Source organism: Paenibacillus sp. JT31N17 (assembly GCF_056269255.1).
Genome location: NZ_JBWDNP010000004.1, coordinates 461,374 through 519,044, shown reverse-complemented (window position 1 = coordinate 519,044; position 57,671 = coordinate 461,374). Strand labels below are relative to the sequence as shown.

Here is a 57,671-nt window from a genome sequence, read left to right as displayed (position 1 = left end):
CGTCTCCCGTCGGCGTCACCACGAACGTATACTTCGTTCCGCTCACCGCGTTGAAGCTGCTCGCCGTTCCGTTCCCTACCGTTACATCACTGGCGGCAAAGCCCGTCACAGTTTCGCTAAACTCCGCCGTTACGGTAAACACCGCATTCGTCGGATTCACCGCCGTCGTCGACAACGTCACCGTTGGTGCCGTCTTGTCGTAATTCCGGCCGAGCTGCGCCGCCGCCGTATTCCCGTTCCCCGCCGCGTCGACTGCGACACCGCCGGCCACGTCGACCGTAACCGGCCCGTCTCCCGTCGGCGTCACCACGAACGTATACTTCGTCCCGCTTACCGCGTTGAAGCTGCCTACCGTTCCGTTCCCTACCGTTACATCCCCGGCGGCAAAGCCCGTCACAGTCTCGCTAAAGTCCGCCGTTACGGTAAACACCGCATTCGTCGGATTTACCGCCGTCGTCGACAACGCCACCGTCGGCGCCGTCTTGTCGTAATTCCGGCTGAGCTGCGCCGCCGCCGTATTCCCGTTCCCCGCCGCGTCGACTGCGACACCGCCGGCCACGTCGACCGTAACCAGCCCGTCTCCCGTCGGCGTTACCACGAACGTATACTTCGTTCCGCTCACCGCGTTGAAGCTGCCTACCGTTCCGTTCCCTACTGTTACATCACTGGCGGCAAAGCCCGTCACGTTCTCGCTGAACTCCGCCGTCACCGTAAACGCCGCATTTGTCGGATTCCCTGCTGTTGTACTTAACGTCAACGTCGGCGGACTCACGTCAATCCAATGCGCGTAGAGGGTTATGTCCTCGCCGATGACGCTCGACTCTGTCCATTGATCGCCGCCGTTAGATTCCGTAAACCATCCTACGAAGCTGAGTCCCGCAGGGGTAACAGGAGGCAGCAAGGTCACGCCCGCCGATTCCATTGACGTAGCCAAAATGCGAACCGAGGACGGCGGTGTTCCCCCTGCGCCGTTTAAGTCAAAGCTCAGAACAAACTCATTTCCGATTACGACGGGAGCGGAACTGCCCAGAACGGAACTGTCGATCGTACCTGTGTTATCGATCGTGCCCGAGCCGCTCAGTTTTCCATTCCCATTGATCGTTCCCGTATTCGTGATTGTAACGCCCTCCGGAATAATTAACTGCTGTCCCCCCGGAATCGTAATCGTGCCGGCGTTATCCAAGCTGAATGAATTGTCGGCCGCTCCCGATCCTGCACCGATGACCGAAACCTCATTCGGACTGCCTGAGGAAGGGATGACTGTTCCGCCTTCTATCGTAATATCGCCGCCGGAGCCTTGTAAACCGCCGCCGATTCCCGCCGCCTGAAGGCCACCATTCGCTGTTATATTCCCATCCGTGATGGAGATCGTGCCGCCGTCACCTTGCTGACCGCCGCCGATTCCTGCTCCATAATAGCCGCCGCTCGCCGTTATTGTCCCGCCTTCTATGGAGATCGTTCCGCCGTCACCCTGATAACCGCCGCCGATTCCTGCTCCAAAAAAGCCGCCCGTCGCCCCCACCGTTCCACCTTTTATCGTGACCTCGCCGCCGGTATTTCCAATACCGCCGCCGATTCCTGCTCCATTAGAGCCGCCCGTCGCCTTCACTTCTCCGTCCGTAATGGTGATCATGCCGGCGGATCCGTTCGCTCCGCCGCCGATTCCCGGCGCCTGATTGCCGCCCCACGCCGTTACTTTTCCACCATTAATGGTGACCTTGGTATTGGGAGCATCTCTCCCGCCGCCGATTCCTGCTCCATAATCGCCTCCCGATGCCGTTACCGTGCCGCCCTCTATCGTGATCTCGTTGCCTGAACCTCGCCAACCGCCGCCAATTCCCGCTGCCTCAAAGCCTCCCGTCGCCGTTACTTCTCCGCCTGTGATGGTGATGGGGCCGGCGGAACCGCCGGAACCGCCGCCACCGTACCCGCCGCCGATTCCCGCTCCATAATCGCCTCCCCTCGCCGTTACCTTGCCGCCCGTGATGGTGACAGGGCCGCCGTTGGCATTCGAACCTCCGCCAATTCCTGCGCCGGCACTGCTGCCTGTCGCCTCCACCGTGCCGCCCGTGATGGTGACCGTACCTGCGGATTGGCTAATCCGGCCGCCAATTCCTGCGGCGCCATTCCTGCTGCCAGTGGATACTGCAATCAGCCTGCCGCTTTCCGCCTCGCTCGTGTCCTCGATAATGATGGCCGCTCCTACTTCCACCTGGACGGCAGGACCAGCAGAAGCCGTAATCGATAACTCTTTTCCCGCAAGGTCCAGCGTCAGTTCCTTCCCGACAGGGACAATGAGCGTCCCGTCCGCTTGGGTTATATCCTCCTTCAAGTGAACGATCGAGCCGTTTTCACTGTTCGCAAACGCCGAAGCCAACGAAGCCCAGTCATTAACCTCGACCGTACCCGCCGCCTGCGCCGGCCGCTCCCCGACCGCAAACAGCATTCCACTGATAAAAATTGGGATAAGTGCAGTGCGCACCCCCTTGTTCCATTGTTTCCACGTGGCCGATCGCCGCCAACCTTCTTTCATCTTCCTCTCCCTTTCCGAAAACTGATTCGAACAACGAACGATGTACCGGATGCCGCATTTTTGCTCGCGCAGAGCCCTTGTTGTGTAGTTGCCGCATACAAGTCGAGTTCATTGCCGAATTAGGTGTATTTTAAGTGCTTGTCTGCCATGGTTCAGATGTCCAGGTTTTAAAAACGGATATGGAGAAGCAGTAGGACTAACGAACCATTAGTTTCATTTTCGGGGCTGTTCAAGCGTTTTGCGCCGCCAAAACCCGGTTCCGAGCCGCTTATGGCGCTTTTCATAGATTTCTGACTTTCCTGATGTAACGATAAAATGTTACCTTAGTAGCGGAAACTCAAATCTATGACATGATTCCAGGGAAACCTCGAGTGCAATAAGTCCTATATGATTATTTCGACATTATTCCTTCGAATCATTATATGACCAGCCAAAAAAATCTTAGTCTCCACCTTATCGTGGAGGTAAGTTCTTCTCGGACTCTATCAACCGAATTATATGAGTTATCGATATCCTGATACTTCCCAGGATTGCTTAGTGGAGCGAAGTTTTATCGTCGAAGCGAAACCCGCTGACGCTGTTCCCCAGCCATACCGGCGTATGCTGGCGTCCCGTACCGGTGTCGGCGACGCGATTGCCTTCGCCCCATTTCATCATGAGCGCCCTTACCTGTGGTTTCGACAGTTAATTAAGAAGAATGGATTTCAGTATATCCGATTTCACGGTCTGCGCCACACCTCCGCTACGCTCCTGATTAACCAGGGCGTTCATGCGAAGATCATTTTTGCACGGCTCGGGCACAGCAGCATATCGACCACGATGAACATTTACGGTCATGCCCTCCAGTCAGCTTGACCAGGCCGCAGCGGATAAGTTCGAATCACTGTTTTCAAATAAAGCAAAAGCACAAAAATAAAGACGCTCGAGGATACTCCTCCCGGCGTCATCACTGAAATCAATTGTGTCGAATTATCTCTGTTTATAATTTATTTATTAGGTTTCTCACATCATATTCACATCAACGGATAACAGCCTGTACTATAGCCAAAAACCCTTGATATATAAGGCTTCCCAGCATGCTGGCGGCCGACTGTGAATCGAATGCGATTCACTAATATTGCCGCGGCAACAGGCTCTACTTCTGCCGCATTGTAAATTTCGCCAGGGAGCCCCAGTACGGTCGATCCATAGGATAGCATTAAGCATCATTTGAATGTCCTTTGGAGGTCTTCCCCCTTGTTTCTCGTCCAGTGGAAGTAGATTTTTTATAATTTCCCATTGAGCATCGTGAACTAGATTGCTTTTTTAAAAGCTATCCGTTATATTGAAATAAATGATCAAGCATTTAATCATTTGATCTGGAGGTGGTGCGTTGAAGGAACTAAAGCAAAGCGAACTGTTGGAAAAAAAGAAAGCTCTCCTTCATGAGATTCGTCAGTCCACAGATATTTTCAAAGCACTTGCCGATCCCGTAAGGCAGGATATTCTAATGATGTTTATGTTGTCTAAACGAATGAATGTTGCACAAGTTGTGGAGCAATCGCATTTATCCAGACCAGCAATATCTCATCATCTAAAAATACTTAAACAAGCAGGCATCTTAATCTCCTCAAAGGAAAGGACAGAAGTTTATTATAGTCTTACCTTTGAGAACTCGGTTATTGAGCAGCTTAAAGCAATCATTCTTGCTGCCGAAAGCCTATCGAGTGACCCTGCTAAAGCGCTTGAATAACAGACATGACTTTCTCGCAATCAGTGAAGAAAGTCCTTTTTTTAAATCATAATGGTTAAATATTTAAGCATTTAAAATTATAAACGGAGGTAATACAAATGAACTATTCAAAGAAGACAGCCTTGGTAACAGGCGCATCATCCGGAATAGGGGAGGTTTTCGCAAACGAGCTTGCCAAAAAAGGATGTACCTTAATATTGGTTGCCCGGTCAGAGGATAAACTCAAACAAATTGCACATGAACTTCAAGAAACGCATTCGATCCATGCGATACCTCTTTCGGTTGATCTTTCTTCAGTCAACGCTGCGGAGAAAATAGCCCAGGAAGTTGAAAATCTCGGCTTGACAGTTGATATTCTTATTAATAACGCCGGGTTTGGAACTTTGAGGGAGTTTAATCAAATCTCGCCAGATCGTGTTCATCAAGAAATTCAGCTAAATGTAGTATCCCTGACTGAATTAACTCACAAATTCATTGGTTCCATGATTGAGAGGAAGGACGGCATTATTATCAATGTTGCTTCAATGACAGCGTTTCAGCCAGTACCGTACATGGCTGTGTATGGTGCCACCAAGGCTTATGTTCTCTCTTTCACGGAAGCGTTATGGGCCGAGTATAGAGATAGCGGCGTTCAAATCGTTGCGTTATGCCCTGGAGAAACGAAGAGCTCGTTTCATGCTGCATCCGGTTCGGACAATTTGAAAAGTAAGCGCATGGAGCCGATTGATGTCGTGAACGCGGCATTTAAAGCGGTAGAAAGGAATCGCAGCCACATCATAGTTGGACGAAATAATTATATTACGGCTCAGCTGCCGCGTTTACTGCCTCGGAGCACGGTCGTAAAATTCGCTAAACGAATATTTCAGCAAGCCTTGAATATCAAGTGACATCCTAGGCTCAATATGGGGAGGTTGTTACATCATATAAAACCACTCTTTTATCCGCTGAAGCGGGAAACGGAGTGGTTCATTATCCCTTGCGTATTCGCTTAAGTAGGTTAAGCGATGTATATCGACCACGATGAACATTTACGGTCATGCCCTCCAGTCAGCTTGGCCAGGCCGCAGCGGATAGGCTCGAATCCCTGTTTTTCCATAAAGCAAAAGCACAAAAATAAAGACGCTCGAGGATACTCCTCCCGGCGTCATCACTGTAATCAATTGTGTCGAATATCTATTAATCAGGTTTTTCACATCATTTTCAGATCAACGGACATTATAGCCAAAAACCCTTGATATATAAGGCTTCCCAGCATCCTGTTTAATTTCTCACCAGTGAAACAACCGCCTCCACATGCACCGTCCACGGAAACATATCCACCGGCTGAACCTCAACCGTCCGGTACCCGCCATCCTCCAGCACGCGCAGATCCCTTGCCAGTGTCGAAGGATTACAGGACACATACACGACCCGTTCCGGCCGCATCGCCAGAATGGTCTCCAGCAGCGCTTCGTCGCAGCCTTTGCGCGGCGGATCGACTACGATCACGTCCGGCACGATGCCTTCCTTCCGCCAGCGCGGAATAACCACTTCCGCCGGACCCGCCTCGAACTCGGCATTGCCGATGCCATTCAGCGCGGCATTGCGCCGCGCATCCTCGATCGCCTCCGGTACAATCTCCACGCCATACACCCTGCCCGCCTGTCGGGCCAGAAACAGCGAGATCGTGCCAATCCCGCAATACGCGTCAATGACCGTCTCCGATCCGGTCAGCCCCGCATACTCCACCGCCTTGCGGTACAGCTCCACCGTCTGCACGGGGTTCACCTGATAGAACGAGCGGGCCGAAATCGCGAAGCGGATCCCGTCCAGTTCGTCATAGATCACATCGCTGCCCCACAGGACGCGCGTCTCATCGCCGAAGATCACATTGGTCTTACGCGTATTGACGTTCTGCACGATACTCGTCACACCCGGAACGGCCTCGCGAATACGCTCTACCCAGCGCTCGACCTGCGGAATCCGCTGTCCGTTCGTCACCAGCACGACCATGGCTTCACCGGAGACAAAACCGACCCGCGCCATCACATGGCGCAGCAGCCCGCGGCCAGTCTCTTCGTCGTAAGCCGTGATGCCAAGCTCACGGCCGACGGCCTTCACCTCGGCCACAATCTCGTCATTGACCGAATGCTGGATCAGGCACTGATCCATATCGATAATACGGTGGCTGCCCCTCGCGTAAAATCCCGCAACCAGCCTCATATCCCTGACGCTTGCCGAACCATCAGCCGCTCTACCCGCTTCCGGCACCATCCCGATCGGAACCTGCGCCTTATTGCGGTAATGCCAGGGCTTGTCCATCCCGATAGCTGGATGCACGATCACATCTCCGCTATCTCCGCCCTCACCCGCAGCAACGCGCAGCTTGCCGATCCGCTCCAGATTGTCCACCACATGCTGCCTCTTCCAGCGCAGCTGGGCGTCGTAGTCCATATGCTGCAGCTGGCAGCCGCCGCACTGCATATAGATCGGACACGGCGCCTCGACACGGTCGGGGCTGGCCGCAACCAGCTCCTGCAGCTTGGCATAGCCATACTGCTTCTTGACCTTGAGCACTCTGGCGCGCACGCGCTCGCCGGGAAGCGCTCCCTGTATAAAAAGGGTAAAGCCGTCTGCACGGCCTACCCCTTCTCCCTCATGCGTCAAGCCGACAATGTCGACGACGACTTCATCATTTTTGCTGACTGGAACACTCATTTGCCTTCGATCGCTCCGTTATTCTCTAGTTTACTTATAGGTTGTATTGCCCTCTTCATCCACGAAGATTTCCAGATGCGACGGCAATATATTAAACGTACAAGGCAGCGTGCCGCCGTATTCGCCATCCAGATTAAGCTGAATATAATCCGGCGTCGTCACCTGCAGCGCACGGGTCTGAAAATGAACCACATGCGGATCATGCAGATGCTCGCCGCGCAGGGCAAGCGAGGCAATCCGGATGAATTCGCCCAGATTGCATTTCTTCAGCACGATGACGTCGAGCAGCCCGTCGTCAATCGTGGCATCCGGCGCGAGCTTCTCGAAGCCTCCCACCGAATTGCTGTTGCAGATCAGAAACAGCATAATTTCCTCGTGCATCTCCCCGATCTCATCGGCCTGAAGGATCAGCTCGGTCGGGCGCAGACGCGTCATTTTCTCAAGGCCCTTCATATAATAGGCCAGCTGCCCGATCATCGTTTTCAGCTTGCTGGGCACCTCATAAGTCAGCTCCGTCAATGAGCCGCCGCCCGCAATATTGATAAAATACCGCTCGTTTGCCTTCCCAAGATCGATCGGACGCTTAAACTGCTGGATGATCAGATCGCAGGCGGACTCCCACTGCTTGGGAATACCCAGTCCCCGGGCAAAATCGTTGGTTGTGCCCAGCGGCAAAATCCCGAGCGGCGGCCGCGATTCCTTGGTTGCCAGACCGTTGATAACCTCATACAGCGTTCCGTCTCCGCCCGCCGCAATGATCATGTCGAAGCCGCGGTCCGCCGCTTCCGATGCCGCTATGGTGGCGTCCCCTTCGCTCTCAGTAGCATGGCAGCTGGTCTCGATGCCGCCCCGCTCAAGCCGCTGCAGAATATCCGGCAGCCGCCGCTTGATCTCTTCTCTCCCCGAGGTCGGATTATAAATTAATCTTGCCCGTTTAATTGACATTGTGGCCACCTACGGCATGTTCCAACCATGCAAGCGCCGCTCCCGCGGCCGCTTGGCTACAAGTGAAACCGGCCTGTTACCCTTCCCCTTATCATATATCTTTACTTCTATCGATTAAACCAATCTCCGGCCCTGCGAATCGCCGGCAACCGATCCGGTTCTAACCCAGCCCGGCAAGCCATCCGCTCATCTGCCGCTCCATCCAGCCGGTCATGCAGGAATGCGGAAGCATCGCGCGTCCGTTATACCGGTAAGCCAGTCCGCCCAGCCTCGCCGGAATCACCGTCCGGGTGAAATATCCCTCACTCAGAAACATCGGCACCACAATAACCGCGTGATCCGGCCGCTTGCGCAGCATCGCGTCCAGCCTGCTTGCCGCCTGATCCGGCAGCAGCATGGCAATATCCCCGCCAGCGAAGCCGCCAAGCTGCTGCAGCCGCTGCAGCAGCTTCGTCATGCCGCTTCGCCAGCGGTCATGAAATACCGCTTCGCGTGAGCCATGCGCCACCACCAGCAGCCGTTCCCGCTCCGGCGCCTCCGACAGCCCGCGGATGTTCGCGAGCAGCAGATCGGCGATCTGCGGATCATCGTCGATCGGCACGCCGAACCGGATACGCGTCCCCGGGTTCCAGCGAAACCGCTCCAGCTCGCCGGTCCGCGCCGGGGATACCGGCGCCTGGCCGAAGGCCTGGGCGATGTCATCGACATGCGTGCTGCCGGACGAGACAAAGAGCGGAAGGACGTAAATATCCGTCACACCTTCCGCTTCCAACTTGTCAATGCCATCTTGTATTAGCCGCCCTTCGACAATCTCCAGAAAGGACGAAACGACCGGAACCGCCTGTCCGCCAGAGGCAGCAGCCATCTCCAGCCGCTTCCCGGCCGCCGTTGAAAGTGATAGTGATAAAGATCCATGCACGCTAGGGGATATTCCTGCCTGCGTTTGACCGCTCGCCAAAGGCTGCTTCACATACGAGGCTGCCGACTTCACCGCGTCATCCACCAGCCGCACCCAATCCGCTTCCCGCGAACCGTGGCTGATAACCAGTACCCCCGGCTTCATCGATTAGCGTCCTGCGCGCTCCAGCGCCATTTTGTACCCGTCATTGCCGTAATTCAGACAGCGCTTCACGCGCGAAATCGTCGCCGTACTTGCGCCGGTCTCCGCCTCTATCTGATTATATGTGGAACCCTTGCCCAGCATTCGCGCCACTTCAAGACGCTGCGACAACGATTGAATCTCGTTCACCGTGCACAAATCGTCAAAAAAAACATAACATTCCTCAACTGTTTTGAGCGTCAATACCGCTTCAAATAGCTGATCGACCGTTTTATCGTTAAGCTTCTTAAGCTGCATCGTTTGCTTCCTCCCTACCCGAACTAATATTCTCATTGTATCGGTTTCAGGTTTACTTTTCAAGCGTTACCGTATTCACGCATTACAGGATAGAAGAACCGTTCGGCTCGCAAATACCCGCACCTGCGGAATTTTTTAAGGCAAAACCGGGCATTCGTCCAATCCTTATGTTTGCCTATGCCATAGACTATAAACAAAACGGAAAAAGGTTGTGATCCGCGTGAAATACCGCTACGATCCGTCCCATAGAAGCTTTCAGCAGCCGCCTCTCGGGGGGCCGGGTCCCGGCCCCTTTCCGGGCATCTCCGATCCCTTCTTCGGCGGAGGAAATATGGGCTTTAACCAGGGAGCTCCCTTCAATCCCGGGCAGTTTCAGAACCCCGGTCCGGGCGCCATCGTTCCGCTTGCGGAGACGATTACCGAAGGCGTAACGGCAGTGCCGGCCAAAGTAGGCGGCTTCTCGCTGCCTACCAGCCTGAGCGATATCAAAGGAATTGTCGACCGGATGGGCGGCATCGAGGGTATTGTCAGCACGATGACCAAGGTGCAGAAGGTTGTCGGCAGCATTACCCAGATGGCCCCGCTGATCAAGGTGCTGGCAGGCTCCTTCGGCAAAAAAGACGCAGACGAAGAGGAGGATGCGGCAATAACGCGGCGCAAGAAGCGCCGGCGGCCAAGAGGGGCAGGTTCCGGCTCCAAGCGTAAGCGGCGCCCTGTCAGCAAGAAACGGAAGCGTTAATAAATCGTAAACGGCCTGGGGGCAGACACGCTCATCCTGTTGGGATGCCCGACATTCAAGAACATTCTATAGGATAAAACGAACTTGAGTGAGCAAATGTAACCAACATTGAACAAGAAAGGCTGGATGTCAAAAGCCGCTGGACGCTTGAAGCGCCTGCGGCTTTGACAGCCAGCCTGTTATCATTCACGGGAAGCTACATAAACAGCAGCATAATCTGATAGATCAGGGCGGATAGAAGCACCGTCACCGGAATGGTTACGATCCAGGAGACCACGATCCGCCCGGCAAGCCCCCACTTCACAGCCGAGAAGCGCTTCGCGCTGCCGACGCCCAGAATCGAGGAGGTGATGACATGCGTAGTGCTGACCGGCAGATGCGTAAGCGTGGCGGTCAGGATAACCGATGCTGACGTGATATCTGCCGCAAAACCGTTGATCGGCTCGATTTTGAAAATCTTGGTGCCCATCGTTTTGATGATTTTCCAGCCGCCGATGGAGGTGCCAAGCGCCATGGCGGTTGCTGCGGATATTTTGACCCACAGCGGTATATGCTCGATGTTGTCCTGCAGGCCCGCCGTCACCAGCGCGAAGGTCATAATTCCCATCGCCTTCTGCGCATCGTTGGTGCCGTGCGTGAACGATTGGAAGGCAGCCGTTATGATCTGCCCCGTACGGAAGCCTTTGTTGATCTGATGCGGGCTGGATTTGGCGAAAATCTTCTTCAGGAGCCACATCACAATAAAGCCGCCCGCAAAGGCAATTAACGGCGAGAAAATAAGTGCTTTTACAATTTCGGTGAAGCCGCCCCCATTGAGGGCGCCAAATCCGTCCGCGCTAACAACCGCACCAGCCAGCGAACCGACCAGAGCGTGCGAGGAAGAGGAAGGAATGCCGAACCACCAGGTGATCAGATTCCAAATAATGGCGGATATCAGCGTGGCGACGATTACCTGTACCCCGTTGTCAAGCGTGGCGGGATCGGCGATGCCGCTGCCGATTTTTTTGGCCACGCCGGTGAACAGCATGGCTCCTGTGAAGTTCATGACGGACGCAATGACAATCGCCATACGCGGCGAGAGCGCTCTTGTCGATACGGACGTTGCGATGGCATTGGCCGTATCGTGAAACCCGTTTATAAAGTCAAATGCCAAAGCGAGAAAAATGACTGCTCCAACCCAGATGTACATCATATCCATACCCGCTCGTCACCTACTCCTTAGCTGTTGCGCATGATGATGGTTTCGAGTGTGTTGGCAACGTCTTCGCAGCAGTCGGTCGTTTGCTCCAGCCGCTCATAAATTTCCTTGCGTTTGATCAGTTCAATCGGATCCTTCACATTGGCAAACAAACTTTTGATGCATACCCTCAGCAGATCATCGGCCTGGTTCTCCAGTTCGTTAATCGAGATAGCCGGCTCCCGGATTGCCAGAAGCTTCTTCTCCGACAATAGATAGATCGCCTTCTTGATCTGCTGGGCGCTGCGGAGCAGAATTTCGGCGAACAAGGTAATATACTCATCGGGCTCCGTGACATTGTACATTTCAAAGCGCGATGCAGATGCTTCAATACCGTCCAGCACATCGTCAAGCGATGTGGTCAGCGCCATGATATCCTCACGCTCAATCGGCGTAATAAACGTTTTGTTCAGCTCTGTCAGGATGGTATGTACATAGCTGTCGCAAGTGGTTTCATACTCCTTCATATCCTTTGCGAACTGGGTAACATCCCTGATTTTCGCGACATTGACCTCAAAATATTGAACAGCCTCAAGAATCGTATCTGCCATCGCTTCCAAAGTCGTAAAAAAAATGTCCTTTTTCTTAAACATCGGTATTCCCCTTCGCCCTTATCTTTATTGTGAAAAACATGTACTTCAGTGAACATATGAAACCGACAATAGCTTAACATAGTTTACCTTGCAATTGTTAAGGGATTGTAAAGGTTTTATGACTTTTTATGAAAAACAGCAAAAATAAATTTTCCAGCTATTTTTTTCGGTCCTTTCAAGGAGAAAAGGATCTGCCGCCTAAGATTCCGGAATCGTTTCCTGCCCGAATACCCTGCATAATTGAAGCAAAAATCAAGCCCGCACCGCTATTGTTTTCCTTAACCGCTTAAAATAACCAGTCTTGTGGACATTCGGTGCAATGGGCATAGCCGCATCATCATTGTGTATCTGCTGAAGGCCATCCCCGCTGCCAAGGTAAACCGGATATTTCCGGCTTAACTGCGCCGCACGGAATAACCCAGCCGGATGCTCCCGATTGACCGGATACAACAAGAAAACCGGGTCAGCATGTCAACCGCCCGGTCACTCGTCTCTATTTGTCTGAAACCATGCCTTAAGCATGTGAAATGATCAGCTGTAGCTCAGATGCTCCTCGAACGAGGGGGTCATCGGCACAATGTGGTAGAACGTCTTGCCCGGGACAAATGGCAGCTCGCGCCCGTCCTTCATCAGCCTGATCGCTCCGTCATCGGCCCGCACCCACTCGCAGTCGACCGCCTGACCCAGCTGGAACAGCACCGCCGGGCCGCCGGACTGCAGATCAATTTCCAGTCTTCCGTAATCGTCGTAGGTGTGGTGCGCAGCCCCGATAATAACCAGATTCGTCGCCGTCAGCTGCTCCTCCGTGGTCAAATCCGTATGCGGCTTGTCGTTGATCGACCGTGCATAGATCTTCCTGGCTTCATCGAACGCATAAGAAACTTTGTAATCCTTCAGCAGAAAATGAATTTCGACCTTCGTGGCGGCCATCCCTCCGACCGTCGCACCTACATCCGAGAACGGAAAGGCCGGTATCGTGACCGTGTCCTTGTATTTCTTGCGGGCGGCGCCTTCCCGCAGCTTCTCGATGTTGGAATATAAATTATGCGGCGCCTTGCGGAACGACTCCCGCCAGAAGTAGCTGCCCGCATTGGAGATTTCATCGAGATAGGCCTTGCCCTGATGCTGCAAAATATCGTAACCGTCCGTGCTTGCCCCGGCATGCGCCAGAATCGCGTTGAAGGTATCCCCGATTTCAATCAGATAGGGGCGGTTGCTGCGGATCGGACCGATCGGATCCTTGAAATCATCGCTCTGAAAAATCGCCACCAGCCGTGTGATTCCGCCCTCTGCCAGCACCTCCCACACCATATCGGCATGGGGCAGACCGGACTGGGGCCGGGCCAGCGACATATTATTGACCATAACCGCAATGGGACGCCCCAACGCTTCCTGCTCAAGCGGCAGCCCCGTGAGCGACGCCCTGAAGGCAGGGACGGGGTCCGGCTCCGGCTCGGGAGCAGGCGGCTCCGGGATGGGGACAGGCTTCTCCTCGGTAAGCGGCTTGGGATCACTATTCAGCTTATCGGCTCCACTGCACCCGGAGAGACTGCCCATAAGCAGCAGGAACAGGGCAATCAGCCCGCTGCCCGCGATGCGCCGGAAGGTTGTACGGCCTTTATCAACCATGAATAAACCACCTTTTGCTTGTGATGACTACCTTTTCCCTATTTCCTTATTAAACCATACGCAAAGGAGGATTGTCTTGTTTTTCATGGATGTCCGCCTGGCCGAACAAGGAGCGTCCGTTCTGGAGAGAGGATATCATTGGGCAGAACAGAGATTAGTATGCAAATGGAATTAATGTCAATTGAGTGAGTCTGAGCAGCAGGGGATACCGCCAATTTCGTGGGTATACTGTGTCTGTAAGTTTCCATACTACTTAAGAACTGTTCATTTCCTGCGGGAAGAAATATCAGAAAGGGACAAGTCATCTTAAATGCTTTCTGATGTTTCAAAAAAAAGGAGCTGAAGCATAATGCCCCAGCTGATTGAATGGACGGGCCGCCACTGGCTTGTCATCGTCCTGATAATAGGAGCAGCAGCGGCTGTTGCCTACATATTCGCGAAGCGCAAATCCCTCTTTTATAAAGAATAACAGCCCGCTCCTTTTAGATGCCGGGCTCTTCCGGAGACGGCGGCTCCTGGACCGCGAGCGGGAGACGGATGGTCACCGTTGTGCCTTCTTCCCATAAACTGTCCACGCGGAAAGCGCCGCCATGAAGCTCCACGATTTCCTTGCAGATGGCAAGCCCTAGACCGCTGCCCATCTTCTGGCTCCCGCCCTTGTAGAATTTGTCCAGCACATGGGGCAGATCCTCCGGCGATATGCCGCAGCCCGTATCCTGAATGGCAATACGAGCCCAGCCGGGTTCCTGCTCGGCCGATACGACCACGCTTCCTCCGCTCGGGGTGAATTTGAAGGCGTTGTCCAGCACATTGATCAACACCTGCTTCATCCGGTTGGCATCGGCTTCCACCAGCAGCGGCGGCGTGTTCCCGAAGTTTGCCGTGAGGCGGATTCCTTCCCTCTGGACGCGGGCATCGAACTGGCGCATGGTCTCCTTGACCGGCTTCAGCAGGTCCACCGATTCGGGATGCAGAATGATGCTCTTGGCATAAAGCTTCGAGAAATCAAGCAGATCCTCCACAAGCCCCGACAGCCGGTCGGTCTCCCGGTCAATAATCGTCAAGCCCATCTGAAGCTCCTCCGCATCGGAAGGGTCGCCTGCGAGCGTTTCGCTCCAGCCCTTGATCGAGGTCAGCGGCGTCCGCAGCTCATGGGAAATGGAAGAAATAAAATCATTCTTCAGCTTCTCCCGGCGGGTCAGCTCGGAGGCCATCGTATTGAGCGTCTCCGCCAGCCGCCCGATCTCATCGTGATCATGCGGGGTGGCTCTGCGCGACCAGTCTCCTTCCGCCATCTGCTCGGCTACCCGCGTCAAATTACGGATCGGCCTGGCTATCCGGTTCGCCAGCAGCACGCTCATGGCAAAGAACAGCAGCACCACAATGAAGCCCACCAGCACCGTGATCCACAGCATATTGCGGACTGTTTCATCCACGCTTACCAAAGAGGCCGTGTAACGGAACATGGCGACAATATGCTTATCCTGTTTGACCGGCAGCGTGACAGCCGCAATACGCTCATTCGTCACAGGATCTACTCCGCGCCAGACGCCGCGTTTGCCTCCCATCGCCTCAAGCACATCGGGCGTTTCAACCACTTCCCCGTTTCCCGGCAGGCCGTCGCTGTCCACCACCAGGTAGCCCGTGTAGTCCAGCAGCTGCAGATGCGCGGTGCCCTCGGACATATTTTGCAGCATATAGCTTGCCTTATCCTCCATGGGCTGGTAGGAAATATTGCGGTTATGAAGGGCTGCCTCGGTCTCCGCACGCTGGATGACCGAACCGACGGCGCTTCCATAATAATAATTCCATACCAGGGTAACGAACATGGCGCCGAGAAGCACCACAACAAGCGTAATGAGCACCCCGTAGCTCCATACCATGCGAGTCCTCAGGCTGCTCATCTAAAATCCGCTCCGTTTCCAGCGGTATCCGAAGCCCCAGAGGGTCTCAATATATCGCGGGTCGGATGGCTCGTCCTCAAGCTTCTGGCGGATCCGCCGGATATTCACATCGACGATTTTCAGGTCGCCGATAAAATGCCTGCCCCATACCGCATCCAGAATATCGTCGCGGCTGAGTCCTTCCCCTTCGCGCTCCATGAGCAGCAGGACAAGCGTCCACTCCGTCGGCGTGAGCACGATCTCCTCGCCGCCTTTCCACAGACGCCGCTCCGCCGCCGACAGCCGGAACGGTCCTGATCGCAGCTCGCCCGCGCGCTCGCCGGAGGATTGCTGCCCCGCTTGAGCCGGCGTGCTTCCGCTCAGCATGCCTGGGCTTTCTCCGGCGGACTGTCCCATATCAGCTGCCGTATTTCCCGCCGCATCGCCCGGATGGGGCGAGCCGGGCTGCCTGCCCTGCCCGGCTCCCTGGGCAGCGGAACCGCCAGCGCCTGTGCTTCCGGCCGCGTCATCGGGCGCTCCAGCTTCGGCAATGCCGCCGCTGCCCGCCGCCGCCCGGGCATCCTGCGAAGTCAAGCCGCCCGGCATCATCCGCCGGTGCAGGGCGTTCAGTCTGGCGATCAGCTCGCCGGGGCTGAACGGCTTCTGCACATAATCGTCGGCCCCCAGCTCCAGGCCGCGGATTTTGTCCTCCTCCTGGGACTTGGCCGTCAGCATAATGATCCCCATGCTCGGGAATCTCCCGCGCAGCTCGCCGCACACTTCAAAACCGCTGATCGTCGGCAGCATCACATCCAGCAGCGCCACGTCAAAAGGAGGAGAAGCCGCATAGGCAAGCGCCAATGCGGTCTCTCCATCCCCGGCTTCCGTTACATCCATTCCGTTGCGTTTTAAATTAATGCGGATAAAACCGCGAATGGCTTCCTCGTCTTCCAGCAGCAATATTCGCATATATGGCTTCTACCTCCCGGCCGCGGCGGGCCGCCCGGGATAAACCTTGAGCGGACCGTCCATTTGATGCAACGACTACCTTTAATTAATCCCATGAATAATTAATGCTGGGGAATCAGCTTGAAAATCTGCTTCAACTTTACTTCATCCAGCTGCAGCTTATCATAATCCTGCTTGCTGTCATCGGTCCAGTCCTCCGGAGCCTCCGACCAGACGGCAGCATATACAAATCCGCCAGCTTCCGTCAGCACCGTCACTCTTCTGGAATCATCCTGCAGCTCCTGCTCTTTATCGCTCCAGTCCGCCAGAGGCACCGGTTCAATCGCGAACAGCTCCGCCCGGTCCTCCGTCTGCTGATTGTAATAATCAACAGCCAGTTCTCTCACATCGCTGTCACTGGTAAGATGCACCGTATATTTCTCACGCCATTCCGCAGGAAACCGCAGCTCATAGCCGTCCGTCTCGTCCACATATCTCTCCTGCACCACCTGGAACTCTTCCCCGCCATCCCACTGCTTATATTGTTCAAGCCAGAGAAGATCGCTGTACGGCAGGTTCGGAGCTTGTCCGGGAGCCTCCAGCGTCACGTTAATGTCCAGAATGCCGTCTCCGTTCCCGTCTCCGCCTACGGTCTGCCGGGAATTATTCTCTACGACCTCGCCGTTTGAGGTAGGCCTGGGATAAATTTTGCTGAGCTTCCCTTCATTCCAGGCCAGCATGACTGTACTGGAGGAGTGTGCTCCCAGACTGGCGTCAGCCAGGATGCCATAGCGGTCTGCGGCGATTTTGCCCACTACGATATTATAATACCCGTTCACATTGCCGTTCAAAGGGGCCGAAGCGATTTCCTCCACCTTGCCCTCATGAATGCGGTGCAAATGGGCGGAAGCCTTCATCTGCTCGCGGTCCAGCTGGATCAACACCAGCTCCGAGCGGCCATCGCCATCCGCATCGCCAATGCCAAGCGAGTCATAGGGCAGCTCGGCAATGGGGCCGGGCAGACTATCGCCGTTATACGACTCATTAATATGATAGACAGCCAGACTATGCTGAGGCTCGCCGTATTGATTCCAGCCAATCAGCACCTCCGGCTGACCATCCTGATCCAGATCGGCCACCTGCAGCAAATCAATGCCGTAGCTTGAGGACTCGTCGAATGTGAACCATTTATTCCAGCGGTCATTCTGCTGCTTCAGCACCATAACCTGCTCCGTATCATTCTCCGTGACGAACGTGACAATCGCTTCCTGCTCCCCGTCGCCGTCAATATCCGTTTTGTTGACGGCGGCATTCGATGCTTCCTGAACCGGAAGCGCAAGCTTGGCCCGGACCGGAAGCGCGTCGCGCACCGCTGAAGCAAGCTTTGCGTTCTCCGGCGTCGATTGCGGACTGAGCAGCAGGTCTGCCGGTGTAGTCGTGTATTGGCAGCCTGAAAGAACGAGCATACCGATCATGATTAACCCTGGCATCCAGCCGGGGCGCCCCCTTTTATATCGTCGCTTCATCTGTTATTGCCCCGTCCCTTCCGGTCGTCATAACCGCTGCAGGAGAAGACATCCGCTGTATCATACTAAAAAAGCTTCTTCGGCAAGCGGCAAGTCGGCAAACTCGTTTGCAGCACTTACGAAGGGTAGATGTCTTCTATTGTATGTTTTGCCATTCTCTGTACGCAGCAGCAAAACTGCTTTTATGAATGAACGACCTATGGCATTCCAAGCCTCGTGCTGTATACAGCCTAATGCTTCTTCGCAGCCAATAATTGATCCACGGTTACAAAGGTATAACCCTTCTTCTGCAGGTCCTTGATCACGCCGGGCAGTGCGGCAACCGAGTTCTTGATATGGCTGCTGCCGAAGGAGTGCATGAGAATAATACCGCCCGGCTTCGTATTTTTGTTCACGTTCGCCCTGATGCTCGCTACCGATTCGCCCGCCCAGTCTTTCGTATCGACCGTCCAGCCTACAAGATCGCGGTTGCTGCCGGCGATCATTGCATCCAATATATTGTTAGTCGCGCCGTAAGGCGCCCGGACCAGACGGGGCACGAACCCCACCGCCTTCTGAATCAACGTGTCCGTCCACATGATTTCATTGCCGATATGCAGGCTGTCAAGCTTCGTCAAATCCTTATGATGATAGGTATGATTGCCGATTTCATGGCCTTCCTTAACAATGCGTTTCATCATATCGGGGTATTTCTTAACCTGCGTGCCTACCGTGAAGAAGGTTGCCTTGACCTTGTATTCCTTTAAAATATCCAGAATAGCCGGTGTATAATGATTATCCGGCCCGTCATCAAACGTAAGAGCCACCAGCTTGCTCCCAGTCTTTGCTGTATATTGTACAACCGGGAGAGTCGGTTTATCCAGCTTCACTGCCGCTGCACCACCCGGCGCATTCGCCTTCTGCACCGTATTGCCGCCCTCAGGCGCTTTCTGTATCTGATCGCTTGCCGTATTCTTGCTGCCAGCAGTCTCCCGGACTTGCGCCTCCGATTGTGCCGCTCCCGTTCCATCGTCCCTGCCTGCTGCCGACGCTACGTTACCGCCTTCATGGGATGCTGCGTTCCCCGCTCCGCCAAGAGCCTCAGTGCCTTCGACGGCGCCCTTCACTCCTTCATCCGCCCACAGCTCCCATGCAGACTGGGTATTGTATCCGGCAATAAAGAAAATGACGGCTATCGAAATAATGAGCAGCATAAACCGACGACGTTTCTTTCTGTTTCTGGCTGTGACTGTTTCTCTGGGTATCATATCGCTCTCTCCCTGTTCATTGCTATACCTTTATGGTAAAGGAGCGATGTTAATAAGTCGTTACAAAAGTGTAACATCGGATATGTATTTCAAATTACTAACACTCCCAAGGGAATCATATGAGCTGGAATAGATTGAAACCTTCACTATATTCCCGAATTACAACAAAAGGGGCATCGCCATACGGAATGACGATAAGTTTTCCACTTTAATTATCTATAGGCATATGGCATATTGCATTTTGGGTAATTTTTGGAGGTGAAAGTGCTGTTTTTATTGAAGAAGTTTACATTTTGGCTCTTAGTCAGCATACTAGTATGCTTAAACAACTACTGGGGAAATGATGATAAAAACATTCTTCTTATTGGATTAAATCCGTTCTTAAATAATGTCGTATATACTGAGCCATTCCGTTCTTGGATAGCTGATTTTGATAGTATAAGCAACAGAGTTCACCATCCTGCCTATCTTATGCATTTTAGCTCATTCTTCTTGATTGGAGTTGTTATTGATTTACTTATACACCACTTATTGAGACGTAAAGGTGTTTAGACTAACTGGGCACGTTAGTGAGGAGCTTGCCGCGCTGCAGCTCCATTTTCGTTTGTTGAAGTTAACTGGCAGTTTACTTGGAAGACATGAATGGTAAAATAAAATAGAACAAAAATTGTGAAGCGAAAGAGTGGATTTTCGTGAGAATAGGATTTTTTGATTCTGGTATAGGTGGTTTAACAGTACTTCATCAAGCATTGCGATTCCTTCCAAATGAAGACTACATCTTTTATGCTGATACCCTACATATTCCATACGGTGAAAAACCAAAGGAAGAGGTTAGGGACTATATTTTCCATGCAGTCGACTTTATTGCCGAGCAAGACGTGAAAGCACTCGTCATTGCCTGTAATACTGCAACCTGTATCAGTATTGAAGAACTTCGTAAAAAGTACGATTTCCCAATTTTAGGTATAGAACCGGCTGTAAAACCAGCTGTTCAAAAATGGGAAGGAAAGCAAAAAAAGGTTTTGGTTTTAGGGACTAATTTAACTCTAAAAGAGGAAAAGTTTAATAATCTTGTGAAAAGCATAGACCATCAAGACTTAGTTGAAAGTTTACCTCTCCCCGGACTTGTCCAATTCGCAGAGAAATTTGAATTCGATGAAGAAAGAATTATGCCCTATTTGAGAGAGGAATTATCGTCATTTGATTTGAAGCAGTTTGGAACCGTTGTTTTGGGATGTACTCATTTCCCCTTTTTTGAAGATACCTTAAAGAAAATATTTCCTGAGGGAGTAGACATTATTTCCGGAAGTATTGGTACTGCTAAAAATTTAAGACGAATACTCGAAGCAAGGAATCAAGTAGGCGGAGGTACAGGGGATATTTTGTTTTTTCAATCCGATTATAAAATTGAAGATACGGAAACATTATCTCGTTACAAAAACCTATTGTTAATGCTAGATGCGTTGAACTAACAGGTACGTTAAGCTCAATAGGAAAGGATCATTATGGTCCTTTCTTTTTTTCCATTCCTTCTCGAATCAGCATCGGCTGCTCCAAGCGAGAATGGCTTGCTGCATCATCAGCAGTACATTATGGACTGCACCGACATCTTATAAAAGTGAGACTTAGAAGTGAACGTCACAAAAAAGACGCCGGAACAGCAACCGTTCCGGCGTCTTTCATCTTCCACCCGCTCTATAAAATGCCTTCCTTCATCGCTTTGTACACAAGCTGCGAGAACAGGCTGTTCGACCAGACGAACCAGTCTCTCGTGTACACGCCAGGGTCATCGGCATGAAAGCCTTCATGCATATAACCCGTATCCGCATCGGTCGCCTCCAGCATGGCGATCATCGCCAGCTTCTCCTCATCCGATGAGGCGGTTATTCCCTGCATCGACAAAGCCATATGCCAGATGTAACCCGGAGGCGTGTGCGGGCTGCCGATTCCCCGGGCCGCACTGCCCTCGTAATAGTAAGGGTTGCTGCGGCTCAAAGCGAACCTTCGCGTGTTCTGATACACCGGATTGTCGGCGGTCGTATAGCCCAAATAAGGAATTGACATCAGTCCCGGCGTGCCGGCATCGTCAGCCAGACAGTAATTGCCGAAGCCGTCGGTCTCATACGCATAGATCGAGCCGAATTCCGGATGACGGTAGATGCCGTACAGCTCAATGCCGTGGCGGACATCCGCCTCCAGCCTGCCAAGCTCCTGCACGAGCGCGGAATCCCGGAACACCCACTCGGCAATTTCGCCAAGCTGGGCCAATGAGACCGCCGCAAACATATTGGCAGGCACATTATAGTGAAAATCGCACGCATCATCGCTTGGCCGGAAGCCCGACCAGATCATTCCCGTGTAATTCACCGGCATCCCGGCGCCGTCATTGCGCAAGGTGTCGGTTGCGACGCCGTTATTGCGCGTGAAGCGGTAAAATGAAAGCTCGTCATGACGCTGCTCGGTTCTCCACAGCTTCACAATGACTTTCATCGCCGCCTTGAAATTCGCATCGAAGATGTCTGTCAGGCCGGTAACCTTCCAATACATATGGGCCAGCCGGACCGAGAAGCAGATGGAGTCGAGCTCGAACTTGCGTTCCCAGACCCAGGGTCCCATCTCGGTCTCATCTGCGGCATTCCAATGCCAGTCATTCGCCGATTCATTGAATGCATTGGCATACGGATCGATGATAATCGATGCCATATGACGCTTGATCAAGCCGCCGAGAATCCGCTGCAGATCCGCATCTTCCGCAGCCAGCGGCACATAGTGGATGACCTGCTCGACGGAATCGCGAAGCCACATGGCCGGGATATCGCCGGTCAGGATAAAGGTGGTATCGTCGTCCATCAGCTTGGTTGCGGTTTCCAGCGTATTGGGAAAACAATTCCGGAACAGCTGGAGCAGCTTGGGACGATGGGCCAGCTTCTCCTCCGCCTCATCCAATACTGCCTGAACGGCGGCCGGAAGCGGAAGCTCCGGCATGGTGATTTTCGGTAAACGGAACTGCTTCATCTCTTATTTCCTCCCGCATCCCCACGGGGATATGATCATCATTTAAATATAAGTTCAAAACGTTCGACTTTTAGCACCGAGAAGATCCGCTTCCTGGTAATCTTCGCGATCGAAGTCGGACGTTTTGAACAACCTTTACATTTATTCTTTTACCGCGCCAATCGTCAGGCCCTGCACAAAATACCGCTGGAAGAACGGATAAGCCAGAATGATCGGCCCTGTTGCCAGGACCACCATCGCCATACGCGAGGTTTCCTGCGGCATATCCTGAAGCATGCCTGCATTGAAGTTATTGGAATTTTGCGTAATGAACTGCATGGTGGTTTCAATCCGCATCAGCATCGACTGCAGCGGAACGAGGTCCGGATTTTCGATATAGAGCAGGGCGTTGAACCAGTCATTCCAATAGCCCAGCGTGCTGAACAGGCCGATGGTCGCAAGACCCGGCAGAGAGAGCGGCAGAACCAGACGGATGAACGTCTGCAGCTCCCCTGCTCCATCGATCCGGCCCGATTCAATGATCGCGTCCGGCACCATCGTACTGAAGAAGGTGCGCATAATCATAATGTAGAACGCATTAACCGCCATCGGCAGAATAAGCGCCCAGATATTGTCGCCCAGATGCAACAGCTGCGTTACGACGATATAAGTCGGGACAAGTCCGCCGTTAAACAGCATCGTGAAGAAAGCCAGGAAGCTGAAGAAATGGCGGTACTTGAAGCTTTTGCGGGAAATCGCGTAAGCATACAGGGTGATAAAAATCAGGCTGATCAGCGTTCCCACGACGGTGATGAAGATCGTGACGCCGTATGAATGGAGCAGGGAATCGCCTGTTCTGAATATATACCGGTAAGCATCCAGGCTCCACACGTCCGGAATAATCGCATAGCCGTTGCTGGCCAGCGTAAGCTCATCCGTAAATGAAATAATCAGCACGAAAACAAAAGGAAATACACAGGCAAAAGCGAACAACGCGGCGATAATGTTGAACACCACATTGGCCGGGGGAGACAACCGCTGGAAATCGCGGGACTTGCTTCGAGTCTTCGACATGACCGCTTCTCCTTTCTGATTAGAATAAGGCGTTGTCTTTGTTGAATTTGCGTACGATCCAGTTGGATGAGATCACCAGGATGAAGCCGATTGCCGATTGGTACAAGCCAGCCGCCGTGCTCATGCCGATCTCGCCGGTCGTTTTAAGTCCACGATACACATAGGTATCGATAACATTCGTCGTTGAATAAAGCATGCCTGAATCGCGCGTAACCTGGTAGAACAGACCAAAGTCCGCATAGAAGATGCGTCCGATTGCAAGCAGGGTCAAGATGGTCATAAGCGGCGTAAGCATCGGAATCGTAATATGCCGGATCTGATTCCATTTGCTTGCACCGTCGATCATGGCCGCTTCATACAGGGATTTGTCGATCCCGATGATGGCTGCCAAATAAACAACGCTGCTGTAGCCGATGGTTTTCCACAAGTTGATAATAACAAGCAGGTAAGGCCATTTGTGAGGTTCCGCATACCAATTGATCGGATTCATGCCAAAGTAGCCCAGAATCTGGTTCAGGAGCCCTTTGTCCGCGCTCAGAAAGCTGAACACGAAGTAGCCGACAATAACCCAGGACAGAAAATAAGGCATGAAAATAGCCGTTTGATAAATTTTGGACAAGCGTTTATTGACAATTTCCACCAAAATGATGGCCAGACCCACTGAGAATATCAGGCCCAGAATAATAAAGGCTACATTATAAAGCACGGTATTGCGCGTTATGACGTAAGCATCCTCGGTGCTGAACAGAAATTTGAAGTTATCGAGACCTACCCACTTGCTCTGCAGGATGCTGGCCAGAAAACCTTCCTGTGTAAAGCGGTATTCCTTGAATGCGATAATGGTGCCGGCCATGGGCAAGTAGGAGAAAAAGAAAAACCATACCGTGCCCGGAAGCACCATGAACAGCATCGCTCTATTTTTGGCAATATCCTTAAGAACTCTCCCAAGCGTGCTCATTCTATCCCTCCTTATCCGGTAACAAAAGGAGGGGCGGACGCATGCATCCGCCCCCTCCTGATTCGTAAAGCTTTATTTTTGCGTTGCTCTCCATGCGTCCAGTTGGGACTGGGCCTCAGCAATGATTTTGTCCAGTCCGGCCGCTTTGAATTTCTCGATCGCCTGCGGCAGGTATTTATCCGGATCAGCGGTTCCGGTCATCAGTGCCGGCCAGAATTCGCCTTTCACGTTCTGAATGGCAGCCAGTTCATTGACCACTTTGGAGCTGTCGAAGTTGAAGCCGAGCGTCGGAGCAGCTTTGCCGGCATCGTTATAGGCTTTGAATTGCTCCCATTTGTCAGCAGGATCTGCGGCGCTCAGGTAAGTGAGCATGATATTGCCCAGTGCAAAGGTAGGCATATCGTAGTTTTTGGCGTCAGGCAGGTTTTCCATGTGCGTATCATCGATTTTTTTGTAATGCACGCCTTCGATACCGGAATCCACCATATTGCGCAGTACAGGATCGGTGTTAAGCAGGTTCAGGAACTGCATCGCTTTGTCCGGGTGTTTGGAGTTCGCCGAGATTGCTTGCATGGAACCCATTACCGACCAGTTGTAAATAACGGAATCGTTAGCCGGTTTGGAAACAACCGGATAGCCGTAGCTTTGCGACCAGAGAATATCGGCAAAAGGCTGGGAAGACGCGCGGTCCAGGAACCATTTGCCTGATTTCGTCAGGTCATCTGTCGAGCTGATTGTTGCCGCTTCCGGAGAGATGTATCCGGCTGTATAGTATTTGTGCATCGTTTCCAGCGCTTGCTTCATTTCAGGTGTTTCAAGCACATCGACGATTTTGAAATCCGTCGTATCCAGTTTTACCGCCATCGGCAGGTTTTGGATAATATAGTCATAAGGTACAACCGGAACATGATCCTTGTTGACCGCGAACGGCGCAACCTGCGGCTCTTTTTCCTTGATAGTTTTGAGCAGCGGCTCCAGGCTTTCAAGCGTATTCACGTTTGAAATGTCCAGGCTGTATTTGTCGACCAGGTTTTTGTTGAAACGCCATACTTCTTGGGTAGGAAGCTCTTTGTTGGCCGGAACGCCGTAGTTATGGCCATCGATTTTGGAGCCCTCCAGGAATGCCGGATCAAGCTCATCCACTATGCCTTGACCGTATTGTGTCAGCAGCTCGTCTATCGGCGCGAAGGCGCCTTTACGGGCATTCTGCACATAATCAAAGGCCCACGAGCTGGAGAAAAGGATGTCCATTGGCGAACCTGATGCGGTAAGAACCTTCATCTTCTGGTCATAGTCGCCAAAATCGATCATTTTCATCGTTACGGTAACGCCGATTTTCTCAGCTGTATATTTGCTGACCTCAGCCATAACCTTGTCCATATCCTTTTGCGGAGCACCGATCGTGTACCAGACCAGATTTACCGGTTCTTCTGTGCTGCCGCCGCTATTTCCGGCTGTGCTGTTGTTCGTGCTGCCGCCGTTATTTGCTGCTGTATTGCCGTTATTGTTCTTGCTGCCGCAGCCGCTCAGGACCATAGCAACAACCAGCATCAGCGCAAGCGCAAGACCAACGCTTTTTTTTGTTCTTGTCATTTTTGTTAACCCTCCCGTTTAATGATTGCTTCTTTCATGCCTCTTAGGCTCTTCTTTACATTAACTGATGAAAACCGTTACAAATAGAGCTTAAACTAGACATATCGTGTTCAAAATAAACAAAGAAGGACTTTCTTCTCTTAAGAAAGAATGATCCTTCACCGTCGTTTGCGACCGGTGCAGGATCATCTTCCTTCAACTGAAAGGCCGTCAAATAAGCCCTTTATAATCCGTCGGCGAGATTCCCACATATTTCTTGAACTGCTTGTGAAAATAACCCGTTTCCCAATAACCGACGCCGCGGGCGATTTCATGCACCTTCAGATTGGTTTCCTTGAGCATTTCCTTCGCTTTCTGGACCCGGTATTTATTGATATAATCCGTGAAGGTTTCGTTGGTTTCCTTATTGAACAGCTTGCCCAGGTAGCCCGGATGAATGTTATACTTGCGCCCCAGCGATTTCAGGGACATTTCCTCCATATAAAACTCATGAATATGGTTCAGGACCTGTTTGACAATCGGACTTCTGTCATCCTGTCCCAAAATATCGATCATCATCCCTGCCGCTTCCTGTACGAGCGAGACCAGCTCCGCCACGTCAGAAGCAAGGGCCGCTTTCCCGAACACATCCTTATAAAGCCCGCTGACCATAGCCTGCGCCGATTTCAAATCGTTCAGCTCCATCTTCAGCCGCAGCATCATCTCGATGGCCAGACTGCGCAGCAGCGCGGGAGTAACGCCCTCCTGCTTCTGCGCCTGCTGGAACTCCTCCTCGATCCGGGTAAACAGATTCTCCTTGTCCTTGGCCACCATCAGCTTGCCGAGATCGGACCAATCGACGGGAATTTGCGTCAGCTGCGCATCGCGGTCCGGAATAAGCGTTTCATATTCAGCGATGTCCGTCCGGCCAAGCATCAGAAAATATTCCTGCGCCCGCCGCGCCTGCTCGTAGCTCTGCCGCTGCTCCTCCCCCATGCGCTTCACGGTGCCGAGCGAAATCCGCGACCGGTAGGATTCACCCAGCTCATCGCGCAGCCTGGTCAGAAGGTCAAGGGCCGCAAGCTTGCAGGCCTCCGGGCTGTCGCCCATAAAAACAATGACAATATCCCCTTCCAGATTGGTAAAACAAACGGTGGCGCGGTCCGCAGCCACCCGCTGCTTGATCTCGCGCCTCAGCTCAAGCACCATCTGCTCATCCTCATCGTCGGGTCTGACGATCGACGCCAGCAGATAAGGCCATTCAAAGACGATGCCGAGAAGTCTCGCCCGCTCCGCAAGCTCGGCTGGCGCAATTTGTCCGGTCATCCAGCGGTATAGAATATTATCCCTCAGAATACCGATCTCATCATCGGTGAAAGCGGGAATCAGAGACTGCGAGGCAGAGGCGTTCAATTTCTCCACCGTGTTCTGCAGGGTCTCCGTCAACTCGGTAAAATTAATGGGCTTAAGCAGATAATTCTCAATGCCCAGCCTCATGCCCTGCTTTAAATAATCAAACTCGTTATAGCCGCTCAGGATAATGATCCGAAGCTCCGGATACAGCTGCCGCGCGGCGGAAATCAGCTCAAGGCCGTTCATTACCGGCATGGTGATATCGGTGATCAGAATATCCACCGGAACCTCCTTCATCCGCTCCAGCGCCTGCTTCCCGTTCTCTGCCCGGCCGGTGAGCTCGAGGCCATACGAGGACCAGTCCACCGCATCGTACAAACCATCCAGAATAAACGGCTCGTCATCAACCAGAAATGCCTTATACATATCAGCTTTCCCCCTCTGATGTGTTTGGAAACCAGATTTTCACCGTTGTACCCTTGCCGGGCGTGCTTGCAAGCTCAACCCCGCATTCGTCCGCATACACCAGCTTCAACCTCTCGTATACGCTTCTAAGCCCCAGCGATCCGCTTGTTTCGTCGTCCTCCGGGAGCAGGAACGAGCTGCGGATGCGCTCCAGCTTGTCCGGCGCAATGCCCGTCCCGTTATCCGTAATTTCAATATGGATAATGCCTTCCCGCTCCTCTGCGCGCACAGCCAGCACATTATCCGTATCATCTGCGCGGATGCCGTGGACAATATAATTCTCGACTATGGGCTGCAGCGACATTTTGATCATTTTCCGGCTGCCAAGCTCCGGTTCATACGCAATCGTGTAGCTGAACTTGTCCTTGTAGCGGATGCGGAACAGCTCCAGATAACGGCGGCAGTTCTCCATCTCCTCCTGAAGCGTGACCACGGTCTGCTGCTGTACGAAGCTCTTGAACAGCACAGCCAGGCTGTAAATCATTTCGCTCACATCCGTCACGCCCTGCGAGATGGCCCTCATCCGGATGACCTCCAGCGTATTGTAGAGAAAATGAGGATTGATGCGGGCCTGCATCGCCGTAAGCTCCGTATGCTTCTGCTTGATTTCCGCTTTATAGACACGGTCGATATGACGCGTCAGCTCCTCCAGCATCTGATCGAAGCTGCGCGAGATCTGTCCAAGCTCGTCCTCTTTGGTGTCCTGGATGCGCACCGACGTATCGCCGGTTTCAACCTTGCGCATGGACCGGATGATCCGGTTCGTGCGCTTGGCAAAGTTGATCACCACGAGCGAAGGAACGATGACCGCAACGAGGATGCACGCCGCGCTGACAAACAGAATCAGATTGCGGAGCGTCCGGTAGGACTCCGCCACCTCCTGCTTGGGAGCCACGCCTACCACAACATAACCCAGATTGTTTGGCGTCAGCGTGGAGATATAAGAATCCTGCTCCAGCTCGCCTGAGATATTCAGCGAATTGAGCTTGTCCGCATAAGGATAGGTGGTCCCGTAATAGCTGCCCGACGAGTCGAAAATAACGCCGCCCTCCGATGCCAGAACGAGAATATAACCGTGAAAATCCTTCTCGTAGCCCGAGATCGATTGCAGGATGCTGTCGGAATTGAAATACACGATTAATTGCCCGACCGCCTTCAATGTGCCGAGATCGTTAATGGAGCTCTGAACCGAATACAGCCTCGTGTCCGGTTGATTGATGGTTTTGCGCACCCATTCATTGGGCACCGAGATGTTCCCGTTCTGGAGCGCCATCGCATCGGGGATGAAGGACCTCGACGGATTCGTTGTGATCAGCCGGGACGTATTGCGCTGGCTTTGTACATAGAGAAACTGCTTCTCCGTGCTGTACAGCAATAAATTTTCCATATCCTGGTCGTCCTCAATCATATTCTTCAAGTAGGCAATGCCGTCGGTCGAGCTGTTCTGACTGCCCATAAACTGATCCAGGCGGCGGTTCACGTACTCCTGAAAGGAATGCTTGAGCAGGTAGGTCATATTATCTGAAAGCTGCTGATCCCTGTAAATATTCTGAACCATCAGCTGAACCGAATCATGCTTGGCCGCGATATAACGGTCGACCCGTTCCATCGCGTTCTTCTGATTCGTAAGCTCGCTTTGCACAATCGAGCGGGAGATAAAATAGAACGTAAAATAAGAGAGCGTCATGATAGTAAGAACCGCTATTGCGGAGAAGATCAGGATCATTTTCACGAACAAATTATTGCTGACGTAGTTGCGATATCCTCTTCTGAGTCCCATTGGCGCCCCCCTTCCGCGTCTGCTGCTTGTCCATCCACATCCCTTCATCATAGCGCTCTATATCCAATTAAAAAAGGGAGAGATTCATGCAGTTCTGTCCAAAATAAGATTTTTATTAGGAAGTATTCTCTTCCATGAGGAGGTCTATCCTGTCCTGATCACCCTGCGGGCGTTCCTCCCCGCACAGATATGCGAAATCTGGTATCATAAAGGCTGTACGCCCATGATAACCAATCACAGTTCACACAGAAGAAAGGATCAGAAGGCCATGAGCATTTCGCTGACCCACAGGGTCATAAAATTGTTGTGCGGCCAGATCTCTTACGATAGAGGAAAAGCCTATTACCGTTCCGGCAAAGTTATGCTTCAGGATTTCGATCCCGGAATTCCTGTCTATGAGGCCATCGTCAAGGACAATGGCAGCTGCCAGGTCAGCGTCCAGATCGATGGCGGCGGCGATGTGCATGCGACCTGCAGCTGCCCTGCTCTGCCTTCCTATGACAAATACTGCAAGCATATCGCAGCCGTTCTGCTCCATCTCCATGATCTGCAGCAGGATGGCCGCATATCTGCGCAGTCGTCAGCGGCTTTGCAGCCCGCAGATGCCTTCCCCCGCGAATCCGGTCATCTTGTCCAGCGGTATGACGGTTCGGCCTCCCGTTCCGCAGCAGATGCCAAGCTTGTAAACGGCATGCTGGGGCTGTTCGGGGACAGGACGCTGCGGCCTGTCCGTACTTCAAGACCTCTTTTCAATAACCGCACCGTTCTCGAAGCCGAGTTTATCTGCAAGCCCTCCGCTTACGGCTATGGCAAGCATATGCTGGGCCTGGAGCTGAAGGTCGGTCCCAAACGGCTGTATATCGTGCCAGACATAAGAGATTTCCTGGATCGCGTTGACCGGAAGGAACCGTATAGGTTCTCCCGGCATTTTACCTATGATCCGCAGCTTCACTGCTTCCAGCCTGAGCATGATGCCGTCCTTGGGCAGCTGATCCATATTTTGAATCATGAAAGGCTGTATCGGGAATCATCCGGCGCCTACTCCGCCCGTGTCAACCCCACAGGCGGCGACCGCACCCTGCTCATCCCTCCTGTCTCCTGGGAAACCATGCATCCATTGCTGGCAGCAGCTCCATCTGTGCGGGTTCAGCAGGACGGGCAGATCGTAGACGGCGTTGGCATATCCAATGAGGCGCTTCCCCTTGAATTCGGGTTCAATGAGGGGGAGGGTGGCGGCTTTCAGCTGGATATCCAGGGGCTGGATCCATTGATCGTCATGGAATCATATGGTCTTGTGCTCTCGGAAGGCAGAATGCTGAGGCTCCCAGCCGATCAATGCAAACGACTGTCCGATCTGAAGCAGATGCTCAGCACCTCCGGGAAGCCGCATGTGCAGATATTACAGGAGCAGATGGAGCCTTTTATGGAGAAGGTCATTCCCGGATTGATGAAGCTGGGCGCTGTTCACATCTCACAAGCGGTATCGGAGCGTATTGTGCAGACCCCGCTCAAGGCAAGGCTGTATCTGGACCGGGTGAAGAACCGCCTGCTTGCCGGACTGGAATTTCAATATGGGGATATTGTGATCAACGCCTTGGAGGGAACCGGAGAGAAGCGCGGCGAAGGCCGCATTCTTATGCGGGACGGAGAGCTGGAGGGACAAATTCTGTCGCTGATGGAGCAAAGCGCGTTCACCCGGACGGAAGCCGGTTATTTTATGGATGATGAAGAAGCTGAATATGAATTCCTTTATCATGTCATACCGCTGCTGGAGAAGCTGCTGCAGGTCTATGCGACCACAGCGGTGAAGACCAGGCTTCACACCGGACATGTCCCTCCGAAGATCAGGGTCGAGCTGGATGAACGGACGGATTGGCTGGAGTTTACCTTCGACATGGATGGAATTCCGGAAGCGGACATCCGCAATCTGGTTCAGGCCATCGAAGAGAAGCGCAAATATTACCGGCTGCCAAGCGGAGCGCTGCTTCCCCTCGAGAGTGCGGAATACGAGGAGATCAGGCGCTTCATCAACGAAACCGGACTCATCAGGGAGGATCTGAAGGGAAATCAGTTTCGTCTTCCGGTTGTCCGCGGCTTGCATATGATGGATGCCGAAGCAAATGGACAAGCCGTCAAGCTGGGCAAATCCTTCCGCAAGCTGCTGGAGAACATGCGGAATCCCGATAATCTGGATTTTCCTGTGCCGGAAAGCCTGGAGCCTGTGCTCCGGGATTATCAGATATATGGCTATCAATGGATGAAAACGCTGGCCCATTATCATTTCGGCGGCATTCTGGCCGATGACATGGGGCTGGGCAAGACGCTGCAGAGCATCGCTTTTCTCGTTTCCGTTCTGCCTGAGATTCGCAGCCAGAAGCTGCCTGCGATCATCGTATCCCCTGCCTCTCTGATCTATAATTGGCAGAACGAGCTAAAGAAATTCGCTCCCGGGATCCGCTGCATGATTGCTGACGGAAGCAGAACCGAACGGATTGCCGCTCTGAAAAATGATTCCCGGGTAGATGTTTTCATCACCTCCTACCCGCTCCTTCGTCAGGATATTGACACGTATATCAAGCTGCCCTTCCATACGCTTATTCTGGATGAGGCGCAGACCTTCAAGAACCACGCCACCCAAACCGCGCAGGCGGTGAAGGCCCTGCAAGCCCGGTACCGGTTTGCGCTGACCGGAACCCCTGTGGAGAATACCCTGGAGGAGCTGTGGTCGATCTTCGATGTGGTGTTTCCCGAGCTGTTCCAAAGTGTGCGGGCATTCCACGACTTATCGCGGCAGGCGGTTGCCAGGCGGGTCAGGCCATTTATACTGCGCCGGTTGAAGACGGATGTGCTGAAGGAGCTGCCGGACAAAATTGAGTCGGTTCAGGCTTCCGGGCTGCTGCCCGAACAGAAGAAGCTGTATGCGGCCTATCTGGCCGAGCTGCAGCAGGAAACCTTGAAGCATCTGAGCGAGGACAGCTTCCAGAGGAACCGGATGCGAATTCTGGCCGGCCTGACAAGGCTTCGCCAGCTGTGCTGCCATCCCGCCCTGTTCATTGAAGGCTACGATGGAGGCTCCGCCAAGTTCGAGCAGCTGCTCGACATTATTGAGGAATGCCGCAGCTCCGGAAAAAGGATGCTGATTTTCTCGCAGTTCACCCGAATGCTGGACCTGATCGGGCGGGAACTGGGTTACCAGGGGGTGCCGTTCTTCTATCTGGATGGACAAACGCCTGCATCCGACCGCGTCGAGCTGTGCAGCCGCTTCAATGAGGGAGAGCGGGATGTGTTCCTGATCTCCTTGAAAGCAGGAGGCACCGGGTTAAACCTGACCGGAGCCGATACCGTGATCCTGTACGATCTCTGGTGGAACCCCGCTGTCGAGCAGCAGGCCGCCGACCGTGCCCATCGCATCGGGCAGAAGAATGTGGTCCAGGTCATCCGCCTCGTAACGCAGGGCACCGTAGAGGACAAGATGTATGAGCTGCAGCAGCAGAAGAAAAATCTCATCGACGAAGTGATCCAGCCTGGCCAGGAGGCGCTGTCTACGCTGACGGAACAGGATGTACGGGAGATTCTGATGATGGGATGAAGAAGAGCCTTGATTGGTGAGCGACTTGGCTCAGCAATCAAGGCTCTTTATTGGAACAGCGAGGCTCGACCACCGTCATGCAACGCCACACCGAGCGCTGGGAGCTGCGCACGGTGCTCGAGTCAGACCCGCAGGTTGGCAATACTCTCGTAAGAAAATCCACTTTTCAGCACTCTAATAAGGATTTTCCCGTTACAGCATTATATCCAACTTTTCAGCACTCTAGTAAGGTTTTTCCCGTTACAGCATTATATTCACCTTTTCAGCACTCTAGTAAGGATTTCCCGTTACAGCATTATGTCCACCTTTTCAGCACTCTAGTAAGGATTTCCCGTTACAGCATTATGTCCACCTTTCCAGCACTCTAGTAGGATATTCCAGCTTACAGGCGCTTTATCCCCGCTTTCCAGCGCTATAACAAGGAATTTCCGGTTTGCAGCCGCATTCCATGGCCAAAATTGCCACTTCACTTCCTCTAGTGAGGAAAATCCCGCATACAGAGGCAGTATTCGTGGCTGGGGTACATCTAAGGAGGACTTTCCTTACTAGAGATACCGATTAGACTTGGCTGGCAGTTTTTCGGGCCGCAGCAGAATTCTACCCGCTTCTACTAAGCCAATACCATATCCATGGCCGACGTGCATCCAAGGAGTTTCAATAACAGTAGTAGGGGTCTCACCCCCCTCATCTTCAATTCCTTTCTCTTTGTTCCCCTGTTAACCAACCAGCTAAGCACAAAAAACGCCGCCTCCTGTTTAAGGAAGCGGCGTAAATGGATCAATCTTCACAAGGCAGCTCATATAGCTTTGATCGTATGAATGAATGCTTTATAAAAATTCCTGTGCTAGTTGTTAGTTCTTCAGCGCTTTAGCCCCGATATCCGTGCGGCTGTGCATTCCCTCAAAATGGATGGTCGAGACCGCTTCATAAGCGCGGGCACGCGCTTCGGCAATATCCTTGCCGCGTCCCACGATGCCGAGAACCCGACCGCCGTTCGTCACAATTTCCCCGTCCTGTTCGGAGGTGCCGGCGTGGAATACAAGCGCTCCCTGCGCTTTGGCAGCTTCCAGGCCTGTAATAACGCGGCCCCTTGGATAAGCAGCCGGATAACCCTCCGAAGCGGCAATGACACAAACGACTGCTTCGTCGCTCCAGGTGATATCGATTTGATCCAGACGGCCATTAAGCGAAGCCAGAATGATATCCACCAGATCCGTCTCCAGCCGCGGCAGAACAACCTGTGTCTCGGGATCGCCCATACGCGCGTTGAACTCGATCGTTTTCACGCCGTCCTTGGTGATCATCAGGCCGGCGAATAATACGCCACGGAACGGGCAGCCTTCACTGACCATTGCCCTTGCAGTCGGCTTGATAATGTTCTCGATGGCATCCTCCACCAGCGCCGGATCGATATGAGGCAGCGGCGTATACGTCCCCATGCCCCCGGTGTTCGGGCCTTTGTCGTTATCAAAGACCGGCTTGTGGTCCTGGGCCGGCACCATGGCACGCACGGTTTCGCCGTCCACAAAAGCCAGAATCGACATTTCCTGTCCTTCAAGAAACTCCTCGATGACGACACGTCCGCCCGATTCGCCGAACACTTTGCCGACCATCATGTCGTGCAGAGCCTGCTCCGCTTCCGCAATCGTATACGCTACCGTTACGCCCTTGCCCGCTGCTAGGCCATCCGCCTTGATCACAATCGGTGCCGTTTGCCCGCGAAGATAGGCAAGCGCTGATTCATGATCCGTGAATGTCTCGTATTTGGCTGTTGGAATGCTGTATTTCTTGAGCAGATTCTTCATGAAAATTTTGCTGCCTTCAATAGCCGCGGCATTCCTGCGCGGGCCATAGATGGGAATGTTCTGCTCCTCGAATGCGTCCACAATACCGTCTGCAAGCGGATCGTCCGGTCCAACAACGACCAGATCGACCTCATTATCGCATGCGAACTGGATCAGATCGTTGAACCGGTTAACCGCGATCGGCACGCACTCCGCAAGCTCCGCAATTCCGGCATTGCCAGGAGCGCAGTAGATTTTCTTCACTTTATCGCTTTTATTCAGCGCCCAGACGATGGCGTGCTCACGCCCGCCTCCGCCGATGACCATAATCCGCAAAGGAAACCCTCCCCAAAGTTTAAAACGATAACCAATCCCCAAGTTTTAATGCTTGAAATGACGAACGCCCGTCAGCACCATCGCAATATTGTTGGCATTGGCTACCGCAATGGATTCCTCATCCTTGATCGAACCGCCTGGTTGAATAATGGCCGTGATTCCGGCTTGAGCTGCCAATTCGACTGTATCGCCCATCGGGAAAAAAGCATCCGATGCAAGCACTGCACCCTTGGCTTTCTCCCCGGCCTGCTCAATGGCAATACGCGCCGCGCCGACACGATTCATCTGGCCTGCGCCGACACCGACGGTCATGTTGTCAGCCGCCAGCAGAATGGCGTTGGATTTGACATGCTTTACCACTTTCCAGCCAAACAGCAGCTGCTTCAGCTCTTCATCGGTCGGTTTGCGGTTGGTTACGACTTTCAGATCATCCGGCGATAAGCTGTGAACGTCGCTCTCCTGTACGAGCATGCCGCCGTCTACGCTGGTCACGAGCCATTCCGGCTTGCGCTCCGCAGCAGCTTGCAGCTCGCCAAGCTTCATGAGGCGAATGTTCTTCTTCTTCGTCAGTATATCCAGCGCCTCGGGCGTAAAGTCCGGAGCAATAATGATTTCCAGAAAAATCTCGCTGAGCAGCTGCGCGGTATCCAGCCCGATTGTGCGGTTCGCCGCGACGATGCCGCCGAAGATCGAGGTAGGATCGGCCGCATAGGCTTTTTGATAGGCTTCATGGATGTCCGTTCCGATACCCACGCCGCATGGATTCATATGCTTGACCGCTACGACAGCCGGCTCATTGAATTCCTTCACAATGGCAAGCGCCGCATTGGCATCGTTGATGTTGTTGTAGGACAGCTCCTTGCCGTGCAGCTGCCGGGCCGTTGTGATATTGCCTTCAGCCGCCAACGGCTTCCGGTAGAAAGCAGCCTGCTGATGAGGGTTCTCCCCGTAGCGGAGATCCTGAACCTTCTCGTAAGTGACCGTGTAGCGCTCAGGAAGCGGGTCGCCGCCCAGCTTGGAGAGGTAATCGCCGATCAGCGCATCATAAGCACCCGTGTGGCGGAATACTTTTGCCGCCAGGCGTTTGCGTGTGTCAAGGCTTGTATCGCCGCCCGCTTGTATTTCCTCCAGCACTCCGGCATAATCGCCGGCATCTACGACAACCGTCACAAAAGCGTGATTCTTAGCAGCCGAACGAAGCATAGTCGGGCCGCCGATATCGATATTCTCAATGGCATCCTCATACGAAACATCCGGTTTGGCAATCGTAGCCGCGAATGGATACAGATTGACCACGACCATATCGATATAATCCAAACCGAGGTTTTTCATCGCCTGCTGATGCTCTTCATCGTCGCGAACGGCAAGCAGTCCGCTGTGCACAGCCGGATGAAGCGTTTTTACCCGTCCGTCGAGAATTTCCGGAAAACCCGTCACGTCGGAAATACCGACAACCGGGACGCCTTCCTTCTCCAGAAGACTTGCTGTCCCGCCTGTTGAAATAATTTGTACGCCAAGTCCCGCAAGTGCCCGCGAAAACTCAACAATGCCCGTTTTATCCGATACACTGATCAATGCCCTGCGAATAGCCAAAAGGGTACCCTCCCAAAAGTTTTATTGTCATTCAAGCAGAATGCGATTCTGGCCAGAGCAGCATCTGCGTGAGCGCGAAGCATATATCCGGTTCAAGCTTAAGGCTGGTAATAGAAACAGAATAAAGGTTTGGATGTCGGCAGCCGGATTTTACGATATTTAAAGCAAGAAAGGGAGCTCCAGTCCGCTTTGGCTGGTGAGCGTCATGAGTGTCATGAGCGTCGTAAGTGTCAGTGTCATGAGAGTCATGAGTGATAAGCTGCTGCACAGAGAAATAATGCGGCATGTCCAAATCCAAGCAGTTCACGCTCGACCACCGCCATTCTCTCCCGGGACACTCGCCTGGAGAGATCGCTATGAATTGAATTTACCGTTATTGCTGCCCTGGTCCGCTATCTCTGCTTCTCTTCGGTTCCTGCTGCTGCATGCATGCCTTTTATTGCAACATGTCTTCCGTCAAGGGCGACTGCGCCCGCTGCAATGCGTCCTACAACCCAGGGGAGCAGCTCTTGCTCCGCCGCGTGAATTCGCGGGGCAAGCGTTGCTTCCGTATCGCCGTCCTGCACCTCCACAGCCCGCTGTGCAATAATCGGCCCGCTGTCCATGCCACCGTCGACATAGTGGACCGTGACGCCCGTCACCTTCACCCCGTAGTCAAGCGCCTGGCGAATCCCGTTCACACCGGGAAAAGCCGGCAGCAGCGCCGGATGCACATTAATCATCCGCCCATAATAGGGCTCAACCAGCACCGGGGTAATAATCCGCATATAGCCGGCAAGCACAATGAGCTCGATCCCGCGCCGCTGAAGCTCCTCAAGTATTTCCTGCTCGTAAGCTTCACGCGAGGAATATTCCTTGGGTTGAAACAAATGCAGATCAATGCCTGCCCGCCGCGCACGCTCCACCACGGGGGCCAGCGGCTTGTCACATACAAGAAGCTCGAGGCTTGCGCCCTCGAGCCGTCCTTGTTTGGCCGCATCTGCAAGCGCCTGGAAGTTCGTCCCCTGCCCCGATGCAAATACGGCCATGCGTAATTCCGCCATTAGACATCCGCTCCTGTGAAGGTTACGATGCGGCTTCCTTCCGTAACACGTCCAATCCGGTAAGCCTTCTCGCCCAGCTCATTCGCCGCCTGCAGCGCTTCTTCAGCCTGTTCGGCAGGGACGACAACAATCATCCCGACGCCCATGTTGAACGTTGTAAACATATCGCGGTTCGTGATATTGCCTTTCTCCTGCATCAGCTGGAAAATCGGCTGTATCGGCCATGAACCGTATTCCACTTCCACATTAACGCCCTGCGGCAGAACCCGCGGAATATTCTCGATAAAGCCTCCGCCGGTAATATGGGCCATGCCTTTAACCTTCACGCGTTTGATCAGCTCAAGCGCTGATTTCACATAGATGCGCGTCGGCTCCAAAATAACATCGCCCAGCTTCTGGCCATCCAGCTCAGGCAGTGTCTGGTCAAGCGAATATCCGCTCTTCTCCAGCAGCAGCCTGCGAACCAGAGAGAAGCCATTGCTGTGAATGCCGCTGGATGCCAGGCCAATCACCACATCGCCTGCGGCGATTGTCGACCCGTCGATGATATTCTTCTTATCGACGATCCCTACCGTGAAGCCGGCGATATCATATTCATCGCCCTGGTACATGCCAGGCATCTCCGCGGTTTCGCCGCCGATCAGGGCACAGCCGGACTGCAAGCAGCCATCGGAGATTCCTTTGATGATCGCTTCGATCTTCTCCGGCTCTACTTTGCCGCAAGCCAGATAGTCCAGGAAGAACAAGGGCTCTGCGCCTTGAACGACAATATCGTTGACGCACATTGCGACTGCATCAATACCGATCGTATCGTGCTTGTCCATGGCAAAGGCGATTTTCAGCTTGGTGCCGACACCGTCGGTTCCCGAGACCAGCACCGGTTCCTCGTACTTGTCTTTATTCAGTCCGAACAGACCTCCGAAGCCGCCAAGCTCGGTCAGTACCTCCGGGCGGAACGTTTTTTTCACATGCTTCTTCATACGTTCAACCGCTTCGTTACCCGCCGCAATGTCAACGCCGGCTTCTTTGTAAGCTTCTGCCACCAGGGTCACTCCCTACGCTTAGTCAATTAATCCCGCAAAGGGTTAATTCCATTTATAATAAAATGACATAAATACGAATCATGTTACAGCTGCACCATTCACTGGCTCTTGTCCACCGGATGGATTTCTAGCAGCTGCAGCTTTTTTCCGATTTTGGATCAACCGGTGTCGGATAATCATTGTCGAAGCAGGCCATGCACATGCCGCGATTGTATTCCCCATCATTCCCGCCTACTGCCTCGATAAAGCCATCATGGCTGAGAAAGGTGATGGAATCCGCGTTAATCGCCTGCCGGATTTCCTCAACGGATTTCTGGGACGCAATCAGCTCTTTCCGGTCCGGTGTATCGATGCCGTAGTAGCAGGGATTCATGAACGGAGGCGATGTGATCCGCACATGCACCTCGGTCGCTCCCGCTTCGCGCAGCATGTTGACGATACGCAGGGAGGTGGTGCCGCGCACGATGGAATCATCGATCATGACCACACGCTTGCCCTCCACCACCTTGCGGACCGCAGACAGCTTCATCTTGACGCCCTTCTCGCGAAGCTCCTGGGATGGCTGTATGAACGTACGGCCGGTGTATTTGTTCTTGATCAGGCCCAGCTCATAAGGAATACCCGTCTGCTCGGCATAGCCAATCGCAGCGGAAATACTGGAGTCCGGGACCCCCGTGACGATATCCGCATCGACAAAGGATTCCAGAGCAAGCTTCTGCCCCATCCGTTTGCGGGCCGAGTGAAGATTAATCCCATTAATGTCGCTATCGGGCCGGGCAAAATAAATATATTCCATCGCGCAGGTCGCGCGGCGCTCCAGCTTCTCGAAACGGTCCATACGAATGCCGTCGCTGTCCAGGATGATCAGCTCGCCGGGCTGTACGTCACGCTCGTATACGGCTCCGCAGGTTTCCAATGCACAGGTCTCGGAAGCAAACACATACCCTTCGCCAAGCTTGCCCATAACCAGCGGACGCAGTCCATGCGCATCGGATGCGACCAGCAGCTTGCCGTTGGTCATAATAAGAAAAGCAAATCCGCCGATAATACGCTGCAGAGCATCCTTGGCGGCTGATACAAAATCCTTGTTGGAGCGGGCTATCAGATGGGCGATAACTTCCGTATCGCTGGTCGTCTGGAAGATCGAGCCCTGACGCTCCAATTCCTCGCGAATCGAAGGGGCATTCACGATATTGCCGTTCGTCGCGATAGCGAGATCGCCATCACGATACTTGAAGATGAGCGGCTGGGCATTCGCCAGCTTGCTGGCACCCGATGTCGAATAACGGACATGCCCGATCACACGGTCACCAGGCAGTGCATCCAGGCGCTCCTGGTTGAATACTTCCTTGACCAGTCCCATACCGCGGTGGTAGTTGAAGTTCCCGCCGTTCCTGGAATCCACGGAACACATGCCGGCACTTTCTTCGCCACGGTGCTGCAGGGCATGAAGCCCGTAATAACCAAGAGAAGAGGCATGAGGGATATTGAAAGCCCCGAACACGCCGCACTCCTCGCGCAATTTATCAAAAATGTCGTCCCGTCCTATACCCTCATTGTAATGAGAGCCTGCCCACAGCTTAGAAAGCTGCATTACTTCATCAGACATGGAATCGCATCCTTCCAGACCTTCTCCAGTTGCTCAACCGGTGCGCTGACGCCCGGTTTGCCATTGATGTTAAGGGTCAGTCCACTATCGCGGACAACGCCGATAATTGCGTTTGGTACGCCTTGCTCCGTCAGGTAATCCGTCAGTTTAGCCGCTTGCTCCGCACTTGCGGAAAGCAGGATACGCGATTGTGTTTCACTGAATAAAGCAGCGTCGGCACGAAGATCCGTCGTGATGTTCACTTCTGCTCCCAGCTTGCCGCTGATGCAGGATTCCGCCAGCGCCACGGCAAGACCGCCCTCAGCGAGGTCATGCGCCGAAGCGACAAGTCCCTGCTGAATCGCGCCAAGCACAGCAGCTTGAAGCTTCTTCTCTACAGCCAGGTCAATCTGCGGCGGACGTCCTTCGGCTTTGCCGTGAAGAACGTACTGCAGCTCGCTGCCGCCGAGCTCATTCTTCGTCTCGCCGAGCAAAACGACTACATCGCCCGCATGCTTGAAGCCCTGTGTCGTAATATGATCAATATCATGCACCAGGCCGACCATCCCGATAACCGGGGTTGGATAAATCGCGCCTTTGGCATTCTCGTTGTACAAGCTGACGTTGCCGCCAATGACAGGCGTATCCAGAATCCGGCAGGCTTCGGAAATCCCGTCAGCCGCCTTCTCGATTTGCCAGAACACTTCCGGCTTCTCGGGATTGCCGAAATTCAGATTATCGGTAATGGCCAGCGGTTCGGCACCGGAGCACACGATATTGCGCGCCGCTTCCGCAACGGCAATCTGCCCGCCAACCTCAGGATCAAGGTAAACATAACGTCCGTTGCAGTCTGTTGTCATCGCAAGCCCTTTGCGGGTACCGCGGATAGTGACAACGGCTGCATCAGATCCCGGCTGAACGGCTGTGCTCGTACGAACCATGTAGTCATATTGATTATATACCCATTCCTTGCTTGCTACAGTCGGAGATGCCAATACTTGTTTCAGCGCATCCGTCAAATCCGTCACTTCCGGATAGGCAGTGGTGTCCACTGACGCGTTCTCCCCGTAATAAGCAGGCTCCTTGGAAGGCTTGTTGTACACCGGACATTCGTCGACGAGTGCCGTAACCGGCATGTCTGCAACTTCCTGCCCTTGATGGAACAAGCGGAGACGTCCATCATCGGTTACTTTGCCGACCTTGGCGCAAATAATGCCCCAACGCTCGAAAATCTCTCTCGCCTGCGCTTCATGCTGCGGCTCGACGACGAACAGCATCCGCTCTTGGGATTCCGAGAGCATCATTTCGTAAGGGGTCATGCCCGTTTCACGCTGCGGCACTTCATCGAGATACAGCTCCAGGCCATTGCCGGCTTTGGATGCCATCTCCGCGCTGGAGCAGGTCAGCCCTGCCGCGCCCATGTCCTGAATCCCGAGAACAATGCCAGAGTCGATCAGTTCCAGCGTTGCTTCCATAACCAGCTTCTCCATGAACGGATCGCCGACCTGAACCGCTGTGCGTTTCTCCTCGGATTCCTCGGACAATTCAACGGAAGCGAAGGTGGCGCCGTGAATGCCGTCGCGGCCGGTGGCCGGGCCTACGTAAAATACCGGATTGCCTACGCCCTTGGCGACGCCGCGCTGGATTTTATCATGATCGATCAGGCCCACGCACATCGCGTTTACGAGCGGATTGCCTTCATAGCTTTCGTCGAAGACCACTTCGCCGCCGACCGTCGGAATGCCGATACAGTTTCCGTAGCCCGCGATGCCGCTGACTACATGCTCGAACAAATATTTTGCCCGCGGATTCGTAAGCTTCCCAAAACGCAGGCTGTTCAGCAGCGCGACAGGACGGGCTCCCATGGAGAAAATGTCACGGATAATGCCGCCAACGCCAGTCGCCGCACCTTGATAAGGCTCAACCGCAGAAGGATGGTTATGCGATTCGATCTTGAACACAACCGCTTGGTTGTCGCCAATATCGACGATTCCCGCTCCTTCTCCCGGTCCCATAAGGACGCGCGGTCCGGTAATCGGGAACTTCTTCAGAATCGGCTTGGAATTCTTATAGGAGCAGTGCTCGGACCACATGACGCTGAATACGCCAATTTCGGTATAGTTGGGTTTGCGCTCAAGAAAGCCGCAGATCAATCCGTATTCCTCGTCCGTCACGCCGAATTGCGTATAAATCCGCTGCTCCGCGATTTGTTCCGCCGTCGGTTCCTTAGCTGTTAACTGCTGCGCCATGCTGTTCCCTCCATGCGTTCAAAATCGATGTAAACATCCGTTTGCCGTCTTCCGATCCCAGCAGCTGGTTCACAGCGCGCTCCGGATGCGGCATCATGCCGACGACATTGCCGCGGACATTGCTGACCCCGGCAATATCTTCTGTGGAGCCGTTCGGATTCGCACCCGCTTTGTAGCGGAATACGATCTGATTATTGGCTTTCAGCTGTGCAAGCGTCGCTTCATCACAGTAGTAGTTGCCTTCGCCATGAGCAATCGGAATGTCAATTATCTCGCCTTTGGCATATTGATTTGTGAATGAGGTTTCGTTGTTCACCACTTCCAGCAGCGTGGAGTGGCAGCGGAATTTCATGCCCGTGTTGCGAAGCAGCGCTCCGGGAAGGAGGCCCGCTTCCGTCAGGATTTGGAATCCGTTGCAGATGCCCAGAACGAACTTGCCGGCTTCGGCCGCCTTTTTTACTTCATTCATGACAGGGGCAAATGTCGCGATCGCGCCGCAGCGCAGATAGTCGCCATAGGAGAACCCGCCGGGAACGAGGATGGCGTCGAAGCGGGACAGATCCGTCGCGGTGTGCCAAACATATTCAACCTGCTCGCCGATTGTGTCCTCAACCGCCTTGAAGCAGTCAATGTCGCAGTTCGATCCCGGAAAAACGAGTACCGCAAACTTCATCGTTTATCCCTCCAATTCAAAGCGGTAATCTTCGACTACCGTGTTGGCCAGCAGCTTCTCGCACATTTCCTTCAAACGGGCTTCCGCCTGAGCGCGATCGGTTGTATCCAGATCAAACTCCAAATACTTGCCGATTCGCACCTTGGCTACTTCTTCAAAGCCCATGGAGTGAAGCGCGCCTTGAACGGCGCTTCCTTGCGGATCCAGTACGTTTTGCTTGATGGTCACGTAAACCTTTGCTTTCATGTCGATGGTTCGCCTCCTGAATTCTCTGTTGCTGATCACGTTTTATCCGCATCGCCGGCTGTATGACGTTCGCAGGATTAGGGGTGCGGGACATCTTTGCTTGCCCCGCGGGTTATGTGGCATGGCTTTAGCTTATAAAGGTTTAATCTTGCTGACTTTATAGAGAAGAGCCGGTCAGGCGCTGATAAATGTCAAGATAACGGCGTGTTGTTTCTTCAACGACATGCTGCGGAAGCGGGTCGGGCCGGCTTTCCTTATCCCAGTCCGAATCGAGCAAATACTTGCGGACCGGTTCCTTGTCCATGCTGTCGATTTCGATATCGTACTCATAATTTTCTTTCGCCCAGAAACGGGAAGAGTCCGGTGTGAAAATTTCGTCGATCAGAATGATCTGACCATCAATAAGACCAAATTCAAACTTGCAATCTGCAAGAATAATGCTCCGCTCTTCGCAATAGGCCCGGGCGAATTCATACAACCGGATGCTGCGGTCGCGAAGCTCGACAGCAAGATCTGCGCCTATCAGCTCCTGCATACGCTCGAAAGGAATATCTTCGTCATGGCCCACGTCGTTCTTCGCGGCTGGCGTGAACAGAGGCTGCTCCAGCCGTTCATTCTTGCGCAGCCCTTCCCGGAGCTCGATTCCGTTAATTGCGGATGTTTGAACATATTGTCTCCAACCACCGCCAGTGATATAGCCCCGTACCACACATTCCATATCGATGCGCTCCGCTTTGCGGGTGACCATAATCCGGTTCTTCAGCAGCTCCGGTTCGGTCACGATACCGCCTAGCTTGTATACATCGGTATGTACAACATGATTGGGCTGGATGGCTGCCGTTTCCTCAAACCAGAAAGCCGACAGGCGGTTCAGTACATTGCCCTTCTCCGGGACAGCCGGATCGAGTACATAGTCGAACGCGCTGATGCGATCCGTTACCACGATCAGGAAATGCTCGCCCAGATCGTACAGCTCCCGCACTTTCCCTTTATAGACCAGCGGAGCTTTAACGTAATCTGCAGCCGTTGACAATGCAGGTGATGTCATTGGTTATCTCTCCTTGGTACTGCAACCGTTAGCTGCATATTTGAGCAGCCCGGTTGACAGTAATTGTTGTGCTGCTGCTGCAACCGTTAGCTGCATTTTTGAGCAGCTCGGTTGTCAGCAATAGTTGTTGCGCTGCTGCTGCAACCGTTAGCTGCATATTTGAGCAGCTCGGTCGTCAGCAATCGTTGCGCTGCTTGCACCGTTAGCCACAGGCTTATGCAGCTCGGTTATCGTTGTGTTACCACACCATCAGCTGCAAGTTTATGCAGCTCCGTTATCAGTGTTAATCCTGCCTCCGGATCAGATCAGTTCAAGCCGTTTGAAAATGGTGTCCACATGCTTCAGATGCCAGGTCGGATTGAAGGCATCGTCGATATCCTCGGGCCCCAGAACCGCCGTAATTTCCGGAGTGGATTCGATGATTTCGCGGAACTGACGCTGTTCTTCCCATGCCTGCATAGCCCGGGGCTGCACGGTGTCGTAGGCTTGCTCGCGGCTGAGGCCGCTGTCGATCAGCTTCGTCATCACGCGGCCGGAGAAAGGCACGCCGTATGTGCGCTGCATATTGCGTTTCATATTCTCAGGGAATACAGTCAGGTTCTTGATGATGTTGCCAAGACGATTCAGCATATAATTGAGCAGCATCGTCGCATCGGGCAGGATCACCCGTTCGACGGAGGAGTGGCTGATATCGCGTTCATGCCACAGCGTAACGTTCTCGTACGCGGAAATCATATGGCCGCGGATCACGCGGGCCAGACCGGAAATATTCTCGCAGCCGATCGGATTGCGTTTATGCGGCATGGCCGAGGAACCCTTTTGCCCCTTGGCAAAAGCCTCTTCCACTTCGCGGATCTCACTCTTCTGCAGAGCGCGGATCTCGGTGGCGAATTTATCAAGCGATGTGGCGATGAGCGCCAGTGTCGCCATATATTCCGCATGACGGTCGCGCTGCAGCGTCTGGGTCGAGATCGGCGCCGGCGAGATGCCAAGCTTGCGGCAGGTAAATTCTTCTACGAAAGGATCGATGTTTGCATACGTTCCGACCGCACCGGAGATTTTGCCGAACTGCACGCCATTCGCCGCATGACGAAAACGCTCCAGGTTCCGTTTCATTTCCTCGTACCAAAGCGCTACTTTAAGACCAAATGTGGTCGGCTCGGCATGAACGCCGTGCGTACGCCCCATCATCGGGGTATCTTTATATGCCACCGCTTGTCCGCGGAGGATTTCAATGAAGTTCGTGATGTCGCGCTCCAGAATTTCATTTGCCTGAAGCAGCAGGTAGCCAAGCGCCGTGTCAACCACATCCGTGGAGGTCAGACCGTAATGAACCCATTTGCGCTCCGGACCGACCGTCTCGGATACGGCGCGGGTGAAGGCGATGACATCATGCCGCGTCTCCAGCTCAATCTCGTTGATCCGGTCGATGCTGAAGCTTGCTCCCTTGCGAAGCGCCTCTACATCACCGCGTGGAATGACACCAAGCTCAACCCAGGCCTCACAAGCGCAAAGCTCAACTTCCAGCCAGGCTTTAAATTTGTTTTCTTCGGTCCAAATGGCTCTCATTTCCGGTCTGCTGTAACGTTCTAACATGAATTTTAAACCCTCCAAATGTTTGTTTCGGCGATCCAGGCAAGCGCCGTAGCGACGTCATCCGCCAATACATTGACATGTCCCATCTTCCGTTTATGCTTGGCTTCATGCTTTCCATACAAATGAACCTTCGGTGCGACGTTCAGCCGCTCAGCGGCAGCATCATGCTCAGCCATACGCCCGACAAGCGGCTGCATATGCTCACCAAGCACATTGACCATGACCACAGGAGTCAGCAGCGCTGTATCGCCGAGCGGCAAGCCGCAAACCGCTCTGACATGCTGCTCGAATTGCGAGGTCCGGCAGGCCTCCATCGTGTAATGACCGCTGTTGTGCGGCCTTGGGGCCAGTTCATTAACGAACAGTTCCCCATCCCCGGTAACAAACAGCTCTACAGCGATCAGTCCGACAACGCCGAGCCCTTCGGCAATCTGCGATGCCAGCTGCTGCGCCTTCTGCTGAACAGCCTCATCAATTCTCGCAGGGACGATCGACAGATGCAAAATGTTGTCCACATGAACATTCTCCGAAATCGGGAACGTTCGGATTTCGCCCTGCGGGCTTCTTGCGGCGATGACGGATAATTCTTTGTCGAATGAGATAAACTTCTCAAGAACAAGCTCCGTCCTTGCCTGCTTCAGCGTCTCATATGCCTCGCCGATTTCCGCTTCGCTGCGGATGACCCATTGGCCCTTGCCGTCGTAGCCGCCCGTTGCTGTCTTCAGCACGCAGGGAAGACCGAATTGGCCGACAGCCGCTCTCAGCTCATCCACGCTGCGGATCTCGCTGTAGGGTGCGACACGCACCCCGGCCGCTTCGATCGCCCGCTTCTCGCGAAGACGATGCTGCGTGGTGTACAGCAGCCCGCTGCCCTGCGGCACATAGGAGGTCTCCATGAGCATCGCAGCCACATCGGCATCGACATTCTCAAATTCGTAAGTAATGACATCGGCCCTCCGGGCAAGCTCCGCTGCCGCCTCACGATCGTCATAAGCGGCAACTATTTGCTGAGCGACCTGGCCGCAAGGCGCATCAGGGGTCGGATCGAGGGTGACAAACCGGTAACCCATCGCACTGCCGGCCTGCGCCATCATCCGGCCCAGCTGGCCTCCGCCCAGAATACCGATCGTGGATCCGGGCAAAATGACCTGTACCGGCGGGGAATCAACAACAGCTTGCTTCTCCGCGGGCTCGCATCCGTCTATGCCGCAGCTTCCGAGTCCGCCCTCAATACCTTCCAGGTCAAGCGGCTGAAGAATAGGGACCTGCTTGTCTTTACCGCTCATAATGTTTCACTGCTTTCCATTACCTCGCGCTGTACCCGGTCACGCCTTGCCTGAACGCGGGCTTGCACTTCCGGCTCGAAGGCCCCGATCATTTGCGCTGCCAAAAGTCCTGCATTCGTCCCCCCTGCGTTACCAATGGCAACGGTGGCGACGGGTATGCCGCCAGGCATCTGCACAATGGACAGCAGGGAATCCAGACCGTTCAAGGTCGAGGACTTGACGGGCACGCCAATAACCGGAAGAATCGTCTTGGCAGCGACCATACCGGGCAGATGTGCAGCTCCGCCAGCTCCGGCAATAATGACTTTGAGTCCCCGGGATGCGGCGTTTTCGGCGTATTCAAACATGAGATCCGGCGTGCGGTGCGCCGATACAACCTTTTTCTCGTAAGCGATTTGAAGCTCATCAAGAACGTCACAGGCTAGTTTCATCGTCTCCCAATCGGACTTGCTGCCCATTATGACGCCTACCTTCGCTGACATGCGATTGATAACCACCTTTTATATAAAATGTTGTTCCGTTATCCTTGTCCTTGCCTTAGAGCTGCCTGAAAGAAGAAAAAAAGCCCCTCAGCACCGGTTCCAATTTTGGAGGAAGGCTTCGGGACATGAACAACCATGGAACCAAGAAGCTTTATCCCATCTCATGATTCCGGCAGCCTGGCGTCCTGCAAGCAGGCGCTGGAAACCGGATCGGACCGGATAAAGACAACATCAGGCTGCCCCTGATAGGCGGCAACCTGCTTCTTTTGTTTCATGAGCTCATAGTCCGAAAATTAACGGTCTTCGGGTAGGTACTCTCAGGCCATATTCCCAAGGATATACGAGGCATCAGCAATAATCGACAAACCACTTTCAAACCTCTTCTAGTGTAACAATCCCATGTCAGATTGTCAACGCAGAAAGACGAACATTAATCTTCATTTTAATAAAATAGTTCGTGTTTGTGTCACCATTCCCATATATTCCCTGTACATTTTCTAACATGACTAAACCAGTCTGCTTAATTACGAACCATGTGCACGATCGTGATAAAAGAGACACCAAAAGAAGACAGCACCGGTCCAGGGCTGTCTTCTTTTGGTTGGCAGTACCCGGCATATCGCGCTGATCTAGCCCGCGCTTCCAATAAAGGCATACCTGGCAATAATAAGAACCGCCAAAACCCACATCAGCCAATGAATCTTGTATTTAACATCGCTTTTGCCCGACAAATTAGCCACAGTCGCCAGCAGGACATAGGTGACGATACCGAACGAAACGCCGTTGGCGATATTGTACGTGAACGGCATCATCGCAATGGTCAGGAACGCCGGGATGGCATAAACCATATCCTTGAAGTCGATTTCCTTCACCGACTGTACCATCAGCACCCCGACAATAATCAGCGCCGCAGCCGTTGCCGAGCCCGGTATGAGCGCGATAATCGGCCACAGGAACAAAGCAACCAGAAAGCCTGCACCCGTCGTAACGGCTGTAAGGCCTGTCCGCCCGCCCTGGGCAATACCTGCGGAGCTCTCCACAAAAGCTGTGACCGTGCTCGTTCCAAGCATCGCTCCGCCGCTTACGCCAACTGCGTCGACGAACATCGCTTTACCGACCCGTTTCTTGCCCTCTACAGGGTCTTTCATGATACCCGCGCGGTTGGCCGTACCTACCAGCGTACCGAAGGTATCGAACAATTCAACGAACGTAAAGGTCGCAATAACGGAGATCAATCCCGTTTGCCATACGCCCTCGAAATCAAAATCCCAGAAATTCAGCTCGCCGAATCTCGGCGCCCATGTTTGCCCGTCGAGCGTTGCACTTACATTCACATCGCCGGTGATAATCGCAATGACTGTTGTTGCCAGAATGCCCCACAGTATCGCTCCCGGTACGCGAAGCACCATCAATACGGCTATCAGAGCAAGTCCAGCCAGCGTTAAGTATACGGTTGGATTCTCCAGGCTGCCCATATGAATAACCGTCTCAAAGCTAAGTACATCAGTGAATTGGGCCTTCGGAATGTCCGTTGCCGTATTTTCCACGCCGATTGTGAGCAGCCCGCTGTTCTTGAGCCCGATAATCGTGATGAACAAGCCGATTCCGACCGTAATCGCATGCTTCAGGCTGTCCGGAACAGCGGTGATCAGCATTTGGCGGATTTGCGTGAGCGTCAGAATCAGAAAGATGATACCCGAGATAAATACGGCCGTAAGAGCCATTTCCGGAGAAATCGGTGAATTTGTGGCTTGTGAAGCCAGAACAGTCGTTGCAAAATAAGCGTTGAGTCCCATCCCCGGCGCAAGCGCGACCGGAAAATTGACGAACAAGCCCATTGCAATGGTAAAAATACCGCCCGCGAGTGCAGTGGCAAGGAATACGGAATATACGCTTAGCCCCGTTCCGCCAAGAATGCTCGGGTTTACAGCCAGAATATAAGCCATCGTCATGAAAGTCGTGAGGCCTGCCATAATCTCTGTCCTTACATTTGTTCCGTTTTCCTTCAGTCGAAAGAAACCGTCCATTTTTTTTAACCTCCCCAAAAAATGTGTGCAGAACAACAAGAAACCTGAGAAATATATGCCTATAAGCCAGCATCTTCCCCAGGTTCCGCGCAAAACAGGAATCAGGACTGCTGTTGTCCATGAGACAGCATAACAGGCGAGTGGCGGACCGTTACCACAATTTCCTTCCTCCTGCTTCTCGTAGCCAGATCATTTGCGGTGCCCCCGCAAACGACTCCCAGGCCGATTCCTGGGATTATACGAAAAGTTGTGCAATTGTCAATGTGAAACATGACTATACATCATTTTAAGGACGTTGCTGCAAAACTGTCAATTAGAAAAATAACAGCTTCATAGAGGGTTGGCTGAAGCCTCGATTGTTAAAAAAAGCCTGGAACCCCATCATTGGAGGAGCCCAGGCTCTTGAAATTTATTCCCACTCGATCGTCGCCGGCGGCTTCGATGTAATGTCATATACGATGCGGTTGACGTTGTCCACCTCATTGACAATCCGGACCGAAATTTTCTCCAGCACATCCCAGGGAATACGGGCCCAGTCCGCCGTCATTCCGTCGATGGAGGTAACGGCGCGAATGCCGACCGTATAAGAATAGGTGCGCGCATCACCCATAACGCCAACGCTTTTCATATTCGGCAGCGCCGTGAAGTACTGCCAGATCTCGCGGTCAAGGCCTGCTTTGGCAATTTCATCGCGCAGGATGGCATCGGATTCGCGGACGATCGTCAGCTTCTCTTCCGTCACTTCGCCCAGCACACGGATGGCAAGTCCGGGACCCGGGAACGGCTGGCGCCATACGATAGCATCCGGCAGTCCGCATTCCTCGCCGACCTTGCGCACTTCGTCCTTGAACAGCGCTTTGAGCGGCTCGACCAGCTTGAATTTGATATCCTCCGGCAGCCCGCCGACATTGTGATGCGATTTGATCGTTTGCGCCGTTGCCGTGCCGCTCTCCACAATATCGGTATAAAGCGTGCCTTGGGCAAGAAATTCGAAATTCTCGAATTTATCGGATTCTTCCTGGAACACATAGATGAACTCGTTGCCGATGATTTTGCGCTTGCGCTCCGGATCGTCAACGCCGGCCAGCTTGCCGAGGAAACGGTCGCGGGCGTCGATTTTGACCACCTTCATGTCGAATTTGCCGACGAAGGTCTCCATGACGCTGTCCGCTTCGCCTTTGCGCAGCAGACCGTGATCAATGAACATGCAGGTGAGCTGGTCGCCGATCGCCTTGTGCAGCAGAATCGCCACAACCGAAGAATCAACGCCGCCCGATAACGCGCACAGCACCTTGCCGGTGCCAACCTGGGCGCGGATATCGCGGATTGTATCGTCAATGAAGGTTTCCATGCTCCAGGTGCCTTCACAGCCGCATACATTATAAAGGAAATTACGGATCATTTCATTGCCGTAAACGGAGTGGCGAACCTCCGGATGGAACTGAACGGCGAACAGCTTGCGCTCGGCGTGACTCATCGCCGCGATTGGCGCATGGTCCGTGCTTGCATCGACACGAAAGCCTTCCGGCAGTTCCACGACATGATCGCCATGGCTCATCCAGACGGTTTGCCGGCCTTCCAGTCCTTGTACAAGCGTAGCATCCATAACGAAGTCCACATCGGCCTTGCCGTATTCACGCTTGCCTGCCCGTTCTACTTTGCCGTTCAGTTGATGCGACATAAGCTGCATGCCATAGCAGATACCGAAGATCGGCAGACCCAGATCATAAATAGCGGGATCCACAAGCGGCGATTTCTCCTCATAGACACTTGCCGGTCCTCCCGAGAACACGATGCCTTTCGGCTGCAGTTCGCGGATCCGCTCCACCGGCGTGTTATAAGGGAGCAGTTCGCTGTATACGCCCAGATCCCGGATACGTCTTGCGATTAACTGGTTGTACTGTCCCCCGAAATCAAGGACGATAATCATTTCATTTGGCTTGTCCATGCCGTGCCTCCTCAGGATTTTTTGCTATACTTCGGATATCTGATCCTGCGAGCCAAACCATCCCGCTTCGGAAGCATATACTAGAAATCAATGTGATCATTATATATAACGTCGTTTGGGACAGTCAAGGCATAGTAAAGGCGATTGTTGAGCGTCGTCCGGAATCGGGGAGGGAATGCCTGTCAGGGCATACTGTTCACGAAATGCTTCAGGCAAAATAAAGGGACGGCGGATGCGCCAGCCTCCGGCAAAAGATTGACGGGTGCTGCACGTTGCGGGATTTCAAAACGCTGCGAAACGACGAAAAAGCTGTGGAATTTTGAACCGTCGCGGAGCTTCAAATCGTTGCGGGATTTCAAAACGCTGCGAAACTTCAAATAAAGCCTGGGCGCTTGAACGCCCAGGCTTAGTTGTTTCTTCGTATCTTATAAAGCTTCCGCCGCGAAAGAAAAGGGCAGCCGGGCGGACAGGAGGTTGACAACCATCACGCACCGTCACACCCCGCGCGAGATGCCGTGCGGGGAGCCGTGCGGGGAGCCGCGCGAGGTGCCGAAAGTTATTTGGCTGCCAGTCTCCGCTGCAATGCCTGCTGCGATTGCACGGCTTTGCCAATCGTGTCCGGCTGCAGCGCGCTAATCAGCAGCTGGAGCTGCTCCACGGACGGCGGCTCGCGCCAGTCGTCGTCGTAGCGGGCTTCTTCGTCCCAACGGACGAAGTCGGCGATCAGCCGTGCGGTGTCCGGCGGCAGGCTCAGCGCCGCCGTATATTCGCGCGCCGTGCGGCCGGTTCCCCGGGCGCCGCAGCCAGCCTGCAGCTCGCGCCAGCACGCGTCCGCGAGCGCGAGGAAATACGCGCGGGCCGCTGTGCGCCGGCCCGATGCAAGAGCGCTGCCATACTTGTGCAGCGCTGTGGCGAACGCATAGCGTTCGCGCCTGCGCCACGCCGCCGCCAGCAGCACGGCGACGGCTGTGGCGCCTGCGGCCAGCGCGGCCACGGCCCATGGCCTGGCCGCCGCTGCGCCGCGGACCGCTTGCGCGAGGGCATCCGCCTCGCGCAGAGCGGCATCGGCGGCCCGCACCGCGGCCGCCTGCAGCTGAGCTGCCGCGCGCATAACGCGGCCCGGCGCGCCTGCGGCACTTTCCGCTGCGGCGGCATCGCCCGCCTGCGCGGCAAGCCCCTGCTGCGCAGCATCGGCCGAATCAGCCGATGCTCCTACGCCGGCTTCGCCAATCGGCGCCGCAAAGCCCGGCGTCGGCTCAAAAGCCACCCAGCCGGCGCCCGGGAAAAACACCTCTACCCAGGCGTGCGCGTCGCTTGCACGCACATTGTAGCTTTGCAGCTTCGCCGTTCCCGCGTTCCCGGCACCGGCCTCTTGCCCTCCGCTCTGCTGACCCTCTGCCTGATCGGCATCCGATTCCGTCTCCCCGGATGCCGCAAATCCCTTCACATAACGGGCCGGAATGCCCTGTGTGCGGAGAAGCACGGTCATGGCCGTGGCAAAATGGACACAGTACCCCTGCTTCTGCTCAAACAGGAACTGATCGACGAAATCCTCCCCTTTTCGGGGAATCGCCGTATCCTTGAGCGTATACGCATAATGGCTGCGCAAATAGCTTTCGACAGCCTTTGCAATTTCATACCTTCCGCCATCGGTTGCGCCTGCAATGTTTCCTGCGAGCTGGCCGACACGCGGCGGCAGGGATAAGGGCAGCCGGGTATAGTCGCGTACAATGTCTTCCGGATCCAGCAGCCCGGGCTTATCCGCTTCAGATGATATGGCCCGCAAATCAGGCAGTGTGGTTTCCACTGTATATTGATAGATTCGCTGGCTGGCCGTCTCCGGGTATAAAGCTCCGGTTGCCGTATCGGCCCGATAGCCCAAGACGTCGGCATCACCATGGGCAGCAGCCAGCTGCAGCGACAATACTTTGGCGTCCGCCCCTGCACTGAACAGCGGCCAGCCCTCCGCGGGATAAACGGCCGTGACGGTCTGGCGGAGCAAGTCCCTTTCCTGCCCGGCTTTTCTAGCGGTTGAACCGGCGGAGAGGCCGGCCACATGACCAGCGCCGCCATCCCCGGCAATCAAGCCGCCGCCGGCGACTGCCCGCCGCTCCAGACGCTGTTTGCTTTGAATCCATCCCTGTCCGTCGTAGGTATCCTTGCTCTCTCCACGCAAATAAGTCGGCTGCGGGGTGAGCACCTTAAACAATATAGTGTCATCCGGGGAAATCGGCGCGCCCAGGGAGCGGTCATCGAAGCCGTAGCCGGTCAGCGCGCCACCGCCCCAATCCGCGCCTGTCTGCAGGTCTCCGGGAATTTGGCCGCTCATTGCCTCTTGCGTATGTTCGCCGTTCAACCGGCTGGTTCCCCATTCGACTGCCTGCTCTGCCCAAGGCGCCTGCTTGCCTGAGGACTCCGCTCCCTGCGCCGCCCATAATCCGCCTGCCATCAGCAGCACAGCCGCCCACGCTGCCGCGCTCCACCAGCCTGACGGCCATCCTGCCAGAAGTCCGCCGCGCCCTTTGTAGGCATCGATCGGTCCAAGGGTTCTCTCCACGCGCGGCAGGGTCAGCAGCATGCCCAGCACCAATCCTTCCAGACAGGTACGAATCAGACCAGGCAGCACATCCATACCAAGAAATGCGGATAGGGCCACCAAATAGGCGGCAGTCAGCACGGCGAGACCGATCCCCCATTGACGAAGCCATACCAGAGATTGGATTGCGGCGGCCATCATGCCAAGTCCGGCAACCAACAGCAGGGTGCGCGTCTCCCCGCTAAGCTGCAGATTTCCTTGCAGCAGCCCCAGAGCGTCAGCTCTCAGCGCCTCCACAAGCTGCACAAAAGCATCCGTCAACGAAGGAGTTTGGACACCGAACAGCACCAATACCGTTGTCAGGCATACAAGACTGCTCAGCGTCAGCGAAACCCACAGCGGGGGCACAAACAGGCCGATCGCCAAATAACAGCCGATCGCCGCAATAACGGGATAAATCCGGTAAAGCTCGGTATAAGCCTTTAACTGCTCCAGGGGCAAAAGCCACTCCGACAGGAGTCCGAACAGCAGCAGACTCGTTATAAAACGGCGCGGGAAGCTGGCAAAAAATCCGCTTTCCTTCTCGATGGCCAGCATATCTTTATTGACTCGGGCCGGTGTATCAGATACGGACACTTGCATAGCCGTCTCCCCCTTCCAGAATTTCAGGCTTCCTCCGGTAAGCAGCGGGAAGCGGGAGCAGCACTGCCCGGCAGCCGCGCTTAATCAGTTCCTCCATATACAGCCGTTCGCTATCTGCAGCATCCCCCGTGCATGCGAGCAGCATATACAGCTTCCCCCGGCGGGCTGCGGCCAAACGGGAGGCATAGGCTGCCTTGTCGCTGGTCTTCGGTTCGCCGCCATTCATAGAAGCTTCGCTTGAAGCATGCGCCATATAACCGGAACCACCTGCTGCCTGTACGTGGGCACTCTTGCCTGTTCCCTGTACAGTGCCTGCCGTCAGTGCTGTTCCGCCGACAGTCCTTTTGCCGCCGCTGTGCGCCGTTGTCAAACAGATAACAGCTGAGCCGTGCGGGAGGCGGGCAATGATATTCCCAAGCTGGTCGAAAAACGGTTGACGGCCGGACGGCTGCAATCTTAGAAGCCGTTCCTCTGCAGCCTGCAGGCTCCTGTGGTCCAGGGCATGAACATGGAGAACCGCCTCTTCATGGCCCGTCACCAGGAGCGTTATACCGCTTCCTGCCGAGAATGCGCGGCGTATCACCTGGGCCGCCCGCCCGCAGTTGGCGTCAAACAAGCGCCCGTCGCCGCCATACGAGCTCAAATTCCCATCCAGCACAACAATAATATCGCTGGGCGCATCATTGTCATGCAGCCGGGTTTGCATGCCAAGCCCCCTGGCCATCGCACGCCAATCAATGCGCCAAAGCGGATCTCCAGGGACATACCCGCGAGACTGCGAGCCTGCCCCCGATCGGCGGCGGGCTAATTTGGCAGCCATGCCCGTCGCGTCGATGGGACGGCGTTCATAGGCCCGGCTGCACCCCTCCATAGAAGCAGGCAAGCCTTCCAGCTTCTCTCCCAGCGGGGCTTCCGCCCCTACCGTTACGCTTCCCTGTGCAGGGATCGTGAAGCTCCGTATGCTTACTCCAAGCAAATCGCCTGCGCTGATCTGCACCGGACGAAAACGCCATTCTCCCCTGTGCAGCCCGCTCACGGAATATGAAAAAGAATGGCTGCGCCGCAGCCAGGGAATTTCCAGCGTCCGCCACTGGAGCGATGCGCGGCCGTCGCCATCGGAAGCGGAATTATTCTCAAGCTCTTCATGTACCGAAATCCACATTAACGGAAGCGGCCTTGTCGTCTTGACGGTCACATCGACCTGTATCGTTCCCCCATCGGAGAGAGCTCCCTTCTCCTTGATGGTCCGTACAATCTGAATGCTGCCTATAGCCGCATAAGGGATGATGAGGCACCAAACGGCGGCAGCACAAACAACTGCGGTCAGCAGCCACTCGACAGCGCCTCCCCGCGATTGCAAAGCAAGCAGGCTGACAATGACCAGCATAACGAGCATAAGCCGTGCAAGATGACGGCTGCGCGGCTTGGTTCCCAACTGTTTCACAGTAGTCGGGGCCTCGGCCAAGGGACTGGCCCCTCTTCCCGCCGCTTGTTCGGCCACCCCGCCAATCCCCCTTGTGCTGCTCGTTGCCTGAAGATTGGAGTTCAATCCTCCAGACCTGTCCCCGGACCGGATCATCGGGTTCGGCCGCCATCCGAGGTTGGAGCCGGTATGGGGGTCTCCTCCAGAATCCGTCTGAGTACAGCGGAAGCGGAATGCCCTTGCGCAAGCGACTCATCCCTAACAATGAGCCGATGTGCCAGAACGGACTCGATAGTCGCCTTCATGTCATCCGGCACGACAAAACGGCGTCCCGCCACATAAGCGGTCGCCCGTGCGGCGCGAACCCAGTCGCGGGTGGCCCGCGGACTTGCTCCAAGCAGCAGCTCCGGCGCACAGCGCGTGGCATGGATGATCATTACAGCATAGGTCAGCAGAGCCGAGTGTACATGCACCGACTGGGCATCCTTCTGCATGCGCAGCCATTCCTCCGGAATAATAACCGGGCGCAGCTCTTCGGCTTGCAGCCGCCCCTCGCCGGACTCAAGCATGAACAGTTCATCCTCCGCGGACGGATAGCCGACCGACAGCCGCATCATGAAACGGTCCAGCTGCGCCTCCGGCAGCGGATAAGTCCCGTCGTCGCCAAGCGGGTTCTGGGTCGCCAGCAGCATGAACGGCTTTGGCAGCCGCATGGTCTCTCCATCGGCTGTTACGCTCCGTTCCTCCATCGCCTCAAGCAGCGCGGATTGGGTACGCGGCGGAGTACGGTTGATCTCATCGGCAAGGACAACATTCGCCATAAGCGGTCCCTTCCTGAACACCAGCTCTCCGCGCTTCCCGTCCCACACCATCCCTCCCACTACATCTGCCGGCATCATATCGGAGGTGAATTGAATGCGGCGGAAATCCCCGCCCATCACACGGGCCAGCGCCTTCACCAGCAGCGTTTTGCCAACGCCCGGCACATCCTCCAGCAGCACGTGACCCCCGGCGAGCAGCGCTGCCATCACTTGAACGACAACTTCGTTTTTGCCTACAAAAACACTGTTGATTCTGGCAATCATCAGCTTCAAAAGTCCGCTGGATGCTTCCGGCCAGCCTTCAGGCTCCCCATGATTTTGAAAAACCGAAGATTTCAGCTCATTTGCCGTTTGATTCGGAATCACTGCGCATCACAATCCTTTCATCGCTTTCCCTCGCGACCTGTCTATCAGCTAGCATTTCCACATCCTCTCCTGTTTAGTCTCATAGTTTGC

At 54.1% G+C, this 57,671-nt stretch carries 40 protein-coding genes, 3 pseudogenes and 2 riboswitches (1 of these 45 running past the window's edge); of the genes and pseudogenes, 6 read left to right on the top strand and 37 right to left on the bottom strand.

Annotation, left to right across the window (positions count from 1 at the left end):
- On the bottom strand, window positions 1-2,533 hold part of the coding region annotated (locus tag AC0YOB_RS17875; protein ID WP_475793925.1) for an Ig-like domain-containing protein (this coding region is incomplete at its 3' end). The annotated region extends 3,622 nt beyond the left edge of the window; 2,533 of 6,155 annotated nt are visible.
- Window positions 2,534-3,181: 648 nt separating this feature from the next.
- Here AC0YOB_RS17875 and AC0YOB_RS17870 point away from each other — a divergent pair.
- Window positions 3,182-3,449 (top strand): annotated as a pseudogene (locus tag AC0YOB_RS17870) (tyrosine-type recombinase/integrase); the annotation flags it as partial.
- 122 nt (window positions 3,450-3,571) lie between these two features.
- On the opposite strand, the pseudogene AC0YOB_RS17865 reads toward AC0YOB_RS17870, so the two are convergent.
- Window positions 3,572-3,811 (bottom strand): annotated as a pseudogene (locus AC0YOB_RS17865) (transposase); the annotation flags it as partial.
- 94 nt (window positions 3,812-3,905) lie between these two features.
- On the opposite strand from AC0YOB_RS17865, the gene AC0YOB_RS17860 reads away from it, so the two are divergent.
- Both AC0YOB_RS17860 and AC0YOB_RS17855 read left to right on the top strand, forming a co-directional pair.
- A complete protein-coding gene (locus AC0YOB_RS17860) occupies window positions 3,906-4,265 on the top strand; it encodes an ArsR/SmtB family transcription factor (RefSeq protein ID WP_475793924.1) in 360 nt (119 codons plus the stop codon).
- A 98-nt stretch (window positions 4,266-4,363) separates the two neighbouring features.
- Entirely contained in the window at window positions 4,364-5,152 is a 789-nt protein-coding gene (locus tag AC0YOB_RS17855; protein ID WP_475793923.1) for an SDR family NAD(P)-dependent oxidoreductase, read from the top strand.
- A 373-nt stretch (window positions 5,153-5,525) separates the two neighbouring features.
- Here AC0YOB_RS17855 and rlmD read toward each other — a convergent pair whose 3' ends face one another.
- From rlmD to AC0YOB_RS17835, 4 genes are all read right to left on the bottom strand, one after another.
- Window positions 5,526-6,962 (bottom strand): 23S rRNA (uracil(1939)-C(5))-methyltransferase RlmD, encoded by a 1,437-nt coding sequence (rlmD, locus tag AC0YOB_RS17850; protein WP_475793922.1) that lies wholly within the window; start codon window positions 6,960-6,962, stop codon window positions 5,526-5,528.
- 30 nt (window positions 6,963-6,992) lie between these two features.
- Window positions 6,993-7,907 (bottom strand): diacylglycerol kinase, encoded by a 915-nt coding sequence (locus AC0YOB_RS17845; protein ID WP_210042347.1) that lies wholly within the window; start codon window positions 7,905-7,907, stop codon window positions 6,993-6,995.
- A 160-nt stretch (window positions 7,908-8,067) separates the two neighbouring features.
- Complete coding sequence (locus AC0YOB_RS17840) at window positions 8,068-8,970, bottom strand: sirohydrochlorin chelatase (RefSeq protein WP_475793921.1); 903 nt, start codon at window positions 8,968-8,970, stop codon at window positions 8,068-8,070.
- A 3-nt stretch (window positions 8,971-8,973) separates the two neighbouring features.
- Window positions 8,974-9,264, bottom strand: a complete 291-nt coding sequence (locus tag AC0YOB_RS17835) for a YerC/YecD family TrpR-related protein (protein ID WP_188996801.1) — start codon at window positions 9,262-9,264, stop codon at window positions 8,974-8,976.
- Between the two features lie 220 nt (window positions 9,265-9,484).
- Here AC0YOB_RS17835 and AC0YOB_RS17830 point away from each other — a divergent pair, with 220 nt between their 5' ends.
- Window positions 9,485-10,003, top strand: a complete 519-nt coding sequence (locus AC0YOB_RS17830) for an aminotransferase (protein WP_475793920.1) — start codon at window positions 9,485-9,487, stop codon at window positions 10,001-10,003.
- Between the two features lie 196 nt (window positions 10,004-10,199).
- Here the strand turns inward: AC0YOB_RS17830 and AC0YOB_RS17825 are convergent, their stop codons facing one another.
- The 8 genes and pseudogenes from AC0YOB_RS17825 to AC0YOB_RS17790 all read right to left on the bottom strand — a co-directional run bounded on the left by AC0YOB_RS17825 (window position 10,200) and on the right by AC0YOB_RS17790 (window position 19,066).
- Window positions 10,200-11,201: an inorganic phosphate transporter gene (locus AC0YOB_RS17825; RefSeq protein WP_475769887.1), complete on the bottom strand. Its 1,002-nt coding sequence runs from the start codon at window positions 11,199-11,201 to the stop codon at window positions 10,200-10,202.
- Between the two features lie 20 nt (window positions 11,202-11,221).
- Window positions 11,222-11,833, bottom strand: a complete 612-nt coding sequence (locus AC0YOB_RS17820; RefSeq protein ID WP_210042353.1) for a DUF47 domain-containing protein — start codon at window positions 11,831-11,833, stop codon at window positions 11,222-11,224.
- A 531-nt stretch (window positions 11,834-12,364) separates the two neighbouring features.
- Window positions 12,365-13,462: a DUF3048 domain-containing protein gene (locus tag AC0YOB_RS17815; protein WP_475793919.1), complete on the bottom strand. Its 1,098-nt coding sequence runs from the start codon at window positions 13,460-13,462 to the stop codon at window positions 12,365-12,367.
- A gap of 482 nt (window positions 13,463-13,944) precedes the next feature.
- Entirely contained in the window at window positions 13,945-15,366 is a 1,422-nt protein-coding gene (locus AC0YOB_RS17810; RefSeq protein WP_475793918.1) for a sensor histidine kinase, read from the bottom strand.
- Complete coding sequence (locus tag AC0YOB_RS17805; RefSeq protein ID WP_475793936.1) at window positions 15,367-15,732, bottom strand: winged helix-turn-helix domain-containing protein; 366 nt, start codon at window positions 15,730-15,732, stop codon at window positions 15,367-15,369. It abuts the gene before it with no gap.
- Window positions 15,733-15,945: 213 nt separating this feature from the next.
- A pseudogene (locus AC0YOB_RS17800) lies at window positions 15,946-16,314 on the bottom strand (response regulator transcription factor); the annotation flags it as partial.
- 101 nt (window positions 16,315-16,415) lie between these two features.
- On the bottom strand, window positions 16,416-17,783 hold the full coding sequence (locus tag AC0YOB_RS17795; RefSeq protein WP_475793917.1) for an FG-GAP repeat domain-containing protein: 1,368 nt from the start codon (window positions 17,781-17,783) through the stop codon (window positions 16,416-16,418).
- Window positions 17,784-18,049: 266 nt separating this feature from the next.
- Window positions 18,050-19,066 carry a polysaccharide deacetylase family protein gene (locus AC0YOB_RS17790; RefSeq protein WP_475793916.1) on the bottom strand — a complete coding sequence of 339 codons (1,017 nt, stop codon included), beginning with the start codon at window positions 19,064-19,066 and terminating at the stop codon, window positions 18,050-18,052.
- A 692-nt stretch (window positions 19,067-19,758) separates the two neighbouring features.
- Here AC0YOB_RS17790 and murI point away from each other — a divergent pair.
- A complete protein-coding gene (gene murI / locus AC0YOB_RS17785; RefSeq protein WP_475793915.1) occupies window positions 19,759-20,538 on the top strand; it encodes a glutamate racemase in 780 nt (259 codons plus the stop codon).
- Window positions 20,539-20,761: 223 nt separating this feature from the next.
- Here murI and AC0YOB_RS17780 read toward each other — a convergent pair whose 3' ends face one another.
- The 6 genes from AC0YOB_RS17780 to AC0YOB_RS17755 form a co-directional block, all read right to left on the bottom strand.
- Window positions 20,762-22,081, bottom strand: coding sequence for a glycoside hydrolase family 125 protein (locus AC0YOB_RS17780; RefSeq protein WP_475793914.1), 1,320 nt, complete (start codon window positions 22,079-22,081; stop codon window positions 20,762-20,764).
- Window positions 22,082-22,222: 141 nt separating this feature from the next.
- On the bottom strand, window positions 22,223-23,134 hold the full coding sequence (locus AC0YOB_RS17775; protein WP_475769878.1) for a carbohydrate ABC transporter permease: 912 nt from the start codon (window positions 23,132-23,134) through the stop codon (window positions 22,223-22,225).
- A gap of 19 nt (window positions 23,135-23,153) precedes the next feature.
- Entirely contained in the window at window positions 23,154-24,092 is a 939-nt protein-coding gene (locus AC0YOB_RS17770) for an ABC transporter permease (protein ID WP_475769877.1), read from the bottom strand.
- A 72-nt stretch (window positions 24,093-24,164) separates the two neighbouring features.
- Window positions 24,165-25,685: an ABC transporter substrate-binding protein gene (locus AC0YOB_RS17765; protein WP_475793913.1), complete on the bottom strand. Its 1,521-nt coding sequence runs from the start codon at window positions 25,683-25,685 to the stop codon at window positions 24,165-24,167.
- A 210-nt stretch (window positions 25,686-25,895) separates the two neighbouring features.
- A complete protein-coding gene (locus tag AC0YOB_RS17760) occupies window positions 25,896-27,443 on the bottom strand; it encodes a response regulator (RefSeq protein WP_210042430.1) in 1,548 nt (515 codons plus the stop codon).
- Window position 27,444: 1 nt separating this feature from the next.
- A complete protein-coding gene (locus AC0YOB_RS17755) occupies window positions 27,445-29,262 on the bottom strand; it encodes a sensor histidine kinase (protein WP_475793912.1) in 1,818 nt (605 codons plus the stop codon).
- 268 nt (window positions 29,263-29,530) lie between these two features.
- Between AC0YOB_RS17755 and AC0YOB_RS17750 the strand changes: the two genes are divergently transcribed.
- The gene (locus AC0YOB_RS17750; RefSeq protein WP_475793911.1) at window positions 29,531-32,851 is read left to right on the top strand and encodes a DEAD/DEAH box helicase; all 3,321 of its coding nucleotides are present in this window, start codon (window positions 29,531-29,533) and stop codon (window positions 32,849-32,851) included.
- Between the two features lie 851 nt (window positions 32,852-33,702).
- On the opposite strand, the gene purD is transcribed toward AC0YOB_RS17750, so the two are convergent.
- The 17 genes from purD to AC0YOB_RS17665 all read right to left on the bottom strand — a co-directional run bounded on the left by purD (window position 33,703) and on the right by AC0YOB_RS17665 (window position 57,581).
- A complete protein-coding gene (gene purD / locus AC0YOB_RS17745) occupies window positions 33,703-34,971 on the bottom strand; it encodes a phosphoribosylamine--glycine ligase (protein WP_475793910.1) in 1,269 nt (422 codons plus the stop codon).
- Between the two features lie 45 nt (window positions 34,972-35,016).
- Window positions 35,017-36,564 carry a bifunctional phosphoribosylaminoimidazolecarboxamide formyltransferase/IMP cyclohydrolase gene (gene purH, locus AC0YOB_RS17740; RefSeq protein ID WP_475793909.1) on the bottom strand — a complete coding sequence of 516 codons (1,548 nt, stop codon included), beginning with the start codon at window positions 36,562-36,564 and terminating at the stop codon, window positions 35,017-35,019.
- Window positions 36,565-36,956: 392 nt separating this feature from the next.
- The gene (purN, locus tag AC0YOB_RS17735) at window positions 36,957-37,607 is read right to left on the bottom strand and encodes a phosphoribosylglycinamide formyltransferase (RefSeq protein WP_475793908.1); all 651 of its coding nucleotides are present in this window, start codon (window positions 37,605-37,607) and stop codon (window positions 36,957-36,959) included.
- Window positions 37,607-38,650, bottom strand: a complete 1,044-nt coding sequence (gene purM / locus AC0YOB_RS17730; RefSeq protein WP_475793907.1) for a phosphoribosylformylglycinamidine cyclo-ligase — start codon at window positions 38,648-38,650, stop codon at window positions 37,607-37,609. The genes purN and purM overlap by 1 nt, the downstream gene beginning before the upstream one ends.
- 127 nt (window positions 38,651-38,777) lie before the next feature.
- A complete protein-coding gene (purF, locus tag AC0YOB_RS17725) occupies window positions 38,778-40,259 on the bottom strand; it encodes an amidophosphoribosyltransferase (protein WP_475793906.1) in 1,482 nt (493 codons plus the stop codon).
- The gene (gene purL, locus AC0YOB_RS17720; RefSeq protein WP_475793905.1) at window positions 40,244-42,487 is read right to left on the bottom strand and encodes a phosphoribosylformylglycinamidine synthase subunit PurL; all 2,244 of its coding nucleotides are present in this window, start codon (window positions 42,485-42,487) and stop codon (window positions 40,244-40,246) included. Before purL ends, purF begins: the two co-directional genes overlap by 16 nt.
- On the bottom strand, window positions 42,465-43,160 hold the full coding sequence (purQ, locus tag AC0YOB_RS17715) for a phosphoribosylformylglycinamidine synthase subunit PurQ (RefSeq protein WP_475793904.1): 696 nt from the start codon (window positions 43,158-43,160) through the stop codon (window positions 42,465-42,467). Before purQ ends, purL begins: the two co-directional genes overlap by 23 nt.
- A gap of 3 nt (window positions 43,161-43,163) precedes the next feature.
- A complete protein-coding gene (gene purS, locus AC0YOB_RS17710; RefSeq protein WP_210042497.1) occupies window positions 43,164-43,406 on the bottom strand; it encodes a phosphoribosylformylglycinamidine synthase subunit PurS in 243 nt (80 codons plus the stop codon).
- A 157-nt stretch (window positions 43,407-43,563) separates the two neighbouring features.
- Complete coding sequence (locus AC0YOB_RS17705) at window positions 43,564-44,454, bottom strand: phosphoribosylaminoimidazolesuccinocarboxamide synthase (RefSeq protein ID WP_475793903.1); 891 nt, start codon at window positions 44,452-44,454, stop codon at window positions 43,564-43,566.
- A 300-nt stretch (window positions 44,455-44,754) separates the two neighbouring features.
- Entirely contained in the window at window positions 44,755-46,050 is a 1,296-nt protein-coding gene (gene purB / locus AC0YOB_RS17700) for an adenylosuccinate lyase (RefSeq protein ID WP_475793902.1), read from the bottom strand.
- Window positions 46,051-46,055: 5 nt separating this feature from the next.
- Complete coding sequence (purK, locus tag AC0YOB_RS17695) at window positions 46,056-47,336, bottom strand: 5-(carboxyamino)imidazole ribonucleotide synthase (protein ID WP_475793901.1); 1,281 nt, start codon at window positions 47,334-47,336, stop codon at window positions 46,056-46,058.
- A complete protein-coding gene (gene purE, locus AC0YOB_RS17690; RefSeq protein ID WP_475793900.1) occupies window positions 47,333-47,818 on the bottom strand; it encodes a 5-(carboxyamino)imidazole ribonucleotide mutase in 486 nt (161 codons plus the stop codon). The genes purK and purE overlap by 4 nt, the downstream gene beginning before the upstream one ends.
- Window positions 47,819-48,080: 262 nt before the next feature.
- A riboswitch (purine riboswitch) is annotated at window positions 48,081-48,182 on the bottom strand.
- 265 nt (window positions 48,183-48,447) lie between these two features.
- Entirely contained in the window at window positions 48,448-49,845 is a 1,398-nt protein-coding gene (locus AC0YOB_RS17685) for an NCS2 family permease (protein ID WP_475793899.1), read from the bottom strand.
- A gap of 161 nt (window positions 49,846-50,006) precedes the next feature.
- Window positions 50,007-50,108: riboswitch (purine riboswitch) on the bottom strand.
- Between the two features lie 146 nt (window positions 50,109-50,254).
- Window positions 50,255-51,793 (bottom strand): glutamine-hydrolyzing GMP synthase, encoded by a 1,539-nt coding sequence (gene guaA / locus AC0YOB_RS17680; protein ID WP_475769861.1) that lies wholly within the window; start codon window positions 51,791-51,793, stop codon window positions 50,255-50,257.
- 556 nt (window positions 51,794-52,349) lie between these two features.
- Window positions 52,350-54,971 carry a transglutaminase TgpA family protein gene (locus AC0YOB_RS17675; protein ID WP_475793898.1) on the bottom strand — a complete coding sequence of 874 codons (2,622 nt, stop codon included), beginning with the start codon at window positions 54,969-54,971 and terminating at the stop codon, window positions 52,350-52,352.
- A complete protein-coding gene (locus AC0YOB_RS17670) occupies window positions 54,952-56,472 on the bottom strand; it encodes a DUF58 domain-containing protein (RefSeq protein ID WP_475793897.1) in 1,521 nt (506 codons plus the stop codon). Before AC0YOB_RS17670 ends, AC0YOB_RS17675 begins: the two co-directional genes overlap by 20 nt.
- A gap of 74 nt (window positions 56,473-56,546) precedes the next feature.
- Window positions 56,547-57,581 (bottom strand): AAA family ATPase, encoded by a 1,035-nt coding sequence (locus tag AC0YOB_RS17665; protein ID WP_475793896.1) that lies wholly within the window; start codon window positions 57,579-57,581, stop codon window positions 56,547-56,549.
- Window positions 57,582-57,671: the final 90 nt, after the last annotated feature.

What these genes read in the sequence shown, in the direction of transcription:
- AC0YOB_RS17855 (WP_475793923.1), top strand. Translation starts at nt 4,364, where the DNA reads ATGAACTATTCAAAGAAGACAGCCTTGGTAACAGGCGCATCATCCGGA.
- rlmD (WP_475793922.1), bottom strand. Translation starts at nt 6,962, where the DNA reads ATGAGTGTTCCAGTCAGCAAAAATGATGAAGTCGTCGTCGACATTGTC.
- AC0YOB_RS17845 (WP_210042347.1), bottom strand. Translation starts at nt 7,907, where the DNA reads ATGTCAATTAAACGGGCAAGATTAATTTATAATCCGACCTCGGGGAGA.
- AC0YOB_RS17840 (WP_475793921.1), bottom strand. Translation starts at nt 8,970, where the DNA reads ATGAAGCCGGGGGTACTGGTTATCAGCCACGGTTCGCGGGAAGCGGAT.
- AC0YOB_RS17835 (WP_188996801.1), bottom strand. Translation starts at nt 9,264, where the DNA reads ATGCAGCTTAAGAAGCTTAACGATAAAACGGTCGATCAGCTATTTGAA.
- AC0YOB_RS17825 (WP_475769887.1), bottom strand. Translation starts at nt 11,201, where the DNA reads ATGGATATGATGTACATCTGGGTTGGAGCAGTCATTTTTCTCGCTTTG.
- AC0YOB_RS17820 (WP_210042353.1), bottom strand. Translation starts at nt 11,833, where the DNA reads ATGTTTAAGAAAAAGGACATTTTTTTTACGACTTTGGAAGCGATGGCA.
- AC0YOB_RS17815 (WP_475793919.1), bottom strand. Translation starts at nt 13,462, where the DNA reads ATGGTTGATAAAGGCCGTACAACCTTCCGGCGCATCGCGGGCAGCGGG.
- AC0YOB_RS17810 (WP_475793918.1), bottom strand. Translation starts at nt 15,366, where the DNA reads ATGAGCAGCCTGAGGACTCGCATGGTATGGAGCTACGGGGTGCTCATT.
- AC0YOB_RS17805 (WP_475793936.1), bottom strand. Translation starts at nt 15,732, where the DNA reads ATGCTGAGCGGAAGCACGCCGGCTCAAGCGGGGCAGCAATCCTCCGGC.
- AC0YOB_RS17795 (WP_475793917.1), bottom strand. Translation starts at nt 17,783, where the DNA reads ATGCCAGGGTTAATCATGATCGGTATGCTCGTTCTTTCAGGCTGCCAA.
- AC0YOB_RS17790 (WP_475793916.1), bottom strand. Translation starts at nt 19,066, where the DNA reads ATGATACCCAGAGAAACAGTCACAGCCAGAAACAGAAAGAAACGTCGT.
- AC0YOB_RS17780 (WP_475793914.1), bottom strand. Translation starts at nt 22,081, where the DNA reads ATGAAGCAGTTCCGTTTACCGAAAATCACCATGCCGGAGCTTCCGCTT.
- AC0YOB_RS17775 (WP_475769878.1), bottom strand. Translation starts at nt 23,134, where the DNA reads ATGTCGAAGACTCGAAGCAAGTCCCGCGATTTCCAGCGGTTGTCTCCC.
- AC0YOB_RS17770 (WP_475769877.1), bottom strand. Translation starts at nt 24,092, where the DNA reads ATGAGCACGCTTGGGAGAGTTCTTAAGGATATTGCCAAAAATAGAGCG.
- AC0YOB_RS17765 (WP_475793913.1), bottom strand. Translation starts at nt 25,685, where the DNA reads ATGACAAGAACAAAAAAAAGCGTTGGTCTTGCGCTTGCGCTGATGCTG.
- AC0YOB_RS17760 (WP_210042430.1), bottom strand. Translation starts at nt 27,443, where the DNA reads ATGTATAAGGCATTTCTGGTTGATGACGAGCCGTTTATTCTGGATGGT.
- AC0YOB_RS17755 (WP_475793912.1), bottom strand. Translation starts at nt 29,262, where the DNA reads ATGGGACTCAGAAGAGGATATCGCAACTACGTCAGCAATAATTTGTTC.
- AC0YOB_RS17750 (WP_475793911.1), top strand. Translation starts at nt 29,531, where the DNA reads ATGAGCATTTCGCTGACCCACAGGGTCATAAAATTGTTGTGCGGCCAG.
- purN (WP_475793908.1), bottom strand. Translation starts at nt 37,607, where the DNA reads ATGGCGGAATTACGCATGGCCGTATTTGCATCGGGGCAGGGGACGAAC.
- purF (WP_475793906.1), bottom strand. Translation starts at nt 40,259, where the DNA reads ATGTCTGATGAAGTAATGCAGCTTTCTAAGCTGTGGGCAGGCTCTCAT.
- purL (WP_475793905.1), bottom strand. Translation starts at nt 42,487, where the DNA reads ATGGCGCAGCAGTTAACAGCTAAGGAACCGACGGCGGAACAAATCGCG.
- purQ (WP_475793904.1), bottom strand. Translation starts at nt 43,160, where the DNA reads ATGAAGTTTGCGGTACTCGTTTTTCCGGGATCGAACTGCGACATTGAC.
- purS (WP_210042497.1), bottom strand. Translation starts at nt 43,406, where the DNA reads ATGAAAGCAAAGGTTTACGTGACCATCAAGCAAAACGTACTGGATCCG.
- AC0YOB_RS17705 (WP_475793903.1), bottom strand. Translation starts at nt 44,454, where the DNA reads ATGACATCACCTGCATTGTCAACGGCTGCAGATTACGTTAAAGCTCCG.
- purB (WP_475793902.1), bottom strand. Translation starts at nt 46,050, where the DNA reads ATGTTAGAACGTTACAGCAGACCGGAAATGAGAGCCATTTGGACCGAA.
- purK (WP_475793901.1), bottom strand. Translation starts at nt 47,336, where the DNA reads ATGAGCGGTAAAGACAAGCAGGTCCCTATTCTTCAGCCGCTTGACCTG.
- purE (WP_475793900.1), bottom strand. Translation starts at nt 47,818, where the DNA reads ATGTCAGCGAAGGTAGGCGTCATAATGGGCAGCAAGTCCGATTGGGAG.
- AC0YOB_RS17685 (WP_475793899.1), bottom strand. Translation starts at nt 49,845, where the DNA reads ATGGACGGTTTCTTTCGACTGAAGGAAAACGGAACAAATGTAAGGACA.
- guaA (WP_475769861.1), bottom strand. Translation starts at nt 51,793, where the DNA reads ATGGACAAGCCAAATGAAATGATTATCGTCCTTGATTTCGGGGGACAG.
- AC0YOB_RS17675 (WP_475793898.1), bottom strand. Translation starts at nt 54,971, where the DNA reads ATGCAAGTGTCCGTATCTGATACACCGGCCCGAGTCAATAAAGATATG.